At 42.7% G+C, this 57,671-nt stretch carries 56 protein-coding genes, 1 pseudogene and 1 riboswitch (2 of these 58 cut by a window edge); of the genes and pseudogenes, 13 read left to right on the forward strand and 44 right to left on the reverse strand.

The genetic code is table 11. The features are described 5' to 3' along the window. The 3 genes from icd to ACYP5M_RS10125 all read right to left on the reverse strand — a co-directional run. On the reverse strand, positions 1–682 hold the 5' portion of the coding sequence (icd, locus tag ACYP5M_RS10115) for an NADP-dependent isocitrate dehydrogenase (RefSeq protein WP_402940129.1). Its footprint begins 635 nt before the window's first position; only the first 682 of its 1,317 coding nucleotides appear in the window; the start codon lies at positions 680–682; the stop codon falls past the left edge of the window. A gap of 94 nt (positions 683–776) precedes the next feature. Beyond that, complete coding sequence (citZ, locus tag ACYP5M_RS10120; protein WP_095390768.1) at positions 777–1,892, reverse strand: citrate synthase; 1,116 nt, start codon at positions 1,890–1,892, stop codon at positions 777–779. Positions 1,893–2,430: 538 nt separating this feature from the next. Further along, positions 2,431–2,892 carry a DUF441 domain-containing protein gene (locus ACYP5M_RS10125; RefSeq protein ID WP_101222907.1) on the reverse strand — a complete coding sequence of 154 codons (462 nt, stop codon included), beginning with the start codon at positions 2,890–2,892 and terminating at the stop codon, positions 2,431–2,433. 192 nt (positions 2,893–3,084) lie between these two features. Here ACYP5M_RS10125 and ytvI point away from each other — a divergent pair, with 192 nt between their 5' ends. Then, a complete protein-coding gene (gene ytvI, locus ACYP5M_RS10130) occupies positions 3,085–4,209 on the forward strand; it encodes a sporulation integral membrane protein YtvI (protein WP_434167528.1) in 1,125 nt (374 codons plus the stop codon). Positions 4,210–4,296: 87 nt separating this feature from the next. On the opposite strand, the gene aceA is transcribed toward ytvI, so the two are convergent. The 10 genes from aceA to dnaE form a co-directional block, all read right to left on the reverse strand. After that, complete coding sequence (aceA, locus tag ACYP5M_RS10135; protein ID WP_101222909.1) at positions 4,297–5,580, reverse strand: isocitrate lyase; 1,284 nt, start codon at positions 5,578–5,580, stop codon at positions 4,297–4,299. A 38-nt stretch (positions 5,581–5,618) separates the two neighbouring features. After that, entirely contained in the window at positions 5,619–7,211 is a 1,593-nt protein-coding gene (gene aceB / locus ACYP5M_RS10140) for a malate synthase A (RefSeq protein ID WP_459735002.1), read from the reverse strand. Between the two features lie 376 nt (positions 7,212–7,587). Next, positions 7,588–7,980, reverse strand: a complete 393-nt coding sequence (locus ACYP5M_RS10145) for an FxsA family protein (protein ID WP_459735003.1) — start codon at positions 7,978–7,980, stop codon at positions 7,588–7,590. Between the two features lie 80 nt (positions 7,981–8,060). After that, on the reverse strand, positions 8,061–9,821 hold the full coding sequence (gene pyk, locus ACYP5M_RS10150; RefSeq protein ID WP_101222911.1) for a pyruvate kinase: 1,761 nt from the start codon (positions 9,819–9,821) through the stop codon (positions 8,061–8,063). 120 nt (positions 9,822–9,941) lie between these two features. Then, positions 9,942–10,901 carry a 6-phosphofructokinase gene (gene pfkA / locus ACYP5M_RS10155; protein WP_101222912.1) on the reverse strand — a complete coding sequence of 320 codons (960 nt, stop codon included), beginning with the start codon at positions 10,899–10,901 and terminating at the stop codon, positions 9,942–9,944. A gap of 278 nt (positions 10,902–11,179) precedes the next feature. After that, positions 11,180–12,178 carry an acetyl-CoA carboxylase carboxyl transferase subunit alpha gene (accA, locus tag ACYP5M_RS10160; protein WP_101222913.1) on the reverse strand — a complete coding sequence of 333 codons (999 nt, stop codon included), beginning with the start codon at positions 12,176–12,178 and terminating at the stop codon, positions 11,180–11,182. Then, on the reverse strand, positions 12,175–13,038 hold the full coding sequence (gene accD / locus ACYP5M_RS10165) for an acetyl-CoA carboxylase, carboxyltransferase subunit beta (RefSeq protein WP_230176751.1): 864 nt from the start codon (positions 13,036–13,038) through the stop codon (positions 12,175–12,177). The genes accA and accD overlap by 4 nt, the downstream gene beginning before the upstream one ends. 90 nt (positions 13,039–13,128) lie before the next feature. Next, complete coding sequence (locus ACYP5M_RS10170; protein ID WP_101222915.1) at positions 13,129–13,758, reverse strand: FadR/GntR family transcriptional regulator; 630 nt, start codon at positions 13,756–13,758, stop codon at positions 13,129–13,131. Between the two features lie 5 nt (positions 13,759–13,763). Beyond that, the gene (gene ystJ, locus ACYP5M_RS10175; RefSeq protein ID WP_101222916.1) at positions 13,764–15,005 is read right to left on the reverse strand and encodes an NADP-dependent malic enzyme; all 1,242 of its coding nucleotides are present in this window, start codon (positions 15,003–15,005) and stop codon (positions 13,764–13,766) included. Positions 15,006–15,117: 112 nt separating this feature from the next. After that, the gene (dnaE, locus tag ACYP5M_RS10180; protein ID WP_459735004.1) at positions 15,118–18,477 is read right to left on the reverse strand and encodes a DNA polymerase III subunit alpha; all 3,360 of its coding nucleotides are present in this window, start codon (positions 18,475–18,477) and stop codon (positions 15,118–15,120) included. 182 nt (positions 18,478–18,659) lie between these two features. Here dnaE and ytrH point away from each other — a divergent pair, with 182 nt between their 5' ends. Both ytrH and ytrI read left to right on the forward strand, forming a co-directional pair. Then, on the forward strand, positions 18,660–18,995 hold the full coding sequence (ytrH, locus tag ACYP5M_RS10185) for a sporulation membrane protein YtrH (protein WP_034309135.1): 336 nt from the start codon (positions 18,660–18,662) through the stop codon (positions 18,993–18,995). Then, positions 18,992–19,495, forward strand: a complete 504-nt coding sequence (ytrI, locus tag ACYP5M_RS10190) for a sporulation membrane protein YtrI (protein ID WP_101222918.1) — start codon at positions 18,992–18,994, stop codon at positions 19,493–19,495. Before ytrH ends, ytrI begins: the two co-directional genes overlap by 4 nt. Positions 19,496–19,566: 71 nt before the next feature. Here ytrI and ACYP5M_RS10195 read toward each other — a convergent pair whose 3' ends face one another. Continuing rightward, on the reverse strand, positions 19,567–20,502 hold the full coding sequence (locus ACYP5M_RS10195; RefSeq protein WP_402938888.1) for a DHH family phosphoesterase: 936 nt from the start codon (positions 20,500–20,502) through the stop codon (positions 19,567–19,569). 168 nt (positions 20,503–20,670) lie between these two features. Between ACYP5M_RS10195 and ACYP5M_RS10200 the strand changes: the two genes are divergently transcribed. Continuing rightward, complete coding sequence (locus ACYP5M_RS10200) at positions 20,671–20,973, forward strand: YtpI family protein (protein WP_260358625.1); 303 nt, start codon at positions 20,671–20,673, stop codon at positions 20,971–20,973. A gap of 27 nt (positions 20,974–21,000) precedes the next feature. Here ACYP5M_RS10200 and ACYP5M_RS10205 read toward each other — a convergent pair whose 3' ends face one another. The 3 genes from ACYP5M_RS10205 to ACYP5M_RS10215 all read right to left on the reverse strand — a co-directional run bounded on the left by ACYP5M_RS10205 (position 21,001) and on the right by ACYP5M_RS10215 (position 23,496). Then, the gene (locus ACYP5M_RS10205; RefSeq protein WP_137018167.1) at positions 21,001–22,320 is read right to left on the reverse strand and encodes a DRTGG domain-containing protein; all 1,320 of its coding nucleotides are present in this window, start codon (positions 22,318–22,320) and stop codon (positions 21,001–21,003) included. A gap of 71 nt (positions 22,321–22,391) precedes the next feature. After that, the gene (locus tag ACYP5M_RS10210; RefSeq protein ID WP_260358307.1) at positions 22,392–22,616 is read right to left on the reverse strand and encodes a hypothetical protein; all 225 of its coding nucleotides are present in this window, start codon (positions 22,614–22,616) and stop codon (positions 22,392–22,394) included. A gap of 199 nt (positions 22,617–22,815) precedes the next feature. Further along, a complete protein-coding gene (locus ACYP5M_RS10215) occupies positions 22,816–23,496 on the reverse strand; it encodes a metal-dependent hydrolase (RefSeq protein WP_459735005.1) in 681 nt (226 codons plus the stop codon). A gap of 119 nt (positions 23,497–23,615) precedes the next feature. On the opposite strand from ACYP5M_RS10215, the gene ACYP5M_RS10220 reads away from it, so the two are divergent. Then, the gene (locus ACYP5M_RS10220; protein ID WP_459735006.1) at positions 23,616–24,713 is read left to right on the forward strand and encodes a M24 family metallopeptidase; all 1,098 of its coding nucleotides are present in this window, start codon (positions 23,616–23,618) and stop codon (positions 24,711–24,713) included. An 81-nt stretch (positions 24,714–24,794) separates the two neighbouring features. On the opposite strand, the gene bamE is transcribed toward ACYP5M_RS10220, so the two are convergent. Further along, a complete protein-coding gene (bamE, locus tag ACYP5M_RS10225; protein ID WP_459735007.1) occupies positions 24,795–25,364 on the reverse strand; it encodes an outer membrane protein assembly factor BamE domain-containing protein in 570 nt (189 codons plus the stop codon). Positions 25,365–25,585: 221 nt separating this feature from the next. Between bamE and ACYP5M_RS10230 the strand changes: the two genes are divergently transcribed. Next, positions 25,586–26,020 carry a universal stress protein gene (locus ACYP5M_RS10230; RefSeq protein WP_133350611.1) on the forward strand — a complete coding sequence of 145 codons (435 nt, stop codon included), beginning with the start codon at positions 25,586–25,588 and terminating at the stop codon, positions 26,018–26,020. A 55-nt stretch (positions 26,021–26,075) separates the two neighbouring features. Here ACYP5M_RS10230 and argH read toward each other — a convergent pair whose 3' ends face one another. Then, positions 26,076–27,455: an argininosuccinate lyase gene (argH, locus tag ACYP5M_RS10235; protein WP_459735008.1), complete on the reverse strand. Its 1,380-nt coding sequence runs from the start codon at positions 27,453–27,455 to the stop codon at positions 26,076–26,078. Next, the gene (locus ACYP5M_RS10240) at positions 27,452–28,657 is read right to left on the reverse strand and encodes an argininosuccinate synthase (protein ID WP_192206055.1); all 1,206 of its coding nucleotides are present in this window, start codon (positions 28,655–28,657) and stop codon (positions 27,452–27,454) included. Before ACYP5M_RS10240 ends, argH begins: the two co-directional genes overlap by 4 nt. Positions 28,658–28,870: 213 nt before the next feature. Between ACYP5M_RS10240 and ACYP5M_RS10245 the strand changes: the two genes are divergently transcribed. Further along, positions 28,871–29,185, forward strand: a complete 315-nt coding sequence (locus ACYP5M_RS10245) for a hypothetical protein (protein WP_459735009.1) — start codon at positions 28,871–28,873, stop codon at positions 29,183–29,185. Between the two features lie 57 nt (positions 29,186–29,242). Here ACYP5M_RS10245 and ACYP5M_RS10250 read toward each other — a convergent pair whose 3' ends face one another. From ACYP5M_RS10250 to ACYP5M_RS10265, 4 genes are all read right to left on the reverse strand, one after another. After that, positions 29,243–29,755 carry a MogA/MoaB family molybdenum cofactor biosynthesis protein gene (locus ACYP5M_RS10250; protein WP_101222926.1) on the reverse strand — a complete coding sequence of 171 codons (513 nt, stop codon included), beginning with the start codon at positions 29,753–29,755 and terminating at the stop codon, positions 29,243–29,245. Next, entirely contained in the window at positions 29,752–30,594 is an 843-nt protein-coding gene (locus tag ACYP5M_RS10255) for an EcsC family protein (RefSeq protein WP_459735010.1), read from the reverse strand. The genes ACYP5M_RS10250 and ACYP5M_RS10255 overlap by 4 nt, the downstream gene beginning before the upstream one ends. Positions 30,595–30,805: 211 nt before the next feature. Then, positions 30,806–32,011, reverse strand: coding sequence for an acetate kinase (locus tag ACYP5M_RS10260; protein ID WP_459735011.1), 1,206 nt, complete (start codon positions 32,009–32,011; stop codon positions 30,806–30,808). Between the two features lie 177 nt (positions 32,012–32,188). Then, positions 32,189–33,175, reverse strand: coding sequence for a class I SAM-dependent methyltransferase (locus ACYP5M_RS10265; protein ID WP_459735012.1), 987 nt, complete (start codon positions 33,173–33,175; stop codon positions 32,189–32,191). A 610-nt stretch (positions 33,176–33,785) separates the two neighbouring features. Between ACYP5M_RS10265 and ACYP5M_RS10270 the strand changes: the two genes are divergently transcribed. Then, entirely contained in the window at positions 33,786–34,097 is a 312-nt protein-coding gene (locus tag ACYP5M_RS10270; protein ID WP_101222930.1) for a hypothetical protein, read from the forward strand. 206 nt (positions 34,098–34,303) lie between these two features. Here the strand turns inward: ACYP5M_RS10270 and tpx are convergent, their stop codons facing one another. The 6 genes and pseudogenes from tpx to ACYP5M_RS10300 all read right to left on the reverse strand — a co-directional run. After that, positions 34,304–34,804, reverse strand: a complete 501-nt coding sequence (gene tpx, locus ACYP5M_RS10275) for a thiol peroxidase (protein WP_101222931.1) — start codon at positions 34,802–34,804, stop codon at positions 34,304–34,306. Positions 34,805–34,980: 176 nt separating this feature from the next. Beyond that, positions 34,981–35,463 (reverse strand): GerW family sporulation protein, encoded by a 483-nt coding sequence (ytfJ, locus tag ACYP5M_RS10280; RefSeq protein ID WP_137018154.1) that lies wholly within the window; start codon positions 35,461–35,463, stop codon positions 34,981–34,983. A 16-nt stretch (positions 35,464–35,479) separates the two neighbouring features. After that, positions 35,480–36,172, reverse strand: coding sequence for a DUF2953 domain-containing protein (locus ACYP5M_RS10285; protein ID WP_434167538.1), 693 nt, complete (start codon positions 36,170–36,172; stop codon positions 35,480–35,482). 100 nt (positions 36,173–36,272) lie between these two features. Continuing rightward, a complete protein-coding gene (locus tag ACYP5M_RS10290; RefSeq protein ID WP_434169706.1) occupies positions 36,273–36,692 on the reverse strand; it encodes an RDD family protein in 420 nt (139 codons plus the stop codon). Positions 36,693–36,824: 132 nt separating this feature from the next. Further along, on the reverse strand, positions 36,825–37,826 hold the full coding sequence (sppA, locus tag ACYP5M_RS10295; protein WP_350299709.1) for a signal peptide peptidase SppA: 1,002 nt from the start codon (positions 37,824–37,826) through the stop codon (positions 36,825–36,827). A 274-nt stretch (positions 37,827–38,100) separates the two neighbouring features. Beyond that, a pseudogene (locus ACYP5M_RS10300) lies at positions 38,101–38,274 on the reverse strand (4-hydroxythreonine-4-phosphate dehydrogenase PdxA); the annotation flags it as partial. 152 nt (positions 38,275–38,426) lie between these two features. Here ACYP5M_RS10300 and ACYP5M_RS10305 point away from each other — a divergent pair. Continuing rightward, a complete protein-coding gene (locus ACYP5M_RS10305) occupies positions 38,427–39,227 on the forward strand; it encodes an NAD kinase (protein WP_101222940.1) in 801 nt (266 codons plus the stop codon). Positions 39,228–39,265: 38 nt separating this feature from the next. Here ACYP5M_RS10305 and ACYP5M_RS10310 read toward each other — a convergent pair whose 3' ends face one another. From ACYP5M_RS10310 to ACYP5M_RS10330, 5 genes are read right to left on the reverse strand one after another with little or no spacing between them, the layout of a single operon-like run. Continuing rightward, positions 39,266–40,036 carry a TatD family hydrolase gene (locus tag ACYP5M_RS10310; protein ID WP_434167539.1) on the reverse strand — a complete coding sequence of 257 codons (771 nt, stop codon included), beginning with the start codon at positions 40,034–40,036 and terminating at the stop codon, positions 39,266–39,268. 18 nt (positions 40,037–40,054) lie between these two features. Next, entirely contained in the window at positions 40,055–40,798 is a 744-nt protein-coding gene (locus tag ACYP5M_RS10315; RefSeq protein WP_434167540.1) for an ABC transporter ATP-binding protein, read from the reverse strand. Continuing rightward, positions 40,782–41,564 (reverse strand): ABC transporter permease, encoded by a 783-nt coding sequence (locus ACYP5M_RS10320; protein WP_434167541.1) that lies wholly within the window; start codon positions 41,562–41,564, stop codon positions 40,782–40,784. The genes ACYP5M_RS10315 and ACYP5M_RS10320 overlap by 17 nt, the downstream gene beginning before the upstream one ends. After that, positions 41,561–41,845 (reverse strand): thiamine-binding protein, encoded by a 285-nt coding sequence (locus ACYP5M_RS10325; protein WP_034309193.1) that lies wholly within the window; start codon positions 41,843–41,845, stop codon positions 41,561–41,563. Before ACYP5M_RS10325 ends, ACYP5M_RS10320 begins: the two co-directional genes overlap by 4 nt. A gap of 11 nt (positions 41,846–41,856) precedes the next feature. Continuing rightward, complete coding sequence (locus ACYP5M_RS10330) at positions 41,857–42,852, reverse strand: ABC transporter substrate-binding protein (RefSeq protein ID WP_459735013.1); 996 nt, start codon at positions 42,850–42,852, stop codon at positions 41,857–41,859. A gap of 133 nt (positions 42,853–42,985) precedes the next feature. Beyond that, positions 42,986–43,095, reverse strand: a riboswitch (TPP riboswitch). A 313-nt stretch (positions 43,096–43,408) separates the two neighbouring features. Here ACYP5M_RS10330 and ACYP5M_RS10335 point away from each other — a divergent pair. Continuing rightward, complete coding sequence (locus ACYP5M_RS10335; RefSeq protein WP_459735014.1) at positions 43,409–44,236, forward strand: protein-glutamine gamma-glutamyltransferase; 828 nt, start codon at positions 43,409–43,411, stop codon at positions 44,234–44,236. A gap of 67 nt (positions 44,237–44,303) precedes the next feature. Here the strand turns inward: ACYP5M_RS10335 and rarD are convergent, their stop codons facing one another. The 7 genes from rarD to ezrA form a co-directional block, all read right to left on the reverse strand. After that, positions 44,304–45,233 (reverse strand): EamA family transporter RarD, encoded by a 930-nt coding sequence (gene rarD / locus ACYP5M_RS10340; protein ID WP_459735015.1) that lies wholly within the window; start codon positions 45,231–45,233, stop codon positions 44,304–44,306. Positions 45,234–45,314: 81 nt separating this feature from the next. After that, positions 45,315–46,916 (reverse strand): amidohydrolase, encoded by a 1,602-nt coding sequence (locus tag ACYP5M_RS10345; RefSeq protein WP_459735016.1) that lies wholly within the window; start codon positions 46,914–46,916, stop codon positions 45,315–45,317. Positions 46,917–47,066: 150 nt separating this feature from the next. Continuing rightward, on the reverse strand, positions 47,067–48,650 hold the full coding sequence (mbcS, locus tag ACYP5M_RS10350) for an acyl-CoA synthetase MbcS (protein ID WP_427571729.1): 1,584 nt from the start codon (positions 48,648–48,650) through the stop codon (positions 47,067–47,069). 879 nt (positions 48,651–49,529) lie between these two features. Then, positions 49,530–49,736, reverse strand: coding sequence for an alpha/beta-type small acid-soluble spore protein (locus ACYP5M_RS10355; protein ID WP_034309203.1), 207 nt, complete (start codon positions 49,734–49,736; stop codon positions 49,530–49,532). Between the two features lie 82 nt (positions 49,737–49,818). Continuing rightward, on the reverse strand, positions 49,819–51,030 hold the full coding sequence (thiI, locus tag ACYP5M_RS10360; protein ID WP_427571727.1) for a tRNA uracil 4-sulfurtransferase ThiI: 1,212 nt from the start codon (positions 51,028–51,030) through the stop codon (positions 49,819–49,821). Continuing rightward, positions 51,027–52,175, reverse strand: coding sequence for a cysteine desulfurase family protein (locus ACYP5M_RS10365; RefSeq protein WP_459735017.1), 1,149 nt, complete (start codon positions 52,173–52,175; stop codon positions 51,027–51,029). Before ACYP5M_RS10365 ends, thiI begins: the two co-directional genes overlap by 4 nt. Before the next feature lie 232 nt (positions 52,176–52,407). Then, positions 52,408–54,102, reverse strand: a complete 1,695-nt coding sequence (gene ezrA, locus ACYP5M_RS10370; RefSeq protein ID WP_459735018.1) for a septation ring formation regulator EzrA — start codon at positions 54,100–54,102, stop codon at positions 52,408–52,410. A 168-nt stretch (positions 54,103–54,270) separates the two neighbouring features. Here ezrA and hisJ point away from each other — a divergent pair, with 168 nt between their 5' ends. After that, positions 54,271–55,074: a histidinol-phosphatase HisJ gene (gene hisJ / locus ACYP5M_RS10375; protein WP_452444559.1), complete on the forward strand. Its 804-nt coding sequence runs from the start codon at positions 54,271–54,273 to the stop codon at positions 55,072–55,074. A 14-nt stretch (positions 55,075–55,088) separates the two neighbouring features. Here the strand turns inward: hisJ and refZ are convergent, their stop codons facing one another. Continuing rightward, complete coding sequence (refZ, locus tag ACYP5M_RS10380) at positions 55,089–55,727, reverse strand: forespore capture DNA-binding protein RefZ (RefSeq protein WP_101222952.1); 639 nt, start codon at positions 55,725–55,727, stop codon at positions 55,089–55,091. 154 nt (positions 55,728–55,881) lie between these two features. Between refZ and ACYP5M_RS10385 the strand changes: the two genes are divergently transcribed. Further along, positions 55,882–56,361, forward strand: a complete 480-nt coding sequence (locus ACYP5M_RS10385; protein ID WP_101222953.1) for a GAF domain-containing protein — start codon at positions 55,882–55,884, stop codon at positions 56,359–56,361. A gap of 452 nt (positions 56,362–56,813) precedes the next feature. Further along, a complete protein-coding gene (gene rpsD, locus ACYP5M_RS10390; RefSeq protein WP_034309220.1) occupies positions 56,814–57,416 on the forward strand; it encodes a 30S ribosomal protein S4 in 603 nt (200 codons plus the stop codon). Positions 57,417–57,512: 96 nt separating this feature from the next. Here rpsD and tyrS read toward each other — a convergent pair whose 3' ends face one another. Further along, positions 57,513–57,671, reverse strand: partial view of a tyrosine--tRNA ligase gene (gene tyrS, locus ACYP5M_RS10395; RefSeq protein ID WP_101222954.1) — the 3' portion only. The gene runs 1,098 nt beyond the window's last position; 159 of the gene's 1,257 nt are visible here — the last part of the coding sequence; the start codon falls outside the window, past its right edge; its stop codon occupies positions 57,513–57,515.

Genomic DNA, 57,671 nt, shown 5'->3' on the forward strand with positions numbered 1-57,671 from the left:
GGCCTTCTTTGATCGCATAGTTAAGTGCAGAGCGAACAAGACGTTTTGTTCCTTCTTCGGAAATCGGTTTGATTCCGATACCTGAAGTTTCAGGGAAACGGATGTTTGTAACACCGAATTCATTTTGCAGGAAATCGATCAATTTCTTAGCTTCGTCAGAACCTTTTGCATATTCGATACCAGCATAGATGTCTTCAGTGTTTTCACGGAAGATGACCATGTCAGTGTCTTCTGGACGTTTAACTGGTGAAGGTACACCTTCAAAGTAACGTACTGGACGAAGACATACGAATAAATCCAAAACTTGACGCAAAGCAACGTTCAATGAACGGATACCGCCGCCGATTGGAGTTGTAAGAGGTCCTTTAATAGCAATTAGATATTCGTTAATGACATCAAGAGTTTCTTGTGGAAGCCATTCGCCCGTTTGGTCAAATGCTTTTTGTCCAGCTAAAACTTCTTTCCATTCGATTTTCTTTTCGCCATTGTAAGCTTTTTCAACTGCTGCGTCTAAAACGCGGGATGCTGCAGCCCAGATGTCAGGACCGATTCCGTCTCCCTCAATATAAGGAACGATTGGATTGTTTGGTACGTTAAGAGCACCGTTAGTAACTGTGATTTTTTGGCTTTGTGTCATGTCTCTTACCTCCGATTCAAATTCAAAGGTTAGATGGCCTGCCATTAAATAAGGCAGAACCACTAACCTTTTTTACTCACATCTATTAATTTACTACAAATTCGATGAAATAAAAAATGATTTTTCGAAAAAATTTAAATTAGCGGTTTTCAATCGGTACGTATTTTTGCATACCTGGTCCAACATACTCTGCACGCGGACGGATAAGGCGGTTGTTTGAATATTGCTCAAGGATATGAGCGATCCAGCCTGAAGCACGGCTTACAGCAAAGATTGGTGTAAATAGGTCATGCTCGATACCTAAACTATGGTATACAGAAGCAGAATAGAAATCCACGTTCGGCGGAAGGTTCTTTTGACCGGTTACGATTTCATGAATTTTGATGGACATATCATAATATTGCGGTTGTCCAGTAAGTTCAGTCAGTTTTTGTGACATTTCTTTAAGGTGTTTAGCACGAGGATCACCTTTACGGTATACACGGTGGCCAAAGCCCATGATTTTTTCTTTATTGGCTAATTTTTCGTTGATATATGGCTCAACGTTATCAACTGAACCAATTTCTGTAAGCATTTTCATGACTTGTTCGTTAGCTCCGCCGTGAAGAGGGCCTTTTAAAGCGCCGATCGCAGCAGTTACACCAGAATAGATATCAGCTAATGTAGCCACACAAACGCGTGCAGTGAATGTAGAAGCGTTTAATTCATGGTCAGCATGAAGAACCAATGCTTTGTTGAATGCTTCTTCTTCGATTGCCGTTGGTTCGTTACCGCTTAACATATATAAGAAGTTAGCAGCAAAGCTTAAATCTGTACGTGGAGCAACAGCTTCTTTCCCTTGACGGACGCGAGCGAAAGTTGTTACCAATGTAGGGATTTTTGCTTGGATGCGGATTGCTTTACGATAGTTAGCGTCTTCACTCATTACATCTGCTTCTTCATCATAAAGACCAAGTAGAGATACTGCAGTGCGAAGAGCTCCCATTGGATGTACTTTATCAATTGGGTATGTTTTGAAGTGATTAACCACTTCAGCTGGAATTTCAGCATTTTCAGCAAGTTGTTTAGTTAATTCTTCTAGTTGGCTTTTGTTCGGAAGAGCTCCGTGCCATAAAAGATAGATTACTTCCTCGAATGTTGCGTTTGAAGCTAAATCATCGATGTCATATCCTACATACGTTAATGTGTCATCGATAATGGAGCTTACTGATGAAGTTGTTGCTACCACACCTTCAAGACCTTTTGTTGCTGTCATACTAAATCTCTCCTTTTCCTAGATATTCCCCTATGCCCTTGCTATTAGCGTATAAATGTAGCGCTTCCAAGAAATTAGCTTTTGTAAACAACCATCTATTTTTTAGCAGAAGACATACACCTTGTATTGGAAGCGTTCACAGAATATGACCCCAACAATATAAAATGTACGATAATCTTTAATACGAAATTCTAAAAATAATGCTTGTAGCTATTCCTAGTGAGCGCTTGCTCAATAACTACATCTTTTTTTTAAGATTCCTCAAAAATATCAATGATATTCCGAATCCCAATTTTAATAAATCAGAGCAGTTACATGATTATTATAAACAATAAACACTTTTTTGGGAATGAAAAGCACTTAAAATGTGAAAAAATTATTATTTTATTAGAAAAATTAGCTACATATTCTCTTGCTTATTTTAATGCGATTCAATACGGTTTTTTGAAAATTTGCCCCAAGGCAGAATAAATGAAACATTAAATAGAAAATTTATATTCCCGGGACTGACGGACTTTTCTGCCATTAGCCATTCGCTTCATTTAAAGAAATTGAATATCTGCATGCATAAATAAGCAATTCCCGCCCCGATTAACGGACCGACAGCCACACCTTTGAATAATGCGACCGCAAGAATCGTCCCAAAAACAAGAGCCGTGGTAATGTGCGGATCATGTGATAGGAGCGTAATCCCATTTTTTGCTATGAGCGCAACGGCTATTCCAGATGCAAGCGCAATCCAGGCATAAGGAGATTTTATCGCGTCTCCTAGTTCCTTGAAACCTATCGCCCCGTTTGCTATTGGTATCAGTACGGAAATCGTAATGATCGTAACGCCCAGGTTGATTCCTTTCGCTTCCAGGTATGGAAACACTTTGGCATCAAGGCCAATCAGTTTCATGATTAAAAGAAAACCCGCAGCCATGATCAGTGAAGTATTTTTCCCAAACCAACCTATTGCAGCAAGCAGAATTAAAAATACGACAGGACCGTTGATCATTATCCCTTCACCTTCTTCCTTTCTTTTTTGTTATTTTAACATAACAAACTCCCTTGTTTCCTAGGAGAAAAATGATTTATGGAACGATGTATCGGCGAAAAAAGTTAAGCCGAAAGATGAAAGAATCTTTCCTTTCTTTTCCATCATCGTTACAATTATAATACAAACTTTATGATTGAAGGAGGATATGACTTGAATCCGGTATATATGTATCGTTTCATTCGCTCTTTACTGGTCGTTGGAGGGGTAATTTTAGGCGGGATTGCCGTGTTTTATTTATCTAAATATACATATCCATTCATCATTGCCATGATAATCGCTTTCTTGATGAATCCCCTGGTCACTTTTTTCGAAAGGAAAGGGAGGCTGCCCCGAGGATTGGCTGTATTCGTTTCCCTGTTACTCATTTTCCTTTTATTTGCAGGTCTTATCACTTTACTGGTTGCCGAGATCATTTCAGGAACCAATTACCTTGCCGGAGTCATCCCGAAACACATTGAAACCATAGTGGATTATATAGAAACATACATAGCGTCCACCATCATCCCTTTATATAATCAAATAGCTGCCATGTTCAATAATTTGGATATCGAACAGCAAGACACCGTCCTCAAGAACATCCAAAATATCGGTGAGTCCATCACTACCGGAGTAAGCGGCTTCATTCAAGCTTTCTTGAAGAACATCCCCACAATCATCGGATGGTTTCCAACTACAGCAACGGCACTCCTTTTTACCCTGCTGGGCACTTTCTTCATCAGTAAAGATTGGGATACCTTTAGCCGAATGACCGGAAAAGTGTTGCCTGATAAGATTTTTGCAGGTGCAAAGCGTTTATTCAAGGATTTAAAAAGGGCTTTGTTCGGGTTTATCCGGGCACAATTCACTCTTGTTTCATTGACGACTGTCACGATTTTAATCGGATTTCTCATTTTAGGGGTGAATTATTCAATTACCATTGCCTTGATATGCGGGCTGGTCGATATCATCCCCTATTTAGGGACAGGTACGATTTTCATTCCATGGATCATCTTTGAATTCATCGCCGGTAATACAAGTCTCGCAATCGGTTTGTCCGTCCTTTACATAATCGTCGTTGTCCAACGTCAGCTAATAGAACCAAAAGTACTTTCTTCCAGTATTGGTTTGGATCCGCTTGCCACTCTCATCGCCTTGTTCATAGGCTTCAAATTGATCGGTTTCCTAGGTTTGATTGCAGGACCTGTAGTGCTTGTCATATTCAATACACTTCAGCGTGCAAATGTCTTCAAGGCCATATGGACTTTCATCATCGGGGATACAAAGAAAACAACTTAAGTTGATCAAGAATATCCTTAGCATTCACCGATTTCCATTTAAAAATCCGCCTCGGGTACAAGGCGGATCTTTGGTTTTAAGCTAAAATTATTTTGACGTCTCGAATTGTTCTGTTTCAGTGGAACCTGCAAGTGCTGTTGTGGATGATGTTCCTCCAGAAACGACTTGTGCCACTTCATCAAAGTAACCAGTTCCCACTTCACGCTGATGACGTGTTGCTGTATAGCCGTCTGGCTCACTAGCGAACTCCGCTTGTTGAAGTTCTGAGTATGCAGCCATGCCGCGGTCTTTATAACCAAGAGCAAGATTGAACATGCTATGGTTCAATGAATGGAAGCCTGCAAGTGTAACGAATTGGAATTTGTAACCCAATTTACCCAATTCCACTTGATAATTGGCAATCTCTTCATCACTTAATTTCGCTTTCCAGTTAAATGATGGTGAACAATTGTAAGCAAGCAGTTTGCCCGGGAATTCTGCATGGATCGCTTCGGCAAAGCGGCGAGCATCCGCTAGATTAGGTTCAGAAGTCTCACACCAGATAAGGTCGGCATATGGAGCATAAGCAAGACCTCTTGCAATTGCTTGGTCAAGACCTGCGTTCGTGCGGTAGAATCCTTCCGGAGTCCTTTCACCCGTGATGAATGGTGCATCGACCGGATCAATATCATCAGTGATCAAATCTGCAGCATCAGCATCCGTACGGGCAATCAAGATAGTCGGTGTACCCATTACATCGGCTGCCAATCGGGCGGAAACTAAATTGCGTACTGCCGTTTGGGTTGGAAGAAGGACTTTACCGCCTAGGTGACCACATTTTTTCTCGGAAGAAAGCTGGTCTTCAAAGTGAACGCCTGCCGCTCCAGCTTCGATCATGCCTTTCATTAATTCGAAGACGTTAAGGGAACCGCCAAAGCCTGCTTCAGCATCTGCCACGATTGGTGCGAACCAATCGATATCATCTTTTCCTTCAGCAAAGCTGATTTGGTCTGCACGCTGAAGTGTCTGATTAATGCGTTTAACCACTTGCGGTACGGAGTTGGCTGGATATAAACTTTGATCAGGGTACATTTGCCCTGCAATGTTAGCATCTGCCGCCACTTGCCAGCCGCTTAAGTAGATTGCTTTTAAACCAGCTTTCACCTGCTGCATGGCTTGGTTACCAGTCAATGCTCCTAATGCATTGATGAAATCCTCTGTATTTAATAGATTCCACAGTTTTTCAGAACCACGGCGTGCCAATGTTTGTTCAATATCGATGGAACCCCTTAGTTTAATAACTTCTTCTGCCGTATAAGGGCGCTTGATTCCAGTCCACCGTGAGTCATTTTCCCAGCTTTGTTGTAATTTTTGCGCTCTCTCATTCATCATCATTATTTCCTCCTAATTTATATTATACTTTTTGAATATTAAGATAATTTTTCATATGCCGCGTTGGTTAAGAAATCTGCAAAGTCATCCGCTTCAATCAATTGTTCAAATAGTTTAGTAGACTCTTCAAACTTTCCTGATATGAAAGTTTCTTCCCCTACTTCCGATTTAATGACCGCCAATTCTTCTTCTTTGATTTGATGGAATAATTCCTCGGTTATTTTCCTGCCATCTTCGAGAATGCCTTTTGGATGACGGATCCATTGCCAGACTTGAGCCCTTGAAATTTCAGCGGTTGCAGCATCCTCCATTAAGTTATTGATGGGTGCCGCACCTCTGCCGCTTAGCCAAGAGGCGATATATTGGATGCCTACGTTAATATTCGTCCTTAATCCTGCCTCTGTAATCGTTCCTTCCGGTACGGCAAGCAGCTCTTGAGCTGTTACATGGACATCTTCCCGTTTCCGGAAAATTTGATTCGGTTTTGGGACGAGCAGGTCAAAAACCTCTTTTGCCGTGCTTACCATACCTGGGTGGGCAACCCATGTTCCATCATGACCGTCTCTTGCTTCGCGTTCTTTATCTGCCCTTACTTTCGCAAAAGCCTCATCGTTCTTAACCGGATCATTTTTAACAGGAATTTGCGCGGCCATCCCGCCAATTGCAGGAGCATTACGAGTGTGACATGTTTTGATTGCCAGTAAGGAATACGCCCTCATATTCGGGACGGTCATCGTGACCTGCTGCCTGTCTGGGAAGATAACATCATCCGAGTGACGGAATTTTTTCAGGAAACTAAAGATATAGTCCCAGCGGCCACAGTTCAGGCCTGCCGAATGTTCTTTCAGCTCGTACAGAATTTCGTCCATTTCGAATGCAGCAAGAATCGTTTCTATCAAGACCGTTGCCTTGATTGTTCCTTGCGGAATTCTCAAATCGTTCTGTGCATATACGAATATTTCATTCCATAATCTTGCTTCGAGATGGCTTTCCAATTTTGGTAAGTAAAAGTATGGACCGCTGTGTTTTTCAATCAATGCTTTTGCATTGTGGTAAAAGTACAGTCCAAAGTCAAAAATGCTGGCTGATATAGGCTGTCCATCCAAAAGGACATGTTTTTCCTCTAAATGCCAGCCGCGCGGCCTTACTTTTAAGACAGCTGTTCTTTCATTTAATTCATACACTTTGCCATTTGGATTTTTAAATGAGATGGTTCCTCGGATTGCATCGCGCAGATTCAATTGACCATCAATGCAATTCTCCCAAGTGGGTGAATTGGCATCTTCAAAGTCCGCCATGAATACATTGGCACCTGAGTTCATGGCATTAATGATCATTTTACGATCGACAGGTCCAGTGATTTCAACCCTGCGGTCCTGCAAATCATTCGGGAGGGCCGCAATTGTCCAATCACTTTCACGAATATGCTTCGTTTCTTCAAGGAAATCAGGAAGCTTGCCTTGATTCAGTTCTTCCTGAACGCTTTTCCGCCGTTCCAGAAGTTCTGCCCTTCTTCCAGTGAAATGCCGTTCAATTCTTCCAATGAATTGAAGAGCATCCGTTGTAAGTATTTGTTCATATCCTGGCTTAATGCTGCCTGTAATTTGTAAGCCTTTTGCTTCCGTAATCATGTTGCCTCTCCACATCCTTTCCAACTCTTCTATGTTATAATACAGTTGTTTTATTTCCTGTTTGTATTATATAACACGTTGTATAATTTTGTCACCAGTTTTTTCTAAAAAATCTAAAAAAAGATTTTTTAGCATGGAAAAGCCTGTTTTACCAATGTTTCCAAGGAGTTAATAATTTTTAAATCCTGTTATTATACACATTTCATTCTCATGGAAATCATCATTTTATGGTGAAACAGAGAAAATCCATTTACATTGAAACTCCCATTTTAATGAAAGCAAAAAAGCACCCTATAAAAAACTTGGATGCTTTTGTTTACCTTTTTTCCAGACCAAAAAGGCTGCCTAAAAGCTTGAGCCTTTAGACAGCCTTATATTATTTATGCCGAATGATGGTAACTTTCCCTTTATTCATTCTGTTCATGATAAATCGGATAACAATCGGTTTGAGGAGATTCCGGGTTGGCGGAAACACAAGGATCAATCCCATCATATCCGAGATGAGCCCAGGGGACAGCAACAGTGCAGCTCCGATAAAGATACAGATTCCATCAATGATTTCATTTCCAGGCATCATTCCGTAACGAATCTGTTCCTGTGCCTTTTTCCATGTTTCCATCCCTTGCCGTTTAGCCAAATAGGCTCCGATCAAGCCTGTGGCTACAATCAGGAACAGCGTTGGCCAAAAACCAATCAGATTGCCTGACAGCAAAAGGACAATAATTTCAACGACCGGCATCGCAATGATAAACATTAAAAAATATTTCATCTACATTCCTCCTGCACAGCCCATTTCTGGTGCGGTACATCCATCTTACCTCATTGGCACGGAATCAGCCAAAATTTCGTTTACAGTACGTTGGCATGTCCATCATAAATGACTCCGCGACCTGCATCGACTGTTATTCTTTGACCATCCTTGAAAACCTTGGTCGCGTCCTCCGCCCCAACGATGACCGGTATGCCCAATGTGACTCCTACAACAGCTGCATGGCTTGTCAAACCGCCTTCTTCCGTAATCAATGCCGCACACTTTTCAATCGCCGGCATCATTTCGCGGTCCGAACCGATCGTAACCAATACAGAGCCTTCCGTCACTTTTTCCAAAGCTTCCTTGGCATTCTTAGCGATAACCACTTCACCTTTAGCTGATTTCCTGCCGATTCCTTGAGCCTTCAAAAGAACCTCTCCTAACACATGGATTTTCATCAAGTTAGTCGTACCTGTTTCACCTACAGGCACACCGGCTGTAATGACGACTAAATCCCCATGGGAAACTAAGCCAGAATGCAAACTTTCATCTATTGCGGTTTGAAGCATTTCATCGGTAGTCGTTGCTTTTGGACCAATCTGCGGATAGACTCCCCAAACCAATGCAAGCCCTCTTGTAACATGATCATTGGATGTAACCGCAATGATCGGTGCTTTAGGGCGGTATTTGGAAATCATCCTTGCCGTATGGCCGCTTTCCGTAGGGGTGATGATTGCCCCTGCATTAAGATTAAGCGCTGTATGGGCAACGGATTGGCCAATAGCATCAGTGACATTATGACGGTTCACTTTGCTTCTGACTGATAATATATCCCGATAATCAAGGGCAGTTTCAGCACGTGAAGCAATGTTATGCATCGTTTGCACCGCTTCGACAGGATAGGTTCCAGCAGCTGTTTCGCCAGAAAGCATGATTGCATCCGTTCCATCAAATATGGCATTGGCCACGTCACTTGCTTCTGCACGGGTCGGCCTTGGGTTACGCTGCATCGAATCGAGCATTTGTGTAGCCGTTATGACTGGTTTCCCAGCATTATTACATTTTTTGATCATTTGTTTTTGGACTAATGGCACTTCTTCTGCAGGAATTTCCACTCCCAAGTCTCCACGTGCTACCATCAAGCCATCTGAAACTTCCAAAATTTCATCAAGACGGTCTACGCCCTCTTGATTTTCGATTTTTGGGATGATTTGAATATGTTCCGCTCCATTTTGCTGTAATAATTCACTAACTTCAAGCACGTCGGAAGCTCTGCGTACAAATGAGGCAGCAATGAAGTCGATACCCTGTTCGATTCCAAAAAGGATATCCTGTTCATCTTTCTCCGTTATGCCAGGCAGGTTTACCGAAACCCCAGGAACATTCACGCCTTTTTTGTTCTTAAGTGTACCGCTATTCAAGATCTTCGTATGGATTTCTTTTCTTACCTGATCTATCTTCAACACTTCAAGCCCGATCAATCCATCATCCAAAAGGATTTTAGATCCTGGGTGGACATCATGCAGAAGCCCTTCATAGGTAATGGAGAATTTTTCAGGTGTTCCAAGGACTTCATTCATGGAAATAATGACTTCATTGCCGGCTACAAGCTCTATAGAATCATTTTCCATATTATTTGTTCGTATTTCAGGTCCTTTTGTATCCAACAGGATGGCAACCTGTTTACCCGCTTTTTCGCTAGCTTCCCTTATATTGCGAATTCTAGCGGCATGTTCTTCATGATTTCCATGAGAAAAGTTAAGACGTGCCACATTCATCCCTGCTTCTATTAATTGAACCAGCTTTTCTATACTTTCACTCGCGGGTCCAATCGTACAAACAATCTTGGTTTTACGCATGTGTCATCCTCCTTTAAGGAAAACTCGCCGCCTGTCCACCTTTTGAAGACAGGGGCGCAGTGTTTTATGTCCTCTATTTAAATACCCAATTCTTTAAAAAGCAATTCCTATCAATAATGATTAAATCGATAGCTCTGCAGATAAATCATACATCTTCTTGTCAATTGTATGCGGTTTAGCAAGGGCTTCGATGATATCATAATCAACAAGTTGATTTTGTTCTATCCCTACAGCCCTGCCTCCTTTTCCTTCAAGGAGCAATTCAACCGCTTTTGCTCCAAGGCGGCTTGCCAATACCCGGTCATTAGCCGAAGGAGATCCCCCGCGCTGAACATGGCCCAGGACAGTTACACGGGTTTCAATTCCTGCTTTCGCCTCAATACTCCTGGAGATATCAACGGCACTTCCAACACCTTCTGCTACTATGATGATACTGTGCTTTTTCCCTCGGTCATGTCCGCGGTTCAGTTTTCCAATCAAATCATCTATTTCATATTCATATTCAGGACAAAGAATCGTTTCAGCTCCGCCAGCCAATCCAGCCCAAAGCGCAATATCGCCGGCATCTCTTCCCATCACTTCAACTACATAAGTTCTTTCATGAGAAGTAGCCGTATCCCGAATTTTATCGATAGCATCGATGACTGTATTCAGGGCCGTATCGAAACCAATCGTAAAGTCCGTACCCGGTATGTCATTATCAATTGTTCCAGGAACTCCGATACAAGGAAAGCCCCTTTCCGTTAAAGCTTTCGCTCCGCGGTAAGAACCATCGCCACCAATTATGACAATGCCCTCGATACCAAGTTTATTCAATTGTTCAATCGCTTTCAGCTGGCCTTCCTCTGTCTTAAATTCCGGACAGCGAGCCGTATGTAACATCGTGCCGCCTCGATGGATGATATCCCCGACCGACCCAAGTTCTAGCTTCTTTATATTTCCATTTATTAGACCCTGATAACCATGATAAATCCCGAAGACCTCAATTTCATGAAAAATTGCTTTCCGGACAACTGCTCGGACTGCCGCATTCATTCCTGGAGAATCTCCTCCACTTGTCAATACACCTATTCTTTTCATAAATGTCACCTCTCTACAGCACTAATCAATTTCAAGCTCCATTATATCATTGTACCCTTTTTCATGCCTCAATAAGCAGTACTTGTTTCACTTATGCTCACTTGATGTTATAAGCCTAACCGATTCTCTTCAGAAATTGAAGTAAAATGGCGTAAAAGTTTACATTCTACACACAAACCATATTCTTTACTCGTTTCGGTAATGAATACATATGCGCCATGAAAGGATGAAAAAACGTGTTGCCCCAGGCAGCACGTTTTTCCATTTACAAAATGTGTTTATGAATGCTGTTCCACTTCCTTAGGTTCGCCCTCAGGTTGTTTTGCAAATTCATATTCACCGATTTTCTTGAATTTCATATAACGCCGGTTGATTAGATCATCACTATTCAATGGCAGAAGTTCCTTGAATGAACGTTTCAGGATATCCTTGATGGCTTCAGCCTGTAAATTCGAATCCCGATGGGCGCCGCCCCTCACTTCAGGAATGATCTCATCAATGACTCCTAAGCGGTTTAAGTCGGGAGCCGTGATTTTCATCGATTCCGCAGCCCTCTTAGCCTGGGAGGCATCCTTCCACAGCAAGGCTGCAGCCCCTTCTGGGGAAATTACCGAATATGTTGAGTTCTCAAGCATGAAAATTCGGTCTCCGACGCCAAGTGCCAATGCACCTCCGCTTCCGCCTTCACCGATGACTATACTGATTACCGGTACCTTCAGCCCTGCCATTTCGAATAGGTTTTTCGCAATGGCTTCACTTTGCCCGCGCTCTTCAGCAGCTTTACCAGGGAAAGCTCCCTTCGTATCAATGAAACAAATGATCGGCCGGTTGAATTTTTCAGCCTGTTTCATCAGACGCAATGCTTTTCGGTAGCCTTCAGGATGGGGCATACCAAAGTTACGACGGATGTTTTCCTTCGTATCCTTACCTCGTTGATGGCCGATGACCGTCACGGCAAGTCCATCAAATTCCGCGATTCCAGCGACAATCGCTTCATCATCCCCATAATAACGATCACCATGAAACTCGATGAAGTCATTGAATAATAGCGGAATGTAATCAAGCGTAGTCGGACGTGCTGGATGCCGGGCAATCTGAACACGATCCCACGGTTTAAGATGGTTATAAATATCCACTTCCAGCTTCTCTAAACGCTTTTCCAATGTTTCGATTTCAGCTGTAAGGTCTACATCAGCATCCTTCGAAATTGACTTTAGCTCTTTAATCTTATTTCTCAGGTCCGTAATGGGACGCTCGAACTCCAATTCGTAAATCATAACCATTCACCGCCCGGGGCATGGATTTTAAGGATCGTCGTCAAGGTTTCCTTCATTTCCGTACGTTTGACGACCGCATCCAATTGGCCGTGCTTCATCAAGAATTCAGCCGTTTGGAAATCTTCAGGAAGCTCTTCATGGATCGTCTGTTCAATGATCCTTCTTCCCGCAAAACCAATAAGGGCTCCAGGCTCGGCTAGATTAATATCGCCAAGTGACGCGAAACTTGCCGAAACCCCGCCTGTGGTAGGATGGGTCATCATTGATATGATCAGTCCACCTTCATTGCTGAATATCTTGAGTGCTGCACTTGTCTTTGCCATTTGCATCAAGCTTAAAACACCCTCCTGCATCCGAGCGCCGCCTGATGCGGTAAAAATGATGAACGGAATCTTCAACTCACCTGCACGTTCAATGGCACGGGTAATTTTTTCCCCAACAACGGATCCCATGCTCCCCATCCGGAAATTCGAATCCATTATGGCTGTTGAAACTTGGTACCCATTGATGCTTCCAACTCCTGTTACAACCGCCTCATTAATCTTGGCTTTCTTTCTATCTTTTTCTAATTTTTCCAGATAATCCGGAAATTCAAGCGGGTTAACTGAAATCATTTCTTTATCAAATTCATTAAAACTGCCGGCGTCGAATAAAAATTCGATGCGCTCATGGGAAGACATCGGATGGTGGTGCCCGCAATGTAAACAAACTTTCTTGTTTTTCACCAATTCTTTTGTATACATGATTTTTTTACAGCCGGTGCACTTTGTCATGATTCCTTCTGGTACATCTTGTTTCTCCCGATCTAAAGGAACCGTTGCATATTTCTTCTTAGACTTCGCAAATAGCTCTTTAAGCAAGCTTAATCCTCCCTTTACCACCAATTATCTATTTTATGATACTTGGTACAAACTATATCAGAAATAAAATTAGTATCGTGTAAAAAGGTGTCACTCGTCCTTCGACATATTTCTAATTCTAATAAGATACGTTTCGATGGCTTTTTCTTCATCACGTTCGAGCAAATATGTAAGAAGTGACAGATAATCTTCTTTTTTCACATTACCCTGTACCATCTCTGATGTTCTAGCATAGCTGTTGACAATGCGCCAAATTCTTTCCAGCAATCGATTGCGATTCAAAATGGCAATCCTTAAGAAGAAATCATCATCATGAAACTCATCCGCCTTGACCCAGACCATTAATCTTTTGATGTCCTCAGCCGTAGCGAAAAAGGCGACGATCCGCAAACAGTCAATTTCAATCAGCCTTTTCGTCTCAGACAAATCTTCTTGTACTTTTTTATCTTGCAAAAAAAAGGTTCCCAGAAGCTCGACTAGCTTATGCTCCTGGAAATCCCTGATAAACGTCCCTTCACCACGCCTTGTTTCTATTAATCCTAATAGCTCTAAGGCACGCAATGCTTCACGGACAGAGGAACGGCCTACATTAAAACGATCCGATAACTCCCGTTCTGATGGGATTTTATCTCCCGGCAGGAGGCTGTCCGCTTCAATCATGCTACGTAGGCTCTCAACTACATCGAGATAAATTTTGGATGAAGATGTACGACCTGCCAAATTAATTATTCCTCACTTTTTCCAATGATCGCTAATTTCCTTGTTTTTTCTTTAATTTCCTCGGGATCCACATTAATTCTAGCCACTCCCGTTTCCATCGCTGCCTTGGCAACAGCAGCCGCAACGGCAGGTGCTACCCTCTCATCAAATGGAGCAGGGATAACGTAGTCTTCGTTTAACTCATGTTCCTGTATTAAACCGGCAATGGCTTGTACTGCTGCAACCTTCATTTTTTCATTGATATGTGTTGCACGTACATCCAAGGCACCACGGAAAATCCCTGGGAAAGCTAGGACGTTATTGACCTGATTCGGGAAATCCGAACGGCCCGTTCCTACAACCTTGGCACCCGCTGCTTTCGCATCTTCCGGCATGATTTCCGGATCTGGATTAGCCATCGCGAAAATGATCGCATCCCGATTCATCGAAGAAACCATTTCTTTTGTCAATGCACCTGCGGCAGAAACACCGATAAATACATCAGCGTTTTGAATGACAGTTTCCAAAGGTCCTGAAACCTTATTTCGATTTGTGACTTTCGCCACTTGTTCTTTTGTATCATTCATACCTGTCGAACGGCCCTCATAAATGGCACCCTTCGTATCACACATGATGATGTCACGAACTCCATAGCTATAAAGCAATTTAATGATGGCAATGCCCGCAGCTCCTGCTCCATTCGCCACCACTTTAATTTCCGACATTGATTTATTCACAAGTCGTAACGCGTTCACAAGACCGGCAACAGTAACAATGGCTGTACCGTGCTGATCATCATGAAAAACAGGGATATTCATTTCTTTCTTGAGTCGTTCTTCAATTTCAAAACAATTTGGTGCGGCTATGTCCTCTAAGTTCACTCCACCGAAAGTAGGTTCGAGTAATTTAACGGTCTCTACAATTTTGTCCACATCCGTCGTTTTTAAACAGATTGGGAAAGCGTCCACTCCAGCGAAACTTTTAAATAAAACGGCTTTCCCTTCCATAACCGGCATAGCAGCTTCCGGACCGATGTTTCCAAGTCCCAACACAGCCGTTCCATCAGAAATAACGGCAACAGTATTCCCCTTCATTGTATAGTCATAGACGGTTTCCGGCTTATCGTAAATATCTTTACACGGTTCTGCGACACCAGGAGAATAAGCCAGGCTTAAATCTACTGCATTCCTTACCGGTACTTTCGAAACTGTTTCTAATTTCCCTTGATTCAAGCGGTGCATATGTAATGCTTCTTCTCTTAATGTCATAGTTTCACTCCTAAAACAAATTGGATAACCCATATCTTATATGCTGAAATCTAGTGGTCAGACCACAGCGGCCTGTTTTCAATATAACATAACTATTAAAGTTGTAAAACAGTTATTCTTTCTTGTAAACCACATTCCCTTTTCCAACCAAGTCAAATAATGCCTGCATCAGACTATCTGAAGGATTGACCCAATCCCAATAAGATAGCTGTACATAGCGGTTTTCCCTCTCGTAAAAAAGCATGACCTTGGTTTCACCGCTATGCTGCATTAAAATTTTTTTTATTTTTTGCAGTGTATCCTTCGTTTGCTTGCCGGCCTCAATTTTCAGGAATATCGTTCCGTTATGTTCCTCTTTCATCTGCTTCACTTTTTCAAGCGGGTAAACGTTCCTGATCAGGAGCTGTGTTTTTCCATCCCGCTCTTCCAATGTTCCTTGCAGCATAACGAGTTGTCCATGATTTAATTCAGCAGAGTGGTTTTTATAAACATTTGGAAAAACGACCGCTTCAATATCCCCCTCTTCATCACTAACGCTCAAGAAAGCCATCACATCGCCCTTTTTTGTCCTTATTGTTTTAACCGACGTAATGTATGCGCCAAGTAAGACTTTTGATTCCTTTTTATCGGTAGCTTCATCTATGGTCAAGCAGCCGAAGTGCTGAAAAAGTTCTCTGTAGCTTGTCACCGGATGATTCGATAGATAAAGGCCCAATGCGCTTTTTTCCAATGAGAGTTTGTGCTCGATAGGGATGGGATCGACCCGGTTGTATTTCGGTTTGAGTGAAAACTCACCATCCGAAAACATATCGAATAGGTCATCATCCGGATTAACCAATTCCGTATGATTGATCGCTACGTCCAAGCTCGCCAACAATGTTGCCCGGTCTTCACCGAATTCATCAAATGCACCTGAATGCACAAGCGCCTCCAACACTTTCCTATTTACGATTTTCCCTGAAACGCGCAAACAGAAATCGAATAAATCAGCGAACTTCTTCTGCCTCCTCGCAGCAAATATTTCTTTCAGGACCGTACCGCCTATCCCTTTTATGGCTCCAAGGCTATAACGGATCCCTTCCTTTTCGGGTAAAAACGGGTATCCGCTCCGGTTAATCGAGGGAGGCAGAACCGATATCCCTTTCTTTTTTGCTTCACGGATATATTGCGAAATCTTTTCATCATTCCCGACGACCGATGTCAAGAGTGCTGCCATGAAATATTCCGGATGGTGAGTTTTCAAGTAACCAAGCTGATAAGCGATGAAACTATACGCCACCGCATGGCTTCGGTTGAATCCGTAGTTAGCGAAGCGGACAATCAAGGAATAAATCTCATCTGCCGTTTTTTCGGAATATCCTTGTTTCAATGAGCCGCTCACGAAATGCTGCCGCTCTTGATCCAGAACATCCTTCTTCTTCTTGGAAACGGCACGGCGGAGCAGGTCAGCCTCCCCTAGTGAAAACCCGGCTAAGCGGGAGGCAATTTGCATGATTTGTTCTTGATATACGATGACCCCGTAAGTAGGCTCGAGGATATCCTTCAAATCCTCGTGAAGGTAATCAATCTGAGCCAGTCCATGTTTTCTCTCGATGAACAGCGGTATATTTTCCATCGGACCTGGACGATATAGGGCATTGACCGCGACGATATCCTCGAATCGGTTCGGTTTCAGCTTTATCAAAACCTTTCGGATGCCATCCGATTCGAATTGAAACACCCCGGTTGTTTCTCCTCTCCCTAAAAGGGCTAGCGTCTCGGGGTCATCCATAGGGATATGGGACAAGTCGAGCTTTTTCCCCGTTCCCTTTTTAATGTTATTTAGAATATTATCGATGAGCGTTAAGTTGCGAAGTCCAAGAAAATCCATTTTAAGAAGTCCCAGTTCTTCGAGAAGGTCCATTGGATATTGAGTCAGATGGATTCCGTCATGCCCTCCCTGAATCGGAATATGCTCGGTCAGTGCCTGGTCGCTGATGACGACGCCGGCAGCATGAGTCGAAGCATGGCGAGGCAGACCTTCAAGCAATAACGCGGTTTGAAAAAGTTTTTGATTCAGGTCACTCTCATTAACGAATTCCCTGAGCCTTTTCGATTCCTTGAAAGCCTCGGGAAGCGTGATGCCCAGACGGCCTGGAATCATTTTCGATACCGCTTCCTGTTCCTTTGAATTCAAGCCGAAAACACGTCCTGTGTCCCTTAACGCAGCCTTGGCAGCCAAAGTTCCGAATGTAATGATTTGTGCTACATGAAGTTCCCCGTACTTCTTCGCGACATAGGCAATCACTTCTTCGCGGCGGTTATCCGGAAAGTCAATGTCGATATCCGGCATCGAGACACGTTCCGGATTCAGGAAACGCTCGAACAGCAAGGAATGTTCGATAGGATCGACATCCGTTATCGACAGGACATAAGCTACCATCGACCCGGCGGCAGAGCCCCTTCCAGGACCAGTAAGGATTTGATGGTCCTTAGCGAATTTCATGAAATCCCAGACGATTAAAAAGTAATCGCTGAATTTCATCTTTGTGATGACATCCAGCTCATATCGTAGGCGCTCTTCATATTGGATGGATGGCTCCGGCAATCTTTTCTTCAGCCCTTGGAAACAGATGGCTTCGAGCATTTCCTCGGCTGTTACTCCATCTTCAGTAGGGTACTTAGGCAGCAGTGAACGATTAAATGGGATTTCCAGATTGCATTGCGCGGCAATATGTAGTGTATTTTCGAGTGCATCCGGTCTGTCATGGAATAGTTCTGCCATCTGAGCCCGGCTTTTCAAATAAAATTGATCTGATTCAAGTACCGTATGCGTCTCATCCGCCAGCTTGTCGCCATTTCCAATTGCCAACAGGACTTCTTGTGCGAGTGCATCGCTTTCATTCAAATAATAGACCGGATTCGTCGCGACAATCTTTATCTCTAAATCTCTCGCCAACTGACTTATGGCTTCGTTACCTTTTTCCTCATCCGCAATCGAAAGTCTCTGTATGGATATATAAAAATTATCATGACCAAAAATTTGCAGAAATCGCCCTGCTGCCTGTTTGGCTTCTTCAGGATTTTCTTCTCTCAATAGCGTTTCTATTTGCCCCTCCGCACCCGGTGTGATTGCAATCAAACCCCTGGAATAGGCTTTTAGCCAATTCATCGGAATGCCTGACGGGGATTTCGTTTTTATGGCACTGCTTATTTTAAGCAGGTTTTGATATCCTTGTAGACTTTTTGCCAATAAAAGAAGTCCATGTGGCGATTCCCGTTCATCAAGGACATCCGCAAGTATGCCGATGATCGGCTTTATACCTTGTCTCTTGCATTCTTTATAAAAATAGACCGAACCGTACATAACATTTCGATCGGTTAAGGCAAGACTTGTACAGCCTTCCGCTTTCGCTTTGGCCACAAGTTCAGTGATTTTCACCGTACTTGTCAGCAGGCTGTATCCGCTCTGAATATGGAGATGAGTATACACGTTTTTTCTCCCACCTTTGTAAGGCATGTTTCTTTTCATTATAGTGTTTATTTCAAAAAAAGAAAATATGTTCTCATTACCAATGCAATTTAACTTCCTGATTTCCTGCGACTATCATATTACCTCTGAACTTCCCATATAAATGGAATAGAAGAATATCAAGCAAAAAAGGATGATGATATATGAATGAAGCCTTTGTTCCAGCCTTTCTCAACAGCTTTTTCATATCGCTTGGCGTATTGCTTGGCGGCTCTATAATCGGGGGCCTCGCGGCTTTTTTTACTGGACAAGCCCCGATGACGACTGTATTCCGGCTGTCGGACAGCCTTCGTATTTGGGCCATTGTCGCTGCGATCGGGGGTACTTTTGATATGGTCTATAATTTTGAACGCGGTATTTTCCACGGAGAAACGAAGGATATAGTCAAACAGGTCCTATTGATTCTATCTGCACTTGGAGGGGCACAGACAGGAGCACTGATCATAAACTGGTTCACGCAAGAGCATATTTCACCATGAGAATTCCTCCCTATCACAGGTCTCCCACCTGGCAGCGTTTTTTTGCCGGAGCCGCACTTGGCGGATTGATCAGCTGGGTTATTTTCTTTTATATGCATGGTGTTCAGCAGGAGAAGCAGATCCGGATCCTTCACGAACAAAGAGAAGAAATCAAGGATTTAAACGGGGAAATCGCAATTTGGGAGCAGGATTATAAAAAATTGAATGAGAAAAACGAGGAAATCCTGACGATTCAGGAAGTGGAAGTAACCATCACGAATGAAAAATACAGTCTGGATCGGCTCAGTATTGCAGAAGCGGAGGATGTGATTGAGGACGACCTTTCCTCTCTTCTCGCCAAAGATGTCGCCAGTGTTTATGAAGGAAAGGTGCTTTTGAAAAAATCGATAGAAAATAAGATCGTGACCATCAATAAAAAGCGCTATCAACTTGAAGTCGTCGAGATCATGTTTTATACGAAAATGAGTATTGAAATCAAACTAAAAAGGACTACTTCTTAGATGTTGGCTTAATTGATTTCTACTAAATTTAAAGACCAAATCATATGCGATTTGGTCTTTAAGTTTTTTCATTACGCTTTATTCAACTCTTCCATGTCGGCAAGGATATTATCCACTTCATCCCAAGAATGAATCGAAGCCCCTGCTGCAAGCGGGTGGCCTCCGCCGTTATATTTCCGGGCAATCGTATTGATGATTGGTCCTTTAGAACGGAAACGGACTCTGATTTCTTTATCCTCTTCAATGAAGAAGACCCAAGACTTAACATTTTTAATGGAACCGAGTGAGGAAACGAGCTGAGATGCCTCAGATGTGGAAGCATGGAATTTTTCAAGTATATCTTTTGTGATGATCATTTTCCCTGTGCCATAGGGAAGGATTTCAAAATGCTGTAGCACATAGCCATTCAACCGGACTATGCTTTCCTCGACGTCATACATTTCCTGATATAACTGAGGGCGGGAGAACGAGTAGTGAATCAACTCACTGGCATAGGCAAATGTCTTTTCAGTCGTACTTTGGAATAGGAAACGACCTGTATCGCCAACAATGCCTGCATATAGAAGGCGTGCCGCTTCATCACTCATCTTCAAGCCTTCCTCTTTCCCGAACTGGTAAAACTCATAAATCATTTCACTTGTCGAACTTGCCGATGTATCGACCCAGCGCATATCGCCATATGGATCTTCATTGGGATGATGATCGATTTTAATCAGTTTATCCCCCGTTGTGTACCGTGCATCACAAATCCGGTCCGTATTTGCGGTATCACAAACGATTACCAGAGCACCTTGATATGTTTCATCCGAAATCACATCAAGCCTTCTTAAGTAATTCAATGACGGTTCTTCTTTCCCGACCGTAAAAATTCGCTTTTCGGGGAAAGATGCTTTCAGGATTTCCGCCAATCCCCCCTGTGAACCATAAGCGTCCGGATCTGGACGGACATGACGATGGAGAATGATAGTATCATAACGCTTTATATCTGCTAATATTTCAGCTTTCATATAGATCTCCCCTTAACATATGTATTATCGAGCCTAATAAAGATGATATATTTCATTTAATCAAAAAATTGCGGAAATAGGAAGACTCATCTTGTTTACTGTGGCATTCTCTTTCATTTCCCGCTACAATAAAAAGGTACATATGTTAAATTGGGGGAATTTCAAACGATGCCTATTCTTGTCACCTTGATCGTTCTTTCATTAGGGGTCTATCTGTTTTATAAAATCAAATCGGTCCGAACCAGAATGCCGATGGAGAAAAAGTGGATTTCAGGGAAATCTTCCATTGCCCTAGGTGCGTTTGTCGCACTATTCGGAGTCAATCAGCTTTTTCTATTCCACACGACCATCACTTATATCATTGCTGCCGTTTTCATCTTCGTTGGCCTATTCAGTATTTGGGGCGGCTATAAAATGTATAAATTTTATTTGCCGCATGCAATCGAAGAAGCTGCAAATCAAAAAGGATAATCGAAATTCGATTATCCTTTTTATTTTTCATGATCGGTCAAGCAATTGGCAAGTCAACATCGCCTTGCCGACAAGTTTGCCTTGGTTAAACACTTCAACATCCACTTTTCCGAATTTACGTCCTACATCGAGTACACGAGGATGGATTTCAAGCGTACTGTCGATCTGGACTGGCTTGATGAAATAAATCGTCATGTTTTCCACGACCAAGTCACCGCGCTTATAGCTTCGAAGTGCACGATTTGCTGAGTCGGTGACCAATGTCGTGAACACACCGCTTGAAATGGTTCCAAGGTAATTGGTCATCTGCGGAGTAACTCCATAGTTATACACTTCCTCGCCCTTGCCCCGATTCGAAGTCATCACAAGCTGGCTTGTAATCGTATCGTCGATCGTTTCGCCGACCTGAGGCTGCCTTTGGCTCATTTGCAGTGCCTTCAGGACATCCTGCCTGCTCACGATACCCTTGAGGATATGACTATCATTCACGACCGGGATTAACTCAATCCCTTCCCAAACCATCATATGTGCAGAAGATGCCACACTCATTTTATCGCCTACGGTCATCGGGTTTTTCGTCATCACCTTATCAATGAGCGTCAGCTCTTCCTGTCCGATGATATCTTTTGATGTGACCATTCCTTGAACCTTCATATTGTCATCGACAACAGGGAAACGGCTATGACCGGATTCCTGATTCAGTTCATGCCAAGTCTGAACCCGGTCACCCACCGTTAAAAAGGTCGTTTCCTGTACGGGTGTCAAAATATCCTCCACCAGCAAGATTTCCTTTTTGATCAATTGGTCATAGATTGCCCGATTGATCATCGTTGCGACGGTAAACGTATCGTAACTTGTTGAGATGACCGGCATCTCCAATTCATCGGCTAACCTTTTAACGGGCTCTTCCGTATCGAATCCCCCGGTGATCAGCACCGCTGCACCCGCTTTTAACGCGTGCTCATGGGCCTGTGTACGGTTCCCGACGATCAGCAGGTTTCCTGCACCCGTATATCTCATCATGGCATCCAGCTTCATCGCCCCGATGACGAATTTATTTAATGTCTTATGAAGTCCCGTTTTCCCACCCAGAACTTGTCCGTCAACAATATTGACTACCTCTGCAAAAGTGAGCTTTTCAATATTCTCTTTTTTCTTTTTCTCAATGCGGATCGTGCCTACCCGCTCAATCGAGCTCACGTAGCCCTGGTTCTCCGCCTCTTTAATTGCCCGGTATGCCGTACCTTCACTAACATTCAATGCTTTCGCTATTTGACGGACGGAAATCTTTTCGCCGACAGGGAGCCCATCGATATGTTTTAATATTTGTTCATGCTTTGTAGCCAAGCGCTTCACCCTTTTCACGGTATTCCTATTCCCCATTATAAGGTCAAAGAGCCTAGTTTATCAAACAACTACTAGTATTGGCGCAACCTTTTATATTCAGGCTGTCGTTTTACCTTTTGTTTCTTAGGAGAATATAGTATGCCCGTCAAGTTTCCAGCTACCGCCAACAATGCAAACAACAGCCAAGATCCAGCGAACAGACCCTCCAGACCACCACTTTCCAACGATAAACGCGGCACGGCATAATACAGCATCACACCGCATAGTAGCAAACACAGAAATAACCTCTGTTTCATCAAACCCCCCCTTTTTTTTCATCTATTCATTTTATGCCTGTGAAAGGAAAAAAGACTTGGCTGCAAAACGAGACTTTACTTTCCGATTGCTGTAATGACCCTGCAGGAAAGGCAATGCCGCTTAGAAAATTGGTCATTTCAGCCTGCCATCCCCACGCGATACACAAAAAAACGGAAGCCCTGCAGGCCCCCGCTTCTTTTATAATTCGATTTCATCCCCGACTTCCATGATCAGTCCATTTCCCTCTTCAAGCATATCGATGAATTTGTTAGGATCCTGTTTGATGACAGGGAAAGTATTGTAATGAATCGGCACGACTTGTTTGGCTTGAAGGAACTTCGCAGCAAGTGCGGCATCTTCCGGGCCCATGGTGTAATTGTCGCCGATTGGCAGGAATGCCAAGTCAATCGGATGTCGCTCCCCGATCAGCTTCATATCGGAAAATACCGCTGTATCCCCCGCATGATAGACCGTTTTCCCTTCTATCGTAAGCAATATGCCAGCAGGCATTCCCAAATAAATGATTTGCCCTTCCCCGTTATTGAATCCCGTTCCATGGAATGCTGGCGTCAGTTTCACCTTTCCAAAGTCGAACTCGAAAGCTCCGCCGATGCTCATCCCGTGTGTTCGAACCCCTTGAGCACCCAGGTAGTCGGCCAACTCTGCAATGCCGATGACAAGTGCATCATGCCTTTTGGCCAATTCAACCGTATCACCGACGTGGTCATTATGACCATGTGATAAGATGATCACATCCGGTTTCACATCTTCTACCTTCAAGTCGGTCAATTCGTTTCCGGTAATGAACGGATCGATTAAAATCGTTTTGCCATTCGTTTCGACCTTTACAACTGCATGTCCATGAAAAGATACTTTCATTTTTGGTGCTCCCTTCCCATACCAACTAATTTTTTTAAGTAGCTTTCTTAAGCCTTTCCCATTTACTATACTATTAAATATTGCTAAGGTAATTATAACTTATTAATGGAGGTATCGTCATGAATGAACGTTTGACAGAACTACAAAATTGGCTTCAGGCCAATGAGGCTGAAGCCGCTTTACTTACATCTACAGAGAGCATCTTCTATTTGAGCGGTTTTTTTAGTGATCCTCATGAAAGACTGCTGGCACTTGCCATTTTTGCAAATGCCGAACCATTCCTTATCTGCCCGCAGATGGAAGTCCCGGATGCTAAACAGGCTGGATGGAATGGAGATATCATCGGTTACACCGACATTGAAGATCCATGGGAAAAAGTTAAGCAAGCAGTGGAGAATCGCGGGTTATCTATTCATAAAATGGCCATTGAAAAAGAGCATATGAATGTAGAACGTTATGAAAAGGTCCAACAACACTTCGGAGCTCCAAAGCTCGTTTCCGCAGAAGAAAAACTTCAAAGGATGCGAATGATCAAGTCGGAAGATGAAATGGTCAAAATCCGTGAAGCATGCCGCCTTGCCGACTTTGCGATTGAAGTAGGTGTCAACGAAATTCATGAAGGTAAAACGGAAATGGAAATCCTTGCGGCGATAGAATTCGAGTTGAAAAAGGCAGGAGTCAGCCAAATGTCTTTCTCCACCATGGTCCTGACTGGTAAAAATGGCGCTTCCCCACATGGCACACCTGGGAATACGAAGGTTCAGCGCGGCGACCTTGTCCTCTTTGACCTTGGCGTCGTTCATGAAGGGTACTGCTCTGACATCACTAGGACGGTCGCATACGGAGATATCAATGATAAACAGGCAGAAATATATGAAACTGTACTTAAAGCACAAGAAGCTGCCGTTAGAGCCAGTAAACCAGGTGTATCCTGTTCCGAGATAGACCTGACAGCCAGAAACATCATCAGCAAAAAGGGATACGGTGAATTCTTCCCGCACAGACTCGGCCACGGGCTTGGGATCAGCGTCCATGAGTATCCATCCTTGACTGAAACTAATTCCCTCAAGCTTCAATCCGGAATGGTTTATACCATCGAACCTGGCATATATGTTCCAAATGTTGCAGGCGTAAGGATTGAAGATGATCTATTGATCACGGATACTGGCTGTGAGGTTTTGACCAAATTCCCGAAGAGCCTGCAAATCATAAAATGATAATGCATTAACCAATTAATATAACAAAAACCGGATACCCCCGCCTTCATTTAAGACGGGGGTATTTATTCAACATTTCAACTAATCGGTCCGCAGTTCATACTTCATTGCTTTATCACTGCCGTCAAACCAAATGACCAGCCATTCACTATCAATTCTTATGATTCCCCTCTCTGCACCGAGATAATAAACAACATTATCTTCCTCTTTAAAATATTCCGTTTCTGTTGGAGACCCTAAAAGCGTAAACACTTCTTCTTTTGTCATGCCTATCAATTCGTGTTCATTCATTAAATCTTCTACCAGATATACTCTTCCTTCATCATCATTTAGCCATCTTTCAGCGGTGAAGCTTGATTCATATTCATACACCCCCAACAGAACCACACAAAAAAATAGAAGGGCAAAGCCAAGGCATGTAATGAATATAAATCTAATTTTGAGTTTCCTTTTATTATGCCGGTCGGTATATTTCCATGAAATCCATTGAAAAAATAGTAATAGAATAAATGGAAGCAGCAGTGCTGATATACTCATTAAACTTATAGAAGCATGTGCAGCATTGATGAAAAAAATATAAATGAAATAGATCAAAGCATACAAAAGCACAAATGAATATAATGCATAGTTTACTATTTTTGAAACACTCAAAGAAAAAACTCCCCTTTCACATTAAAGATTACCATAAATAAACAAATGCGTTCCTGCAATGATTCCTTACATCATAAGAGTTGGAAACATATTGTTCCATTTTTCAATTTCCAGATTATTGGCATAAACATTCGCTAATTTGTTACAATTGAAATCAGATCCATTAGGTAAATCATAGTATAATAGGATTTAAATAGAAGGAGGAGATTCACTTGAATAGTATAGATTATAAAAATATTCTTGTTGCAGTGGACGGCTCGGAAGAAGCAGAGTGGGCTCTAAAAAAGGCAATCTACTTAGCAAAACTCAGTGACGCTACCCTTGTGCTCACACACATCGTGGATACAAGGAATTTCCCTACTGTCGAAGCTTATGATATGACTATCCGTGATCACTCTGAAACCTTTGCCAATGAGTTATTGGACAAGTATAAAACGGAAGCCATTGCTTCCGGGATTACAAAGGTCCAAACAGAAGTTGCATATGGTTCTCCTAAAGTTCAAATTCCAAGGGATTTAGCGAAAAAGCATTCGATCGATTTAATTGTTTGCGGTGCAACGGGCCTTAATGCAGTCGAACGTTTCCTTATCGGCAGCGTGTCGGAAGGCATCGTTCGCCATTCAAACTGTGATGTTATGGTCGTGCGTACGAATTAATAAGAGAAAATGATAAAAAGCTCGTTCGCCAAATTGGTGAACGAGCTTTTCCCTGTTATTCACTTACCAGTTTTTCCGCTTTTTCAATCGCCAGCAAGACTTGGGCAAAACCTGTACCGCCCGCACTGTTACGGCGTTTAACGGCTTCATAAGGATTTAATGCATCATAAATATCATGTTCAAACAAATCGGAAGCTTCCTGGAATTGTTCAATGCTTAGGTCCACTAAATAGCAGCCATTCTGGACACAGAACAATACAAGCTTCCCGACCACTTCGTGCGCCTTACGGAAAGGCATTCCCTTTGAAGCTAGGTAATCAGCTAATTCCGTCGCATTCGAGAAGTCATTTTTTGTTGCTTTTTCCATTACGTCCGTTTTCACTTTCATCGTTGAAATCATGCCGGCAAATATTTTAAGTGAACCAACAATGGTCTTAACCGTATCAAAAACGCCTTCTTTATCTTCTTGCATATCTTTGTTATAAGCAAGCGGCAGTCCTTTCAAAACAGTCAATAACCCCGTTAGGTTCCCATAAACCCGTCCTGTTTTACCACGGATCAATTCCGCCATATCAGGATTTTTCTTTTGCGGCATAATGCTGCTTCCCGTGGAAAACGCATCATCCAATTCAATGAATTGGAATTCCTGGCTTGACCAGAGAATGATTTCTTCGCTGAAACGGGATAAATGCATCATCATTGTCGCACTGTTGCTCATGAATTCAATGGCAAAATCACGATCACTTACCGCATCAAGGCTGTTTTCGTAAATTCCGTCAAACCCCAATAGTTCGGCACTGAGGGCACGGTCAATCGGGAAAGTCGTCCCAGCTAATGCCCCAGCACCCAATGGAGAAACATTGATCCTTTTGAAACTCTCGGTGAAGCGCTGCTTATCACGCTCAAGCATCCAAAAATAAGCCATTAAGTGATGGGCAAATGAAATGGGCTGTGCACGCTGCAAATGTGTATAACCTGGAATTAGTGTTTCCACATTTTTCTTGGATTGTCCCAAAATCGCTACTTGCAAATCATTGATGAGTTCCAGAATCACTTTCGTTTGGTTCCGCATATACAGATGAAGGTCGGTCGCAACTTGGTCATTACGGCTTCTTCCTGTATGAAGCTTTCCGCCAACTGGACCGATTTCGCTTATTAGCATACTTTCCAGATTAAGATGGATATCTTCCATCTCAACCTTAAAAGTCAATTCACCCTTCTCAGCTTTTTCCTGTAAACTTTTCAGACCCACAATGATCTGATCCGCATCTTCCTCAGGTAAAATGCTGCATTGCTTTAACATGGTTACATGAGCTAAACTGCCTTGAATATCTTCAAGCACAAGTTCCTGGTCAAAGGAAATGGAAGCTCCAAACTCATCTACCCATTCTTCTGCAGATTTCGTGAATCTTCCTCCCCAAAGCTTGCTGCTCACACTGTCACCTTCTTGTTATTGACCATGCTGTTCACTTTCGTTGGAAGTCCCCATAACTTAATGAATCCAACTGCTGCATCATGATCGAATTCGTCTGCTTTTGTATAGGTAGCCAATTTTTCGTCATATAGGGAGTACTCGGATTTTCTTCCTTCAACAATCGCATGACCTTTGAATAGTTTGACACGGACCGTACCCGTTACATTCACTTGTGTTTCTTTCAGGAATGCAGCCAAAGCTTTTTGAAGCGGAGAGAACCAAAGTCCTTCATAAATCAATTCAGTCATTTTCTTCTCGATCACTGGTTTGAAGTGAGCCAATTCTTTTACAAGCGTGATATCTTCAAGTTCTTTATGTGCAGCTATCAATGTCATCGCACCAGGAGCTTCATAGACTTCACGTGATTTGATTCCTACTAATCTATTTTCAACGTGATCGATACGTCCAACTCCGTGTTTGCCGGCAATTTGATTCAACTCGACAATCAGGTCAGCCAATTTATAGTTTTTATCATTCAATGTAACTGGAACACCTTGTTCAAAACCAATTTCAATGATATCAGCAGTATCTGGCGTACATTCAAGGCTTGCAGTCAAATCATATGCATCTTCCGGTGGAGCTGCCCAAGGATCTTCCAGGATTCCACATTCGTTACTTCTTCCCCAAAGGTTTTGGTCAATCGAGAACGGACTCGCCATGCCAATCGGAACGGGAATGCCATTTTTCGCTGCATATTCAATCTCCTCTTCACGAGACCATTTCCAGTCACGAACAGGTGCAAGAACTTGCAAATTAGGGTTCAAGGCGGAGATGGATACTTCGAAACGCACTTGGTCATTTCCTTTGCCCGTACAACCGTGTGCAACGGCTACCGCGTTTTCCGCTTCAGCCACTTCCACTAATTTCTTCGCGATCAGCGGACGTGATAATGCTGATACCAATGGATATTTCCCTTCATACAAAGTATGTGCCTGAAGAGCAGTCAATGCGAATTCATCAGCGAATTCGTCCTTCGCATCAATGACATAGGAACTTACCGCACCAACAGTGATCGCTTTTTCTTTAATGAAATCCAAATCTTTCCCTTCACCGACATCCAAGCAGCATGCCACAACTTCGTACCCTTGATCTTGTAACCATTTAATTGCAACGGAAGTATCCAAACCTCCGGAATATGCTAAAACAACTTTTTGATTTTTCATTTTCATCGTCCTTTCATGTGAATAAAAATTCATCGTTTGTTATTTTTATTCAATCTATGATTAGTACTTTATCATCTTTATTAAAGGAATACAAGGGGTATTTTAAAGATTTTGCTAAATAATCCGCTAATATTTTCAGGGAATTTACACATTGGATGCTTCCGCGAGAATATAGTAAACTAGGAGTATGAAAAATCGAAAAGCGGAGGGCATATGAAAAAGCTATTTACCTATGATGAACGGCTTGGCATCTCAATTCCCGATTTGAATCTGGAGTGGGATGAATATACAAAAGGCGAGCAACAGCAAATACTCGTACACTGGGAGAATATCCGGGGAAGCATCCCGGACCGCATCAAGGAACTTGAATCCACCATTAACCGAAAGCAGTTTCGGCTCTCCGATGAGAGTAATTTCGCCAAATCATGCCAGCTCAATTCCGAAATTGCGGAACTTGCTTCCATCATCAATGATTTATGGCTATGGTATCGTGCCAATCAAGTCGTAAGTGAAAAGATGCATAATTAAGGCCTATTCCATGCAAAAAAAGCCACAGTTTAAAACTGTGGCTTTTTTTGCATCCTCTTATAAATCCTTGCGAAGTTCACCAACGACATGTCCCAATTCCGGAAGAATCAATTTATTCATCGCAAGCCGAACCGCCCCTGATGAGCCCGGGGTGGAAAAAACGGCTTTATTGTTCACGACTCCGGCAATCGCCCTGGATAGAATGGCGGCAGACCCGATATCCTCTTGATAGCTAAGCATTCGAAAAATCTCGCCAAAACCGGGAATTTCCTTGGTCATCAACTCTTTGACCGCCTCGATCGTTACATCCCTATTGGCGATGCCAGTTCCACCATTTGTTAATATGACATCGACCTTGCTGCTTTGGCTACCAGAAGTGACCGCATCCTGAATCGCTTCCCGCTCATCTTTAACGATTACATATTCATTTACTTCATGACCATTCGAATTCAGCAATTCCATCATCAGTGCTCCACTTTTATCGCTTTCTTCATTACGCGTATCGCTGACGGTTATCACCATGCAGCGAACTGCCTCCGTTATGGCTTTTTTATGATTCTTGACACTCATTCTTCATCAGCCTTCTTCTTCAGCAAATAACGATATTGATAGAACTTCTGGGCAAATTCACTGACACTCCGGGTCATTTGATAATTGGATCCAGCCCCGATGGCCATGCTGATGAATGGTATGCCCCGAACCAGTTTTTTTCGAAAAACAGTAATGGATAATGCTTTCAACAGCTGCTTCAGCGGCTGTTCCATCCAGGTAGGGTTCGTCAGTTCTTCGATCCCCAAATAAAAATAGTCATCTTCTGCGGTCTGGACCTCGCGGATCAATTCTTCCCAGGCTATTCCTTGGAGCCTTTTTGGCATCGCTCCTGCATTGAATACCTTAAGAGCCAACATCATTTCAAACGGCGTATTCACCTCAACACCATAAGACATCGCAATTAGCTGTACGATCCTGACATTGATGACCGTCATGGCTGGAATATCGCTCCCTAGCAGAAGGAGGCCTCCTGATCCGCTCATCCCACCCTGTGCAAATGAATATAAGCGATGCTTAGCGATATGCTGATTGGCTATGTAATTCAACTGATCGATCGATAAGTGATTCAAATCACTCAACGTTTCGATTTCTTCATTAAACACGCGCGCAGATGCTAAAATCCGCTCTCTTGCATCTATTTGAACTTGTGAGCTCTGAACCATGGCATGTAAATGAAAAAGCCAGGTATCCAGCTTTTCAAAAAACTGTTGTTGGACGTTTTCAGGAAGCAGGGCAAACCCCTGCTCCAACCATTTATCATACAGTGCAGCAAGGTCCGTGGGCTCATATTGATAAAGTTTTTCCTGCCATTCACTAATTTCATTCCAAATTTTCATTTCCCGGTTCGTGAATTCCATGCATCAAGCCTCCTATGTACAGAATTGGTGGATTCTCCCTTAAGTATACCATAGAGGGAAGCCTTTCAGAGAACGGATGATAGGAATCCAGTGTGAATGGGGATGGGCTGCATGGACATAAACTCCATGAGGAGTCGGACTTTGAGGAGGAAATTTCATGGGAAAGACCCCTTACCAGTGGAATAAGGGATCATTATAAAAAAACAGGAAGTCATGTTTTCCAAGTTTCGCTCAAGGCTATCTTCATCGTATCCCTGACAATCATGATTTCTTCATTAGTGGGGATGACCATGACTTTTACAGGGGAATAGGGTGCATTGATGAACGCTTCCTTACCCGAGATGCGATTGAGATCCTTATCCCAATAAACTCCCATGAATTCAAGTCCCTCCAAGATTCGGCCCCTAATGGTTTGACTGTTTTCACCGATGCCCGCTGTAAAAATGATGCCATCCACACCTCCCATTTTAGCTGAATAGGAGCCAACGTACTTGTGAATTCGGTCTGCGAATACTTTAAGTGCGAGTTCAGCCCGCTCATTGCCTTCATCCGCTTCAGCTTGAATATCGCGCAGGTCGCTGGAAAAACCGGAAAGGGCCAGGATGCCGCTTTTCTTATTCAGGACATCCAGAACTTCATCTACTGTTTTACCCGTCTTCTCCATGATATAAGGAATCAATGCAGGGTCGATGTTCCCTGAACGCGTTCCCATAGTAACACCGGCCAATGGTGTAAATCCCATTGATGTATCAATTGATTTGCCGCCCTTTATGGCCGTGATGCTTGCACCATTCCCTAAATGGCACGATATCAATCGAAGCTGTTCAATTGGGCGGCCAATCATTACGGCAGCACGCTGTGATACATATTTATGTGAAGTACCATGAAACCCATACTTCCTTATTCCGTATTTTTCATAATATTCAAGAGGCAAGCTGTACAAATAGGAACCTTCTGCCATCGTTTGATGGAAGGCAGTGTCGAATACCGCAACCGCTGGCACATCATCCAGTGCTTGCCTGAAGGCTTTGATCCCGGTGATATTGGCGGGATTATGAAGGGGCGCCAACTCGGAAAGCTTTTCGATTTCCTCTATTACGTCCTCCGTAATCAAGACCGATTCGCTGAATACCTCACCGCCATGCACCACCCGATGCCCTACGCCATCTATCTCTTCAAAGGAGTCAATGATGCGATGGTCAATCAGCTTTTCCAATAAAAGCCCTACAGCCACTTCATGATTGGGTATATCAAGCGTTTCAGAAACCTTGTCGCCTTCGACGCTTAAAGTAAATGCGGAATTTTTCAAACCGATTCTTTCTACAAGACCTTTTGTAATTACTTTTTCACAAGGCATCTCAAAAAGCTGAAACTTCAATGAAGAGCTGCCCGCATTAATAGCCATGATTTTTGACATCCATCCTGCTCCTTTTCTCTAAGCTAGTTCTTCCAATGTTATCTCAACGAAACGTGCAGTGTATTGTACAATCTTATCATGACAAGCAGGTTCAACCAAATATTAATGGACAATTGCAAATAATCACTCTCAAATAAAAAAATGAAAGCCAATGCCCGGGGCATCAGCTTTCATTGACTATTTTTCCTCTTTAAACCAATCGTCCATCTGTTGCATGACAGACCTTGTCGCTTCGAAATCCGACAACTTCGGAAGCTGTACGAGCAATGCCTTCTTCGGTGCTTCGGTACCCTCTTTTTTCTTTTGAAGAATCAGGATGCTTTTCGCAGCCGCTTCACTCTTAAACATGGAAAGCGGCAATTGCACCATCCCTTGAATATGTGTATGCTTCTTCAGGAAATCATTGAGTTTCGGCGCTTCCTCCGAGACGAACAGGTTATTCGGGACAATGAAGAATAGATGTCCGCCATCCTTCGCGTGTTTAACACCTTGTTCAATAAACAAATGGTGTGCATACGAATGTCCCTTATCGGCCTTCAATTCATATTCAGCTGCACGCACATCATTCGGATAATAACCAATCGGCAAATCACTGACCACAACATCTGAAGGATCGATGAAAAGCGGCTCCAGGCTGTCCTGGTTGAAAAATTGCAGCGGGTGTTCTTGCAGGTTGGCACCTGCATAAGCAAGCCTGATCAAGGTTTCATCAATCTCGACACCATATGAAGCGATGTTTTTATCAGTAAGTTGATTCAAGATCGCAAATAGTAAGTTCCCCGTTCCGATGGCTGGATCGAGCATGACTATCTCTTTTTGATCCTTTGTGAACTTACCGACTAAATAACTGACGAACATGCCGACTGCATCAGGAGTCATATGATGATTCGGCTGAACGCTCTGCTGCATGCCTTTTAAAATGGCAAGCTGGTACGCTTTTCGGATTGCTTCTTTTTCATATTTCCCTGGTGAAAATGAAGCATAATGCTTCACTAACCTTTTTTTCGATACTTCACTGATTTCCTCCTGCAGGACTTTCCCTTCGAAGAAATTCTCGCCCGTTTCACCCAGGGCATCCAGATACGTACATGATAGTTCACTTTGCAATATTTGGGCTGTTTCATCAAATTCATAAAATAATTGTTCAACTGGGGTAGACTTCACTTATTAATTCCTCCTGTTTGCTTCTGTCCCTATTTTAAAGGTAAGAAGAAAGAGATACAAGCCGTACGTCCTGCTCATCATTCTTCGTCTGTTTAACGTACCGTTTTCCGTTTTGAAATTATTAAATACAAGGTGTAAAATTCGGACGTTGATTTCCACTTCAGGCACTCGCTTTCCGCGGGCGGTCTGCACTCGGCTTGCGACTGCGGGGTCTCCCCTGGACGCGCTTTTCCCGCAGGAGTCTCGTACCTTACGTTCCAAGCAACTTTGTTTTGAAATTTAGATAGAAAACCTTTTGTCTAAAAAAGTGGCTAGGAATGGTCACAACCCGAACCATAAAATGTTTTGGTGGACTTGATTTCCACTTCAGGCACTCGCTTTCCGCGGGCGGTCTGCCCTCGGCTTGCGACTGCGGGGTCTCCCCTGGACGCGCTTTTCCCGCAGGAGTCTCGCACATCCGCTCCAATCAACTTTGTATAAAAATTTCAGATAGAAACCCTTTTGTCTAAAAACTCAAATACGGATTGTTTTGTTGCCCTGTATTTTTTATTACTTGGATAGGCTCAATGAATGCCCCAACAGAATACCATGCATGAGGTGGTGATTATATATGGATAATCAATATCAAAACTATCATGGGCAGGTTAATCCGATAAATCAGCAACATGATATTCAGTCAGCAGATGAATTAAACAGGCAACAACAGGGGTTTCAACAAGGGTTTCGACAAGGATTTCGACAAGGGTATCGACAAGGGTATCGAGAGGGATTTCGAGCAGGGCAACAACAGGGGTTTTTCCCAGGACCAAGACAAATGCCGTCGTGGCCTAATGAAATTGACATAAAAGTTGGAACACCTAATGGTCAAGAGTGGTCTGGCAAGGTTGTTTTACCACAAAATGGTCCGACTTTCGAGCCTTAACTGATCCAGCATATAATAAATGAAACTCGTCAAAAGAAACGAACTGTATCGATCGACCTCAGAAATTAATAATAAGCACAACTCAAATGAATATTAGAGCCTAAAAAGGACCTGTCCAATTCAACGACAAGGTGTTTATCAACAAGAAAATCAACATTAAAACAAAAAACCGGGCACATTGAGCCCGGTTTTTTAAAATTTGCATCTTATTTTGCCGCTTTAGCCGCTTCGATTGCACCTTCGTAATTAGGATGGCTGGTACCTTCACTTACATATTCTACATATGTGATTTCATCAGAGCTGTTCACTACGAATACAGAGCGAGCCAATAGACGAAGTTCTTGCATGACGACACCATATGCTTCACCGAATGAAAGGTCACGGTGATCGGAAAGAACTTGAACATTGTCCAAGCCGCTTGCAGCACACCAGCGTTTTTGCGCGAAAGGAAGATCGTTACTGATCGTAAGTACTTTTACATTATCCAATTTTGCCGCTTCTTCATTGAATTTACGTGTCTGTGCGTCACAAACACCTGTATCCACAGATGGCACCACGCTGATAATGCGGACAGAACCTTTGGAGTCGTTTAAAGTAACCGGTGATAAGTCATTAGCCAATACTGTAAAATCAGGTGCTTTGTCCCCAACTTTTAGTTCTGGTCCCACTAAAGTGATCGGGTTGTTTTTAAATGTAACTGAAGCCATTAAAAATTCCTCCTTTTTCTGCTATATGTACAAGCATAATAATATTTGTTTTGCCGGAATTTTGCAATTAATTGAATTGGGAAATGTGATTGGCGCTTGTACATGACTTCCAAGCTTTTGAATGTGTAATAATATACTGCAGCAAAAATAAAAACTCGGCGGATGCCGAGTCGCAGTTAGAAATCTATATCCATTTTAGGTTCTTGGTACCTTTTTGCAGCTGGTTGACTGCCGCCTTGGTTTTGATTACTGCCCTGCTTTTGATTATTGTCTTTCTTGGATAGCATGGACTGAATCTTATCGACGACTTGAGGAGCTAAATCCATCATTTTTTCGAGAAGATGCGTCCCTTCATCCAGATGGATCATTTTCACCCCATGGGAACCGACAATCAAAAAGGCAATTGGTGTTATGGAAACCCCGCCGCCGCTACCGCCGCCAAAAGGCTGCTTGGAACCACCTTGCTGTCCTTGATGGTTTCCGTCCATCACAAATTCACTGCCACCGGCTGCAAAACCAAATCCCACTTTGGATACGGTTAAAATGACACTTCCATCCGGAGTTTCCACCGGATCTCCGATGATCGTGTTCACATCGACCATTTCTTTCAGATTTTCCATTGCTTCTTTCATTAAACCTTGGATCGGATGATCTGACATTTAAATTCCCTCCACTCTAGAACGATTGTTTATTGGAATCACCTGATAGCTTCGCTAATTTACTCGACTTGAAATGCGGCTTTCCGCCTTTCCAATAACGAAGCAGTTTTATTCCAGTCACCATAGCCTGCCCGATTCTAAATTGTAATATGCAGGAAATCGACGTGTTTGCCTGCCATCTCTGAAAGTCGGGTGTAATGGAATAGGAGGGCATGATCCGGAAGTTGAAATAGGTTGTCAGCAAACCGATGATGGAACCTTTGAGTGCCCAGCATGCTCCAGTTAAAACACCGGTGTGTGCAGCGTTTTTAGTACCGACCTTACTATGCCAAGTGAATTTTTTGACTTGGACTTTCCCAGCGAAGTGACGGACGATCTTATGGAAACCGATTATATGCTGAAGCATCTCCAGAATGTCTGCGAATCCTTCACGCATATCTTCGGCTGTAATTTTTTTCTTTTCTTCCTTTTTTGTTTTTCCGTTCATTTCTTGCTCTTCGTTTACTACTACAGTTGTCGAGTCATCTTCCATTTTGATGACCGGAACCTTGAATGTATAGTGAAAAAGCCCATACCAGGCTGATAATTTAATATGTATTAGGTCATTCGTTTGGACACGTTTGTAGTCGATGGACACTCTTACTTTAGTGAAAACAACTATTAGCAACACCAAAATGAGGATACCTATAATCAACAAAAGCCACTTCATGCACCCACACCCCTTCAGCCTATCATTATCGGCATATGCAAAAAAAAATAAACCTGTAAAAGCGAAAATCACGCTCTTACAGATTTATGACTGGAAGAAATCATCTTCTGATCAACACAACGCCCGTGTCTGCAAAGATATCATGCAAAGCCTGTTTCTTCGGTAATAGGCCTGCCAAGAGATAGCCGATCCAAGTGACCTTTGAAATATAGCGGCCAATCAGCTCCCTGAACAAAATCGTGCCCCATGAAATGTTTCTTTTCTCTTCCTTCAATGCAACGACTTTCAGTCCAAAAATCATTTTACCAAGAGTTTGGTTCAAGAATTTGGTCATCAAAACAAAGTATAAGAAGAATACGACCCCCGTTAAAAATCCCTCTGCGGAAAACCAGAGATCATCTGTCCCTTCATAAAACTTGAAGATGGGATGAATCAAAATCCTGTTCAAACTTCCGATAACCAATAGGTCGGCTAAATAGGCCCAAAACCTCATCCAAAAACCGGCAAAATGCACTTTCATTACTCCGTCATCATCCACGGCATTACTGACTGGTGTAAATCCCTGCTCAACGGGAACCTCTTGATCTGCCATTAGATTGGATGAAGCAATTTGTTCATTATTTTCATTTCGTTCCGTCATCCTTCAGCCCCCCTATTCCGCATACAAATACATTAAGCGTGGAGAATTTGAAGAGGAAAGGATTTTTGTCAAGACTGCCGTTTCCACATCATTTCCCAACATTTTTTGCGCACCCATACTGAATAATGAACCGAATCCTGCCTCATCTGTATAACGGATAACTTGAGCATCCTTTTCACCGATATCCGTTTTCATCGCGGCAATTACATCATCCAAATGGCCGAAATCATCGATTAGATGGTTTTCTTTAGCCTGACGTCCATCATAAATGCGGCCATCTGCGATTTCCCTTACTTCCTTCTCTGACATACCGCGTCCATCTGCAATGATTTTTACAAATTGGTCATAAGAATTATCGATCATGTCTTGGAGTATTTCACGTTCTTCACCAGTCATTTCCCGGGTCGGACTCATAATATCTTTGTGTGGTCCGCTTTTGATGGTTTGGAACTCAACACCATACTTCTTGGCCAACTTCTCGTAATTATACCCCTGCATGATGACACCAAGTGAACCCGTCATCGTTTCCGGACTAGCATAAATCTTATCGGCTGGTGCAGAAATATAATACCCACCTGAAGCTGCCATAGACCCCATTGATACATAAACAGGTTTTTTCACTTTCTTGATATCAAGGATCTTTTCATATATCTCTGCACTTTCGACGACACCGCCGCCTGGAGAATTCACCCGAAGGATGATTCCTTTGATATCATCATTTTCCTCAGCCATCTTCAGCTTATCCATGAAGGCACGGTGATTATATGTTGCCGAACTAAGTAATGAGGCTTCTCCTGTATCTTGAATCGTGCCCTCTACATCGAATACGGCAATTACATTAGAGAAATCATCGCCTTCTATGACTTCCTCGTAAAATGCACTTTCAGAAGCAAATAAGTCATCAATGATATTTTCCGTATCCGCTGTAAATATAGTCGTAGCCGTGCCTACAACAATAGAAACAAAAAATAAAACGGCTGCAATTCCAAGTGCCGCCCAACGCTTTCCATTCATCTGTTTTCCCCCTTAAATATATGTATCCTTCTTACCATACGAACTAAAGACGAAAATGTTTCATTCCATGATAAACCAAGACATATAAAATTGTAGCAAATAATCCTCTAATTGGAAATATATTGGTGCATTTTGCACAATCTCCATTTATTTTTCAATCTTCATTAATATATTAATTTTACCAAGTTTCAATTTTTAGCGGAGCAGTAAATGCCGTAAACGGAAAATCAGCTCAACTAAAAAGCTGCCGGGATCATCCCGGCAGCTTCTCTATTTATTGCTTTGGAGCTAATTCAATTGCTGACTGAATGGCCGCAAGCATGCTTTTTTCATCAGCGATGTTCTTTCCAGCGATATCAAAGGCTGTGCCATGATCTACGGAGGTCCGGACAATTCCGCCCTTGAGCCCTACGGTAATATTGACCCCAGCCTCAATCCCCTCTTTCTTTTCGTTACCGCTTTAACAAAAATGCTTCATTCCATGATAAACTATTTCATATAAAAATGTACGAAATGTGCAGCTGCATTTTGTACTGCGGTTTTACTTTCTCAAAAGAAAAGAAAGCCCTTTCATAAACATACATACTAGGAGGGATCATGATGAACACTCGAAGGAATATTTATTTTTTCCATGCACCGAATGCAGAGATGCTTAGCAAGATTGAATACTTGTCAGACTTGGCGAAGCAACATTCGTATGAAGTCATCCAGGATTTCACAAAAGCAAACATCATCGTAAGCATCGGTGATGACGGCACATTCCTGCAGGCAGCCCGTAAAACCGGGTTCAGGGATGACTGTTTATATGCTGGCATTTCCACCACAGGTAACTTGAATATGTATTGCGATTTCCACTTGGAAGATACGGATAAAATGATCGATGCCATGACTAGAGAGCAAATCGAGGTGCGTAAATATCCAACCATCGATATCCAATTGGATGATCAGCCCTCCTTTTATGCCCTTAATGAACTCAGTATCCGGTCTTCCATCACCAAAACGTTCATCATGGATATTTTCATTGATCGACTCCATTTTGAAACTTTTCGTGGGGACGGAATCATCATTGCTACTCCGACCGGAAGCACCGCCTATAATAAATCGGTCAATGGGGCGGTTGTCGATCCCCTTCTCCCTTGCTTTCAAGTGAGCGAGCTTGCTTCCATCAATAATAATACCTATCGGACCTTAGGTTCCTCATTCATTCTTAGCGGTGATAGGACTTTGACCATCCACCTTGAACAAAACGGACCAAGCTATCCGATCATCGGAATGGACAATGAAGCCTTAAGCATCAATCATGTCGAACAGGTAAAGGTCCGGTTAAGCGGTAAAGTCATCAAGACCGTTAAGCTAAAAGACAATTCCTTTTGGGAAAAGGTTAAAAGGACCTTCCTTTGAACGTACTAAAAAGGTACCGGATATGATAGCCGGTACCTTTAAATATGATAAAAATCTTTCGTATTTTGATAAAGGGTTTCATAAACATCCTCAATCGGCAATCCTTTAATCGAAGCAATTTGACGCACACTGTCATGCATCATGCCGGGATGGGTCCATTTCCCTTCGAAAACCCCTTCAAACGGCCATGGGCCATCCGTTTCAATCATCATCAGCTTAAGTGGGTATGCCGAAACTAATTCCTGTATTTCCCTCTCATAACAAACATCAGGTGTAATCGAAATGAGGTAGCCCTTTTCGGCCATTCTTTCGACTGTGCGGATATCTCCTTTAAACCAATGAAAGTGCGCCTTTGTGATTTGATGCTTATCCAACAGGTCGCAAACGATAGGTGCATCTTCATGGACGGCATGAAGGATAACCGGCTTTTCCATCTCTTTAGCAAAAGCCAGGAACTTCTCCAATATCACTATATACGCTGAGTTATCCATATCGGGATTTTCCTGCCTTAGATAATAGGGCAGTCCAACCTCACCTATGGCAACCATATCTTGACGATGTTCCCGCATCCAGTTCAATAATTCGTTCACTTCTTCATCACTCGGGAGGGGCTGCTCTGGATGAAAGCCAAAGGCTGGCTTAACTCGGGAATCCTCCAGTGAAAGCTGATAATTGTTAATAGAAGAAGCCAAATTCATGGAAACAGTCAGCAAGGATTGCAAATGAACCTTTTCCATGTCAGTCAGAATCTGCTTCCGCTTAACAACATCATATTTATCCAAATGGATATGGCTGTCGATGATTCTCAAATTTAATAGCCTCCTTACTTAAGTAGAAAGAGTTGGCATTAATGCTGCATATAACTCTCTTTTCAAATGAAAAAATTCATCACTAAGAAGCTGTTCTTCACTTCTTGGCCTTGGAAACGGAACTTTGACTTCTTTGATGACCGCAGCCGGTTTTGCAGATAACACATAAATTCTATCGGATAGGAAAACCGCTTCATCTATGCTATGCGTAACAAAAAGCACCGACCTCCGATTTTCCTCCCAAACCGACAACAGCCATTTTTGCATTTGCAATCTTGTCAGTTCATCCAAGGCAGAAAAGGGTTCGTCCAGGCACATCAAGTCCTGTGGACTTAAGATACTCCGGATGAATGCGGACCTTTGCTTCATGCCTCCTGATAATTCATGCGGATATGCTTTCTCATACTCTTCTAATCCAGCTTTCATCAATAGGGCTTTTGCCTTTTCTTTATCTCTGATCCCAGCAAGTTCACTTCCCAGCAAAACATTTTCCAATACCGTTCTCCAAGGTAAAAGGGAAGGCTGCTGCGGCATATAGCTGATATGGCCCTTTAAACCATTTATCTTTTTACCATCCAGTGAAATGATGCCATGATCCGGCTTCAAAATACCTCCGATCAAGTGGAACAAAGTACTTTTACCGCTGCCCGATGGCCCAAGGATAGTGACAAATTCCCCATCAGCCACACGAAAATTCATGTTCTCCAATATATTCTGTTTACCATCGAAAGAATAGGAGACATCTTTAATTTCCAGCTTCATCCTTGCCGCCCTCCTTTCTCTTCCAAGAAACTAAGTATTTCTCCAGGAAGGTGATGATTCCAAAAAAGACCATGCTCATTCCCATAATGATGAAAATGGCAACAAACACCCGGTCTGTCCTGAACGCAGAGGACGCGAGCGTCATATAAACACCAATCCCCGATTTTGCCCCGAGCCACTCTGAAATAACCGCACCCATTACGCTATAGGTTGCCGAAATTTTCAGGCCGGAGAAAATGAATGGGATTGAGTGAGGAAATTCCAGCTTCCAAAATAACTGGTTTTTCCCCGCTCCCATCATCTTGAAATAATGCTTAAGTTCGTATGGTGTCTGGCGAAAACCGTCCAATGATGCAACCGCAACCGGAAAAAAACATACGAGCGAAATCACTATTAGCTTAGGCAGCATGCCAAAGCCAAACCAGATCACCAATAGCGGGGCCAAAACTATGATAGGTATATTTTGTGATAGTATGAGCAGAGGATAAACCGCGTCCTTCACACCTGGAAATAGGTGTAAGGTTGCAGCAACCAATAAGCCGATGCAGCTTCCAATAAAAAAACCCGACAACGCAAGCTCGGTTGTCGATATAAGGTGTCCGTAAAGATTGCGCGACGACTCAATTCCTTCAATGAAAATGGCCGATGGAGCGGGAAGCAGCCATTGTTCAACCTTCAATAAGACTGTCACTGACTCCCAAACTATCAGCAACAATAATAAAAGAAAGAAGGGAGCCCCCTTCTTCCAAATTCCCCTTCCGATCATGCCCGATATTTCTCCGTTAACGTATCCATCGTAATCCCGCTTGGCTGATATAATATTTTCACTTGGGAAATGACATTCGGCGATCCTATTTCAATCATTCTTACATTCATTTTTTCTATCACGGCAAAAAGTTCGGAAAGCTCCCCCTCCATTGTCGTTTCAAGCGGGTGAACCTCATACTTGACACCTGATTCTTCAATGATCTTGATTGCTTCATCGACCATAGGGATGACATTTTCCCCTTTAGGAATAATTTGTATACTAATTAATGAATTGGCCATTGTATTTCCTCCTATTTTGGTAAAAATTCATTTGTAAATGCCTTTTCAGGATCGAAATCACCTTCAAGAAGCTTATTTTCAGTCATCCACTCACTGTAATTCTTCCAAATTTCAAGCTTTTGTTCACCCCATCGCGGAGCATCATCCTGATACTTGGCTGCAAGCCACTCCTGGCTTTTCTTAACTAGTTTTGCATCAAGATCCGGCGCAGACTTAATTAACATGTCTGCTGCATCAGCAGGATTCTTAATCGCAAACTGGTACCCTTTTGATGCTGCATGAACGAATGCTTTAACAGTTTCGGGATCTTCTTTTATCATCTTTTCATTTGTAGTCAAAACAGGCGTATAGTAATCAAGCTTATCAGAGTATTCGGTTAAGTAAACCATATTAAGCTTTTCATTTCGCAACTCAGCCTCAATGCCTGTCCATCCATAATAAATCCAGGCAAAATCTATATCCCTTTTAACCGAAGTGAAAAAATCCATGTCTCCTGTATTGACTATATCCACTTTATTTACATCCGCATTTTCTTTTTTCATGAGTGAATCAATAATGGCCTTTTCAACCGGAGAACCCCAGCCACCATACGTTTTCCCTTCAAAATCATTGGGAGTTTTAATGTCCTTTGCCTCAGGGGAAGCGAATCCAGAGGTATTATGCTGGATGACTGCAGCAATCGAAACAATTGGCACGCCTTGCACGCGGGCCTGTGTTATGCCCTCCTGGTAGCTCACGCCAAATTCAGATTTTCCTGAAGCGACAAGCTTATCCGCTCCAGCTTCACCTGGCATGATAATTTCCACATCAAGACCTTGCTCTTTAAAGTAACCTTTTTCCTTTGCAACATACAATCCTGTATGGTTTGTATTCGGTGTCCAATCGAGCACGACCGATACCTTTTTTAATTCTTCATTTTTAGTTGCTTCTTCTTTTTCATTAGTTCCGCCTGCACCACATCCAGCCAAAAGGAACAACGAAGTTAACAGTGGTAAGAATTTATTCAAGTTATTATCCTCCTACACATCATATAAGATCCATATGCCGGAACCATAATGGGGCTCCAGGGTCTATTCAAATACTGGATAAAAAGCAAAAAACGCCCGAAGATGAATTCGGACGTTAACATACAAAACAGAAAGTCAGTAATAATATGTTCCCTCCGCTGGCATCACCCAGATCAGGTTCAAAGAGTCAGCATCTAAAGGATGCAATCTCAGCCAGCAGTACTGGCCCCCCTACATTTCTCGCACATATGAACTTTTCTCTCTCATTATATCAATTCATATGGAAAAGGGAATACTAATTTGCTTCTTATCACTAATTGGAAAGGTATTCCTTACTCTTAAGGATATCTAGCAAAACATCTTTTGGAACGAAAATCATTGAAATCAATGTAATTCTGCCTCTTTTCATTCCAATCATTCTTGACTGCAGAGGTGGCTGACAATTTCTAAATAGTCATTTCTTTGCAGGCATTCATATAATGAGCATTATCTGTAGACATTTATGTTTACTGGTTTTATAAACCGTTAATTTAATAAGCAAAAGGTGGATATGATCATGATAAAGATTAATCACAGATGGTTAGATGTCAGTCACATCCAACCAGGAATAGCATCTGCTGAGTCGCTTGAAATTCTCCAATTGCTGGGTGAAGATTCTAACGTTTTTGAATACCGGAACTTTGGAGATTTTAATTTCGATATACAGCTGAGGAACCGAGTCATAGAAGCAGCTATTGCGTTGGATAAAAGCGGTCCAGAATTTTCCACACTTGAGGAATCTCAATCCAATCAACAATATTGGCACCTTTCAAAGGATGGCACCTTTACCCTTCAGCCAGGGATTCTCCCTCATGCTGCACTCGTTGACATTTTCATGAATGGAAGGCTTTATGCCTTCGAATGCGGGACAGCAATCGTCGTCACTTTTTTAAAAGCCATTTTGGATTCAATCGGCCCTAGGAATTTCGATTACCTTTTTTCAAACCTTTTTTTATATGACTGGCGCCCTCCGGAGAATATGGCTCTTAATATTCATCAAGGAAGGGATTATTTACCAGGCGATTGTGTTTACTTCATAAACCCTGATCATGACGAGACAACTCCTGAATGGCAAGGTGAAAATGCCATTTTATTAGGGAGAAACCTCTTTTATGGCCACGGGATCGGGATAACGACGTCACAGGGAATCATCGATGAATTAAATAGCAATAGAAAGCCGTACGCAACCATATCAGCATACCTGACAACGCATATCATTTTCCTGGATAGTTCCTTCTATAGACAATTCCAACTAAATATCCCCCGAGCAAAGCACGATCACAGTCCTGTCAGCCTTTCCAATTGTATTGTTTCTGAAATAGGTTCGAAGATTTACCTTTCATGACCTTTCTGTTTTATATACCGGCATATAAAAATGCTTGGGGAGAGATCTCCCAAGCATTTTTTCATATTCATGCACCAATATTTCCTTTGCCTTTAAGCCTGCGGGCATTCGCCTGACCCCATTTCGTTATGGATAGTGTATAAACCGCCAAGGCTGACCATATGAACAAAAAGGCTAAAAGATGTGCTTTGGTAAAACTTTCATGATAGATGAATACCCCGATCAATAAAGATAAGGTCGGAGCGATATACTGAAAAATGCCAAGCATCGATAACGGGATCTTCTCCGCCCCTTTTGCAAAATATAAAAGAGGCAAGGCCGTGACAATCCCGCCGCCCACCAGCAGCAAGCTTGTGCTTCCCGCTGTAAAGAATTGCATTTCTGAACGGTTCATCAAGTATATCAGGTAACCAAGGGCCAGAGGCGTTACCATCATCGTTTCGAGCGTCAGCCCGATCGCCGCTTCGGCCTTGATCATTTTTTTTGCCAGACCGTATAATCCAAAGGTCATGGCCAAAACAAGAGAGATCCACGGGATCGTGCCGAAATGAATGCCCAGGATCAAGACTCCGATTCCTGCAAGCAGGAACGAAATGATTTGGGCCCCGCTCAATTTTTCTTTTAAGACTATCACTCCCAATAGTACACTGACTAGCGGATTGATATAATATCCAAGGCTCGTGTCGAGGATCCGTCCTGTATTAACGGCCCAGATGAACACTCCCCAATTAGCTGTAACAAGCAGTGACGCCGTAAGTAATGCCGCAAAGAGTTTGGGATTTCCCAATATGTTTTTGACATAGGCAAGAAACGCCTGCCATTTTTTCATGAACATCAATAAAACCAGCATGAACACGAAAGACCATAATACCCTCTGGGCTAAAATTTCTGTTGCACCGACCCCCTGAAGGAACTTCCAGTAAATCGGCACGACTCCCCACATCATGTAAGAAAGGGCTGCATAGATCGCCCCTTCTTTTTGTTCATCCACTTTCATAACCTGCCTTCTTTCCATTTACATTCCTTTTATCTAATTCCATCAAACAATTTTGTATTTCCATTTCTTTTTTTGCAACTGTTAATTTTTATCATACATGATTTTATCATCGATGACCGTCATGACCGCCTCAGCTTTTAGGAGGTCATCCGGCGCAACAGCAAAGACATCCAGATTAAACACGGTAAAATCGGCATCGTACCCTTTATTGATCACACCGCGGCGTTTTTCCTGGCCGATTGCTGCAGCACTCCCTTTGGTATACAATGCGAAAGCCTCGTAAACGGAAAGCCTTTCAGACAAGCCATATACGGTATGGTCCTCACTATTGATTTTCATCCTTGTGACAGCTGCATGAATGCCCAAAATTGGATTTAATGGCTCAATGGGTGCATCCGACCCACCCGCACAAATGATGCCCAAATTCAAATAGGTTTTCCAGGCATATGAGGATTCCAACAGATTGGCTGGAACCTTTTCTTCCACCCATGGAAAATCGGACGGGACGAAGCCTGGTTGGATATCAAAGATTAACGGCAGCTTTGCCGCCCGCTGCAACAGCTCCGGCCGGACGATCTGCGCATGGATGAGCCGGTCCCTCTGTCCCTCTAGCGGGGGGAGGGCCTCAATTGCATTCAAGACGTATTCAAAAGCGAGATCGCCAATCGCATGGACAGCAATCGGCATTCCGGCATCCCTTGCTTTTTTCACCCATTCCTGAAGCTCGTTTTCAGTAAATATCGCGACTCCATTCGTATTCTTTTGATCTACATAAGGCTCGCTCAACAGGGCTGTTCGTCCCCCTAAGGAGCCATCCGTAAATATCTTCATGCTGTCGAATTTAATATATCGCGTACCTTTCTGATAACCGCCTCCTGCTGCCAGCATTTCTTCAAACGCTTCATGATGGACAAGCAAGTTCGCGCGAAAGGCCATTTCCCGGTCCTCGATTACCGATTTAAACGCCTGATATGTCGGCATGAAGCCATTATAGTAATGGAGGTCCTCAGTATGTCCGCCAGTCAAACCTAGCTTATATGCGTCTTCTATGGCCTCTGTGAGTGCGTTTTCGATATACTCTTGATCAATGCCGGGAAGACTGTCTAAAATAAGGTTCTGTGCCTGACTTTCTTTAAATAAACCATTTAAACGTCCGTCAGGATAACGGCAAATCACCCCGCCTGAAGGTTCTTTAATATCTTCTTTAATATCCGCTTCCAAAAGGGCGCGGGAATTGACCACCAAGGCATGACGGCAAATCCTTTTCAATACGATGGGATGTTCCGTCGATATCACATCGAGCTCATCCCGTAATATCAATTCAGGACTCGGCCATTCGTTTTCATTCCACCCTTCGGCAACGATCCACTTTCCAGCCGGGGTCTTTGAGCACTTTTCCTTCAAGGATTTCATGATCGACTCCCTGCTATCCATCAAAGAAAGGTCTAAACGAAGCAGCCTTTCACCATGCCCGACCAAATGAAGGTGACTATCCACTAACCCCGGCAGCATCGTTTGTCCTTTTAAGTCGATTTCCCTGGAAATATTGCCGGCATACTCATTTTTCAAATAGCCCTGGCTGCCGGTATCAACAATTACCCCCTTTTCAGTGTAGACTGCATCCACTTGATCATTTTCTTTAATCATCGTATAAATCGACCCATTGAACCATAACGTTCCCACCGGCTTTACACTCCTTATTAAATGATTGTTACTGTGCAGATATGCAGTAAGTGTACCATCTCATATCACGAATTCCCATATTTATGCTTTTATCCAAGCCCCTGTCAATAAAAAACGCCAGCCTTGGAGGCTGACGGTCATGCATTTCGATCAATTGTTAAGGAGTGCTTCTTCCCTTTTCCGTAAATCCACCCGTTTGATTTTACCTGATGTCGTTTTGGGCAGCTCTTCTAAAAATTCGATTTTCCTTGGATATTTATATGGGGCAGTCAATTCTTTCACGTGCGATTGAAGCGTCTTGATCAAGTCCTGGCTGTTCGGATCGATATCATCCATCAAGACGACATACGCCTTGACCACATTTCCCCTTATTTCATCAGGACTTGCTATAACGGCACATTCTTTAACATATGGATGCTTAACGAGTGCATCTTCCACTTCAAACGGTCCAATCGTATACCCCGAGCTGATGATGATATCATCGGAACGACCCTCAAACCAGAAGTAACCATCCTCATCCTTTTTCGCCTGATCGCCAGTGATATAATAATCCCCACGGAATTGCTGCGATGTCCGCTCGGGATCTTTAAAATATTCTTTAAAGAGTGCAGGTGTATCGACATGTACGGCAATATCACCCACTACACCAGGAGAACAGGGCTTACCGGAATCATCAATGATATCCACATGGTTGCCCGGTGTCGGTTTGCCCATGGAGCCCAATTTAATTTCCATTCCTTTTGTTACACCTACCAACAGGGTATTTTCGGTCTGTCCATATCCATCACGCACTTCAATATGGAAATGGTTTTTAAAGACCTCGAACACTTTTTGATTTAAAGGCTCTCCCGCTGATACAGCACTATGAAGATGGGATAAATCATAGTCATCAAGGTTTTCCACCTTTGCAATCAATCGATACTCGGTTGGTGTGCAGCATAATGCATTCACTTTGTAGTCCTGAAGCAACTGTAGATACTTTTTCGCCTCGAACTTCCCATGGTAAGCAAGACCGGTCGCTCCCGTTCCTAGAACCGCCAGGAAAGGACTCCAAATCCACTTTTGCCACCCTGGACCCGCAGTTGCCCAAACCACATCCGTTTCGCTGATGCCGAGCCAGTTTGCAGCAGACGTTTTCAAATGTGCATAAGCCCAGCCATGTGTATGGACGACCCCTTTTGGATTTCCTGTCGTTCCGGAAGTATACGATAAGAACGCCATATCCCCACTCTTCGTGTCGGCCATTGTCAGCTGATCGGATTCTTTGCCGGCAAGCTCATTCAAATCCAGCCAATTTTCGATTCGTTTTCCGATTGAGAATTTCAGAAGGCTTTCCGCTCCTTCTATTTCATTCAATTCATGAGTATATTCATGATAACTGATGATTCCTTTAACATCACCATGGTTGACTCGATACTGCAAGTCTTTCGCACGAAGCATTTCCGAACAAGGTATGACAATCATGCCAATTTTCAATGCGGCTAAATACACTTGATATGCTTCCACCAAACGAGGAATTATGATAAGGACCGTATCACCTTTACCCAGTCCTTTTTTCTTTAAGGCATTTCCAATTTTATTTGCACTTTTTAATAAATTCTCATATGTAAGTTGTTTTTTATCTCCGGTTTCGTTCTCCCAGAGTACGGCAACTTTTTCTGGATCTTTTGCATAACGTTCCATTTCACTCACTAAGTTGTAATGTTCCGGAGCCAATAAGTCTTCACGCTTCATATTCTTCCCCTCCAATTATGAACTCTTAGTACCTACTCATTATACAAGATACTTCTCTAATATTTCTATTTATTTTTACAAATAAATAAAGAGAGCGGGTTTAGGAATCCACTCTCTTATAGCCTTTTGACAACTCTTAAAGTGAGTTTGTCTGCAGTTTTTCTTTTTAAAAATTCCGCTGATTTCAGAAACCTGCTCCCTTTCCGCTGACTGTCTGCCAAGCCTCCTTGGCGCAAGCGCCTGTGGGGTCTTGGCTAGCCAGTTATTCGGCAGGAGTGACGCAAATTTCTTCCATCCTTTAAGAAATACTGTAAAAAACTATGAAGGATAATCTAGTTTACTTTTAAAATTTTGGTTCGGGGCGAGAGCAATTCGGAACTCCTTTTGCCGGAAAATTGATGGAACCGCCAGACTGTAGACGAATTGGAGAAGATTAGCCAGTTTCCCTACAATATTTCTTAAAATAGAAGTTCCAGTGATTGGAACGTAATGTACGAGACTCCTGCGGGAAAAGCGTGGCCAAGGGAGACCCCGCAGGCGAGCGCCGAGGAGGCTTCCGGACCGCCCGCGGAAAGCGAGTGCCTGGAGTGGAAATCATTACACATACCCCCTTTCGGAAATTCGCTCCCTTTCCGCCGACTGTCTGCCAAGCCTCCTCGGCACAAGCGCCTGCGGGGTTTTGGCTAGCCAGTTATTCGGCAGGAGTGTCGCAAATCTCTTCCATCCAATAAGGTTTCATATTATATAAAACAGTAAACAATTATGTAGTAAAACTAAGGAATTTATTAAATCGTTAATTATTCAGCCGTCCACGAATTCAGTCCACAAACGAAAGAGAGCGGGTGTTAAAACCCGCTCTCTGTAGCCATATTTATTAAATTATCTGTTGAAGCCTCCGCCTAATTGTTGTTCAGCCATTTGAACAAGGCGTTTTGTGATTTCTCCACCAACTGAACCGTTAGCGCGAGATGTTGTGTCGGCACCAAGTTGTACGCCGAATTCTGTAGCGATTTCATATTTCATTTGTTGTAGAGCTTGTTCCACTCCAGGTACCAATAATTCGTTTGAGCTGTTGTTGTTTGCCATGTGTTTTTCACCTCCTTGTGATTATAGAGTGTGTTAAAACACATGGCTTCATTCGCACTATTTTATTGGTAATTACAGGATATTAAAATAAGTCTTCCATCGCTTCTTCCTTATCGAAAGTCTGACCAGGTTTAACTGTCAATACTTCTGTTTCGGAGACTGCTTTTTCAATCAAGGAATCAAAGTCGACGAAGCTTTCATAGTAATTGACTTTTTCACGTTTCGGTTTCGTTTTTGGGCTTGCCGGCGTAAAGACCGTACAGCAATCTTCGTATGGCAGATTGGATATTTCAAAAGTATCAAGCTCTCTTGCAATTTTGATGATTTCCGTTTTATCCATGGTAATCAGGGGGCGCAGGATCGGTGTATTCGTCACCTCATTGATGGCGAACATGCTGCTCATCGTCTGGCTCGCAACCTGCCCAAGGCTTTCACCGGTAATCAGTGCCATGGCTTCTTCCTTTTCACGAATTCGATCGGCGACCCGCATCATTAAACGACGGGTAGTAGTCATTGAGTAGTTTTCCGGGATTTGTTTTTGAACTAATAATTGGATTTCCGTAAATGGAACGATATGCACTTTCATGCTTCCATTTATTTCGGCAAGCTTGCCCGCCAAATCAATGACCTTTTGACGTGAACGTTCGCTCGTGAACGGTGGGCTGTAGAAATGGATAGCTTCCACGTCCAATCCCCGTTTCATCGAAAGGAATCCCGCAACAGGGCTATCAATCCCGCCTGAAAGCATCAGCATCGCCTTTCCGCTTGACCCGAATGGAAGACCGCCTGCCCCCTGGATGATTTCACCTGTCAAATACACGGCTTCGCGTCTCACTTCCACTAACAGGTTCAAATCAGGGTTCTTTACATCCACTTTTAAATCCTCTGTATTTCGAAGCAAATGCCCGCCGATTGCCCTGTTAATTTCATCGGTATTATATGGAAAATCCTTATCCGCGCGTTTTGTCGTGATCTTGAACGTTTTTACCTCTTCAAGAGTATGATTCAGGTAATACAATGCTGCCGTTTTCATCACTTCCAGATCACGCTCTATTTTTATCGCAGGGCTTAATGACTGAATTCCAAAAATGCCTTTCAATCGTTCAATGACAGGCTTATGGTCAGCACCGTTCAGGAGTACGTACATCCGCTCCCGGTTGGCTGTAAGCACTACACCTTCAATATCTTTTAAACTCCAGCGAATATGTGCCTTCATTTTGTCTACAAAGCCTTTACGGTTTCTTTTTTTCGTGGAGATTTCTCCATAACGGATAATTATATGATCAAATTTCATTTTGCAACCCTCATTATTTTTTCTAAATTAGCGACTATTTTCTGTATCGCCGCCAGAACTTGCTTTGCTTCTTCGATTTCATTGCCATAGGTAGTACTGATTCGGATGACGCTTTCGGAACGAGCCGAATTATGGAACATTGCATCCACCGTTTTGCTTATCGTCCTTTTTTTCGAAGAACAGGCACTAGTTGTCGAAACATATATTCCTTCCGATTCTAGTGCATGCAGCAATACCTCGGATTTAAGTCCGGGAACGGAAAAATTCACAATATGTGGTGCCCCTTCTTCAGGACTGTTAACCAATACCCCGTCCATTTCCTTCAAACCTTTATATAAATAAGTTTTGATTTGCTGCAGCTTATCATGATACAGCAATTGATTGTTCATACTAATACGCAAAGCCTTTGATAGGGCGACGATTCCCGCAACATTTTCGGTGCCGCTCCTGATTTTCGTTTCTTGATTACCGCCATGGAAAAGCGGATCGATCCGAACGCCTTCACGAACATAAAGGATGCCCGTCCCCTTCAAGCCGTGGACCTTGTGGCCGGAAATTGTACATAAATCCACATTGGCATCACGCAATGATAAAGAAACTTTGCCTGCTCCCTGCACATTATCGACATGAAAGAGCACGTTTGGGTATTGTTTTATCAATTTGCCGATTTCAGCAATCGGCTGTATCGAGCCAACTTCATTATTAACATGCATGACGGAAACCAGAATGGTATCCTCCCTCAATGCATCCTTTAGGTCCATTTCATCAATTTGCCCAAATTCATTAACGGGAAGATATGTGATCTCATAACCCATTTTCGTCAATGATTGGCATGCATCTTCTACAGAAGGATGTTCAATCACTGTCGTGATTATGTGTTTGCCGCGATTTCCCTGAAAGTGTGCGGTTCCTTTAATGGCAAGATTATTTCCTTCCGTCCCCCCGGAAGTGAAATATATTTCCGAACTCTTCACCTTTAATAAATCAGCGATTTGCTTTCTTGCAGCGGAAAGCAGTTTTTCGGATTGCACCCCAAGTCCATGAAGTGAAGAGGGGTTCCCGAAATAGTCCGAAGTAACCTTCATGAATGATTCGATTACTTCGGGATATGGTTTTGTTGTTGCACTATTATCAAAATAAATCATGGGCTCACCTTCCATGTTTTTGTATCTATGATGGTCACTCTACTAAATATAAGTTTCAATGTTGCTGTTGCAACATCTAATATTAACATAATTGAATTTGAAAGAGAATGTAAAACACTGGTCCATGAATGATAGGAGAATTGCTTTTTTTATTCCTCAGAATGATTTAAACTTCCCACCTGTCTATTCACGGTCCATCCGGTAAAAGAAAAAAACCCGCCTTGGCGGGTTTTTAGGAAAGGACTTCTTCTATGTTCGCCCCGATTTTTCGTAAACTGCCTGGGTCGACCTTTTCTATGGCCGTTGCTGCCGTTTCCAACGCTGCTTGATATTCATAGCTTCGGAATTTCGCCTCGGCTTCCCTAAGGCTCTCGGCAACCATATCGTGACTGCTTCGATAGCGATTTCCGAATTGGATCACCTTTTCGGCCAAATACATATGTTCGATTATTTCTTGGGCTTTTTCGTGGACCCTATTCACCTGTTGAACCGCTTTTTCCAAATAAATATAAACAGCTGCCATGTCAAGCGGCTTTTCTTCAAGTTTCCCCTGGACATCATCCATGCTTTCTTTGGCATCAGATAGCACCAATTTATACTCTTCCGGAAGACCCGGAATATTGCTTTTTGCAATTAATCGTCCAGTATCGACCATTTTACGTTTCAATTCAGCCAGTGAATCCCTGGCATCCATTTCATCTTTCCGTAAAGCCTGTAATTTAATGGTGAAGTCTTTCTGATTTTCCTGTAATTCCTTCAACTGTACAGCCAGCCCCTGCATCTCTTCGCTGATAAGGGAGCTTGCCATCACATTATCCTCCATTTTCAATACAAGCAATTGATGGCGTTTCGAAATCTGGGCAATCTGCTTTTCCATTTTCCTTTGTGCATCGAGCTCATTTTCCGTCAGATGATATGTGTGTTGAACATGTATGGTTTCAACTTTAAGTTTATCGTTTTCATATTCAAGGTCACTAATCGTTTTCCTGAGAACTTCATCATTTTTCAAGATATACTGTTTTGAAAGTACTTCTTTTTCCAAAAGGTCATAAAGCACCTCAATGCTTTCGCGCATATCTTTAATGCCTTTATCCACTGCTTCCGTTTCGGCATTTTCCAATTGTGTTTTATATAGTTCCAGCTCTTCCTCAAGCCGGGATATTTCCTGCTCGAATTGGATATGGCTCAACAGATACCCCTGTCCTGACATCTCCTCATAACCATCCTTCAATTCTTGAAGTTGGGAATGCAGCTCGGATTGGCTATCTACCAATAATTTCGGGAGCATTTCCATTTTAACCGACAGAACCGCCAATTTTTCCTTAATGGATAGAACAAGCTCCCTCGCATTCAAATAATTGCCATTCACGGTCTCTTCGTCATACTTTTGAAGGATCTGCAATACTTCATCCAAGGTACTTTCCAGCTTATCAGCAGCTTTCCCGTAATTATGCCTGTGTGCAAGCAGGGATTTCTTCAATTGACGGTAGGATTCCTTGATATCCTCAATTTCCAATCGGTTTTTTTCCTCACTGCCTACGAGTTCATTCAGTTCGTATAAGATCTTTTTGATCATTTCCTCGATTTCATTCAGCTTGACTGTAATTTTGCGCTGTACTTCTTTTGATCGGCTGAAACGGTATTTATCGACGAATTCCTCGGCATCGAATAAAAGCTCTTCGACTTCGGGCATATGATCAGTAATGATGGCGTCCCATTCAATGCGCCAGTTTTCGAACATTTCCTCTGTTTCACCTGTCATGTTCAATTGTTTGACTTTAGAAAGCTCTTCCAGCACGGGGCGGTGCATGATGCTTATTTTCCAGGATTCCAGTCGATCGATTTCTTTAAAATATCTCTTTTTGAAAAAATAACCCCAAATGATGAAAATCAAAATTAATACAATTACCCCAATTATGTAATCCATGGTAAGCCCCCTGTTCTAATCCTTACAGTCTTGCCCGTTTATATATCAATTTTAAAAATGTTAAATTTAATGCTTTTATGATACCATGTTAGCAATAATTTTTGACGAGAAAAATGTTTTTTTTGTAGAAAATTGCTACAAATACCTGTTTTTTGGGAGGGAAGGACCATGAAAGCTGACGGTCATGTGCACACTCCGTTTTGCCCTCACGGCTCTACGGATAAATTCGATGAATATATTACGCGGGGAATCGAACTAGGATTAAAGGAAATCACATTTACGGAACATGCTCCATTGCCACGAAATTTTCAAGATCCTACGCCTGAAAAAGACAGCGGCATGGACGCTGCCCTGCTCCTGGATTACTTTCAAGAGCTCCGCGTACTTAAAGAACGCCATAAAGACAAAATCCTGATCAAAACAGGTCTGGAGGTTGACTTTATAGAGGGTTATGAAAAAGAAACAAAAGAATTCCTCGACGAAATCGGAGAATTCCTTGATGATAGTATACTTTCCGTCCACTTCATCAAGCATCAAAGCAGTTGGCACTGCATCGATTTCAGCGAAAATGGGTTTGGTGAGATTGCCAATGAACTAGGTTCAGTTGAATCGGTGTATGCCAAATATTACGATACTCTGGAAAAATCAATAACAACTGATTTAGGCATTTATAAACCAAAACGGATCGGGCATATTACGCTTGTCCATAAATTCCAGCATCGATATCCGCCGGCTTCTAGTTTTGACGAGCGGGTTTACAAGGTGCTCGACATGATCAAAGAACAAAGGTACGAACTAGATTATAATGGAGCCGGGCAGGTAAAGCCGCTATGCCGTGAACCATACCCTCCTGAACGGTTTGCAAAGCGTGCTTTCGATCTCGGCATTCCGCTTATTTACGGTTCCGATGCACATCAGGCTAAGGATTTGGGTCAGGGCCATCAGGCACTGATTGAAGGGTTCAATGGGTAACTCATGTATACACTTCAGCTCCGCCCGGCTAACAGTGGCTGTAGGTCGATGAAAAGGGTATCCTGCAAAAAACGTCCGACTTCATTGGCATATATATTCGTGTAGTAGGCTTCCTGCGGGAACACATGAAGCACATCCATCGCATAATGGGTATGCAGGACAGGGGCCGTCAATAAACCCTTCAATTGCAGCATATACATGGGAACCGAGACCTGCTGGAAACTCCTGCTCTTGATCCCCTGTTCCAAAATATATTGAAAATAAGACTTTTCCTTTGTAAAATAAGTCGAATGAATTTCACGATTTAAATTGGAATCGAGTGAAGATTCCCCATATATGAACCGTGCAGCAAGGAAGTTTTCCCTCTGGAAAGCGAGAATATCCTTTACAAGATTCATCAAGCAATGCTGCGGACCTTTTAGTTCCAGCAGTGTCATGTTCGTCTCAAGGACCAGGATATACTCTTCTAAATAGGAAGTGAAACAGAATTCCAGCAACCCCTGCTTATTCTTGAAATAGTAGGCAATATTCGCAGCGTTCACTTTGGCTTTATTCGCAATATCCCGTATGGATGTAGCATGATAGCCTTTTAAATGAAATAAATGCAATGCAGCTTCAACAATGGCTTGTTTCGTTGGCGTCTGGCGATTCATTCAGGCAATCCCTCGCTTTCTTTGAGACAAGTCTTGTGGACTATTTCTTCACGGAAGAGCCTGAATCCTTTAGTAAGTTCTCGACAATTTCCCAACAATAAAGCAACATGATTAGAAAGTGCTGTAAAAATATGCGGAAGACAGGTGAACGCTTTTGTTTAATGTCGAAATGTATCAAGGAAAAAAAGAAAATAACTATGATCTGGTCCAAAAGCAGCTTCTTGCCTTAATTGAAGATGAAACGAACCGGATAGCCAATTTAAGCAATGCGGCAGCTTTACTTAATCAGTTTCTTGATGAGATTAACTGGGTCGGCTTCTATTTATACGAAGAAGGCCAATTAATTTTGGGACCCTTCCAGGGCCTTCCAGCCTGTGTCCGCATTCCAATGGGCAGGGGCGTTTGCGGGACTTCAGCGGCGACTGAAAAAACCCTTCGCATAGAGGATGTCCACCAATTCCCTGGACATATCGCCTGTGATGCGGCATCAAGATCTGAAATTGTCATACCGCTCATGAAGGATGGCAAATTGATCGGTGTCCTCGATATCGACAGTCCGGTCACGGACCGTTTTGACGAAATGGATCAGCAAGGACTGGAGAAGTTCGCTGAAATCCTTTCCAGGCATCTATAAAGTTAAAGGGAGCGGCAATCCTTGCCTGCTCCCTTTTCCATTAAAGGCCCCATTTACATGTACCCGGTCCTTCCTGAATTCTTCACAATATATAACGCCTCATCGGCCCATTTGATATTTTTCTCCATTCATTATCACGCTTACATTGAAAAATCCTCACTAAAAAATTGCAGTTTTTAAATTTACCTGCTGCGATTCTCTTTATCTACGCCTTTTAATTAATCACAACTGGCCTTGACTCATTGAGCCAAATATTATACAATACTCTTTGTGTAAAATATTGCAGCCTATGTGACAGCCTTTATGTTCTCATTTTGTTCCTCAATACAGAGGTGTATCTCGTAACCCTCTGCTGCTAGGGCGAAGGTACATGAAAACAAAATGGTCATAATCGTACATTCACACGGTTTTTATTTTACCAAAATAAAAACATTTAAAGGAGGAGTCATCCTATGGCTCGTTATACTGGCCCAAGCTGGAAACTATCCCGTCGTTTAGGAATTTCCCTAACAGGTACTGGTAAAGAATTAGAAAAACGCCCTTATGCTCCAGGACAACATGGTCCTAACCAACGTAGAAAAATTTCTGAATACGGAATGCAACTACAAGAGAAACAAAAACTTCGTCACATGTACGGAATCACTGAACGTCAATTCCGCACAATGTTCGACCGCGCTGGCAAACTTAAAGGTGTACATGGTGAAAACTTCATGATTCTTCTTGAATCACGTCTTGATAACCTAGTTTACCGTCTTGGTTTAGCTCGTACACGTCGTCAAGCACGTCAACTTGTTAACCACGGTCACATCACTGTAGACGGAAGCCGCGTAGACATTCCATCTTACAAAGTGTCTCTTGGACAAACAATTTCAGTTCGTGAAAAATCACGTAACTTCTCAATCATTAAAGAATCAGTTGAAGCAACTAACTTCGTTCCTGATTTCCTTACTTTTGATGCTGAGAAATTAGAAGGTACTTTCACTCGTTTACCAGAACGTTCTGAATTGCCTGCTGAAATTAACGAAGCTCTTATCGTTGAGTTCTACTCTCGTTAATAACTTCAAAAACCCCATCCTTGGATGGGGTTTTTTTTGCATCTAGACACCCCTGCATGAGAAAGCCCGGCTGTAATTCAGCCGGGCCTTGAACAATCATTTCACTAATGTATATTTCTTTTTGCCGCGACGAACCAGGATGAACTCCCCTTCAATCTTAGAAGCTTCCGTCACTACATATTGCAGATCAGTCACTTTCTCCCCATTTATGGAGATTGCCCCATTCTGAATATCTTCCCGGGCTTGACGCTTTGA

The sequence above is a fragment of the Peribacillus sp. N1 genome, from assembly GCF_054600815.1.

What these genes read in the sequence shown, in the direction of transcription:
- refZ (WP_101222952.1), bottom strand. Translation starts at nt 55,727, where the DNA reads ATGAATCGCCAGACGCCAACGAAACAAGCCATTGTTGAAGCTGCATTG.
- ACYP5M_RS10320 (WP_434167541.1), bottom strand. Translation starts at nt 41,564, where the DNA reads ATGATCGGAAGGGGAATTTGGAAGAAGGGGGCTCCCTTCTTTCTTTTA.
- mbcS (WP_427571729.1), bottom strand. Translation starts at nt 48,650, where the DNA reads ATGAAGCGTGAAGACTTATTGGCTCCGGAACATTACAACTTAGTGAGT.
- ACYP5M_RS10355 (WP_034309203.1), bottom strand. Translation starts at nt 49,736, where the DNA reads ATGGCAAACAACAACAGCTCAAACGAATTATTGGTACCTGGAGTGGAA.
- pyk (WP_101222911.1), bottom strand. Translation starts at nt 9,821, where the DNA reads ATGCGTAAAACCAAGATTGTTTGTACGATTGGACCCGCGAGTGAAAGT.
- tpx (WP_101222931.1), bottom strand. Translation starts at nt 34,804, where the DNA reads ATGGCTTCAGTTACATTTAAAAACAACCCGATCACTTTAGTGGGACCA.
- citZ (WP_095390768.1), bottom strand. Translation starts at nt 1,892, where the DNA reads ATGACAGCAACAAAAGGTCTTGAAGGTGTGGTAGCAACAACTTCATCA.
- ACYP5M_RS10245 (WP_459735009.1), top strand. Translation starts at nt 28,871, where the DNA reads ATGAAAAAGCTATTTACCTATGATGAACGGCTTGGCATCTCAATTCCC.
- ACYP5M_RS10270 (WP_101222930.1), top strand. Translation starts at nt 33,786, where the DNA reads ATGGATAATCAATATCAAAACTATCATGGGCAGGTTAATCCGATAAAT.
- hisJ (WP_452444559.1), top strand. Translation starts at nt 54,271, where the DNA reads ATGAAAGCTGACGGTCATGTGCACACTCCGTTTTGCCCTCACGGCTCT.
- ACYP5M_RS10250 (WP_101222926.1), bottom strand. Translation starts at nt 29,755, where the DNA reads ATGAGTGTCAAGAATCATAAAAAAGCCATAACGGAGGCAGTTCGCTGC.
- ACYP5M_RS10285 (WP_434167538.1), bottom strand. Translation starts at nt 36,172, where the DNA reads ATGAAGTGGCTTTTGTTGATTATAGGTATCCTCATTTTGGTGTTGCTA.
- aceA (WP_101222909.1), bottom strand. Translation starts at nt 5,580, where the DNA reads ATGATGAATGAGAGAGCGCAAAAATTACAACAAAGCTGGGAAAATGAC.
- aceB (WP_459735002.1), bottom strand. Translation starts at nt 7,211, where the DNA reads ATGATTACGGAAGCAAAAGGCTTACAAATTACAGGCAGCATTAAGCCA.
- accA (WP_101222913.1), bottom strand. Translation starts at nt 12,178, where the DNA reads ATGATTTACGAATTGGAGTTCGAGCGTCCCATTACGGACCTGAGAAAT.
- rarD (WP_459735015.1), bottom strand. Translation starts at nt 45,233, where the DNA reads ATGAAAGTGGATGAACAAAAAGAAGGGGCGATCTATGCAGCCCTTTCT.
- ACYP5M_RS10260 (WP_459735011.1), bottom strand. Translation starts at nt 32,011, where the DNA reads ATGTCAAAAATCATGGCTATTAATGCGGGCAGCTCTTCATTGAAGTTT.
- ACYP5M_RS10240 (WP_192206055.1), bottom strand. Translation starts at nt 28,657, where the DNA reads ATGAAAAATCAAAAAGTTGTTTTAGCATATTCCGGAGGTTTGGATACT.
- ACYP5M_RS10145 (WP_459735003.1), bottom strand. Translation starts at nt 7,980, where the DNA reads ATGAAATATTTTTTAATGTTTATCATTGCGATGCCGGTCGTTGAAATT.
- ACYP5M_RS10200 (WP_260358625.1), top strand. Translation starts at nt 20,671, where the DNA reads ATGCCTATTCTTGTCACCTTGATCGTTCTTTCATTAGGGGTCTATCTG.
- ACYP5M_RS10290 (WP_434169706.1), bottom strand. Translation starts at nt 36,692, where the DNA reads ATGAAAGTGCATTTTGCCGGTTTTTGGATGAGGTTTTGGGCCTATTTA.
- ACYP5M_RS10195 (WP_402938888.1), bottom strand. Translation starts at nt 20,502, where the DNA reads ATGAAAGCTGAAATATTAGCAGATATAAAGCGTTATGATACTATCATT.
- sppA (WP_350299709.1), bottom strand. Translation starts at nt 37,826, where the DNA reads ATGAATGGAAAGCGTTGGGCGGCACTTGGAATTGCAGCCGTTTTATTT.
- ACYP5M_RS10255 (WP_459735010.1), bottom strand. Translation starts at nt 30,594, where the DNA reads ATGGAATTCACGAACCGGGAAATGAAAATTTGGAATGAAATTAGTGAA.
- ystJ (WP_101222916.1), bottom strand. Translation starts at nt 15,005, where the DNA reads ATGACATTAAGAGAAGAAGCATTACATATGCACCGCTTGAATCAAGGG.
- pfkA (WP_101222912.1), bottom strand. Translation starts at nt 10,901, where the DNA reads ATGAAAAGAATAGGTGTATTGACAAGTGGAGGAGATTCTCCAGGAATG.
- ACYP5M_RS10305 (WP_101222940.1), top strand. Translation starts at nt 38,427, where the DNA reads ATGAACACTCGAAGGAATATTTATTTTTTCCATGCACCGAATGCAGAG.
- rpsD (WP_034309220.1), top strand. Translation starts at nt 56,814, where the DNA reads ATGGCTCGTTATACTGGCCCAAGCTGGAAACTATCCCGTCGTTTAGGA.
- ACYP5M_RS10210 (WP_260358307.1), bottom strand. Translation starts at nt 22,616, where the DNA reads ATGAAACAGAGGTTATTTCTGTGTTTGCTACTATGCGGTGTGATGCTG.
- ACYP5M_RS10215 (WP_459735005.1), bottom strand. Translation starts at nt 23,496, where the DNA reads ATGAAAGTATCTTTTCATGGACATGCAGTTGTAAAGGTCGAAACGAAT.
- ACYP5M_RS10365 (WP_459735017.1), bottom strand. Translation starts at nt 52,175, where the DNA reads ATGATTTATTTTGATAATAGTGCAACAACAAAACCATATCCCGAAGTA.
- ytrI (WP_101222918.1), top strand. Translation starts at nt 18,992, where the DNA reads ATGAGAATTCCTCCCTATCACAGGTCTCCCACCTGGCAGCGTTTTTTT.
- ACYP5M_RS10325 (WP_034309193.1), bottom strand. Translation starts at nt 41,845, where the DNA reads ATGGCCAATTCATTAATTAGTATACAAATTATTCCTAAAGGGGAAAAT.
- ACYP5M_RS10315 (WP_434167540.1), bottom strand. Translation starts at nt 40,798, where the DNA reads ATGAAGCTGGAAATTAAAGATGTCTCCTATTCTTTCGATGGTAAACAG.
- ACYP5M_RS10335 (WP_459735014.1), top strand. Translation starts at nt 43,409, where the DNA reads ATGATAAAGATTAATCACAGATGGTTAGATGTCAGTCACATCCAACCA.
- ACYP5M_RS10125 (WP_101222907.1), bottom strand. Translation starts at nt 2,892, where the DNA reads ATGATCAACGGTCCTGTCGTATTTTTAATTCTGCTTGCTGCAATAGGT.
- ytfJ (WP_137018154.1), bottom strand. Translation starts at nt 35,463, where the DNA reads ATGTCAGATCATCCGATCCAAGGTTTAATGAAAGAAGCAATGGAAAAT.
- ACYP5M_RS10220 (WP_459735006.1), top strand. Translation starts at nt 23,616, where the DNA reads ATGAATGAACGTTTGACAGAACTACAAAATTGGCTTCAGGCCAATGAG.
- ezrA (WP_459735018.1), bottom strand. Translation starts at nt 54,102, where the DNA reads ATGGATTACATAATTGGGGTAATTGTATTAATTTTGATTTTCATCATT.
- thiI (WP_427571727.1), bottom strand. Translation starts at nt 51,030, where the DNA reads ATGAAATTTGATCATATAATTATCCGTTATGGAGAAATCTCCACGAAA.
- ytrH (WP_034309135.1), top strand. Translation starts at nt 18,660, where the DNA reads ATGAATGAAGCCTTTGTTCCAGCCTTTCTCAACAGCTTTTTCATATCG.